Annotated in this window: 55 protein-coding genes (2 of these 55 cut by a window edge); 35 read left to right on the forward strand and 20 right to left on the reverse strand. The window is 61.7% G+C overall.

Annotated features, from left to right (window positions below; all coding sequences use genetic code 11):
* The 5 genes from WDB88_RS13685 to WDB88_RS13705 form a co-directional block, all read right to left on the reverse strand.
* Nucleotides 1-569: the 5' portion of an ABC transporter ATP-binding protein gene (locus WDB88_RS13685; RefSeq protein WP_339109716.1), read on the reverse strand. 1,054 nt of this gene lie to the left of the window's left edge; only the first 569 of its 1,623 coding nucleotides appear in the window; the start codon lies at nt 567-569; its stop codon lies beyond the left edge, outside the window.
* A gap of 213 nt (nt 570-782) precedes the next feature.
* A complete protein-coding gene (locus tag WDB88_RS13690) occupies nt 783-1,508 on the reverse strand; it encodes an SDR family oxidoreductase (RefSeq protein WP_339109717.1) in 726 nt (241 codons plus the stop codon).
* Nucleotides 1,509-1,614: 106 nt separating this feature from the next.
* Entirely contained in the window at nt 1,615-2,034 is a 420-nt protein-coding gene (locus WDB88_RS13695; protein ID WP_330646927.1) for a heme-binding protein, read from the reverse strand.
* A 110-nt stretch (nt 2,035-2,144) separates the two neighbouring features.
* A complete protein-coding gene (locus WDB88_RS13700) occupies nt 2,145-2,654 on the reverse strand; it encodes a MarR family transcriptional regulator (RefSeq protein ID WP_339109718.1) in 510 nt (169 codons plus the stop codon).
* A 178-nt stretch (nt 2,655-2,832) separates the two neighbouring features.
* Nucleotides 2,833-3,477 (reverse strand): TetR/AcrR family transcriptional regulator, encoded by a 645-nt coding sequence (locus WDB88_RS13705; RefSeq protein WP_339109719.1) that lies wholly within the window; start codon nt 3,475-3,477, stop codon nt 2,833-2,835.
* 157 nt (nt 3,478-3,634) lie between these two features.
* On the opposite strand from WDB88_RS13705, the gene WDB88_RS13710 reads away from it, so the two are divergent.
* The 4 genes from WDB88_RS13710 to WDB88_RS13725 all read left to right on the forward strand — a co-directional run bounded on the left by WDB88_RS13710 (nt 3,635) and on the right by WDB88_RS13725 (nt 9,639).
* Nucleotides 3,635-5,167: an efflux transporter outer membrane subunit gene (locus WDB88_RS13710; protein WP_339109720.1), complete on the forward strand. Its 1,533-nt coding sequence runs from the start codon at nt 3,635-3,637 to the stop codon at nt 5,165-5,167.
* The gene (locus WDB88_RS13715; protein WP_330646921.1) at nt 5,164-6,792 is read left to right on the forward strand and encodes an MFS transporter; all 1,629 of its coding nucleotides are present in this window, start codon (nt 5,164-5,166) and stop codon (nt 6,790-6,792) included. The genes WDB88_RS13710 and WDB88_RS13715 overlap by 4 nt, the downstream gene beginning before the upstream one ends.
* 40 nt (nt 6,793-6,832) lie before the next feature.
* Nucleotides 6,833-7,867, forward strand: a complete 1,035-nt coding sequence (locus tag WDB88_RS13720) for an HlyD family secretion protein (RefSeq protein WP_339109721.1) — start codon at nt 6,833-6,835, stop codon at nt 7,865-7,867.
* 242 nt (nt 7,868-8,109) lie between these two features.
* Nucleotides 8,110-9,639, forward strand: coding sequence for an MDR family MFS transporter (locus tag WDB88_RS13725; RefSeq protein WP_339109722.1), 1,530 nt, complete (start codon nt 8,110-8,112; stop codon nt 9,637-9,639).
* Between the two features lie 203 nt (nt 9,640-9,842).
* Here WDB88_RS13725 and WDB88_RS13730 read toward each other — a convergent pair whose 3' ends face one another.
* The 4 genes from WDB88_RS13730 to WDB88_RS13745 all read right to left on the reverse strand — a co-directional run bounded on the left by WDB88_RS13730 (nt 9,843) and on the right by WDB88_RS13745 (nt 14,105).
* Nucleotides 9,843-10,175 (reverse strand): hypothetical protein, encoded by a 333-nt coding sequence (locus WDB88_RS13730; protein ID WP_330646917.1) that lies wholly within the window; start codon nt 10,173-10,175, stop codon nt 9,843-9,845.
* A 13-nt stretch (nt 10,176-10,188) separates the two neighbouring features.
* Nucleotides 10,189-11,031, reverse strand: coding sequence for a dioxygenase (locus WDB88_RS13735; RefSeq protein WP_330646916.1), 843 nt, complete (start codon nt 11,029-11,031; stop codon nt 10,189-10,191).
* Nucleotides 11,032-11,249: 218 nt separating this feature from the next.
* Nucleotides 11,250-12,305, reverse strand: a complete 1,056-nt coding sequence (locus WDB88_RS13740) for a maleylacetate reductase (protein ID WP_330646915.1) — start codon at nt 12,303-12,305, stop codon at nt 11,250-11,252.
* A gap of 153 nt (nt 12,306-12,458) precedes the next feature.
* Nucleotides 12,459-14,105 (reverse strand): bifunctional 3-(3-hydroxy-phenyl)propionate/3-hydroxycinnamic acid hydroxylase, encoded by a 1,647-nt coding sequence (locus WDB88_RS13745; protein WP_330646914.1) that lies wholly within the window; start codon nt 14,103-14,105, stop codon nt 12,459-12,461.
* Between the two features lie 308 nt (nt 14,106-14,413).
* Here WDB88_RS13745 and WDB88_RS13750 point away from each other — a divergent pair, with 308 nt between their 5' ends.
* Nucleotides 14,414-15,067 carry a helix-turn-helix domain-containing protein gene (locus WDB88_RS13750; RefSeq protein ID WP_330646913.1) on the forward strand — a complete coding sequence of 218 codons (654 nt, stop codon included), beginning with the start codon at nt 14,414-14,416 and terminating at the stop codon, nt 15,065-15,067.
* Between the two features lie 15 nt (nt 15,068-15,082).
* Here WDB88_RS13750 and WDB88_RS13755 read toward each other — a convergent pair whose 3' ends face one another.
* From WDB88_RS13755 to WDB88_RS13780, 6 genes are all read right to left on the reverse strand, one after another.
* Complete coding sequence (locus WDB88_RS13755; protein ID WP_330646912.1) at nt 15,083-16,024, reverse strand: LysR family transcriptional regulator; 942 nt, start codon at nt 16,022-16,024, stop codon at nt 15,083-15,085.
* A 146-nt stretch (nt 16,025-16,170) separates the two neighbouring features.
* Nucleotides 16,171-17,181, reverse strand: a complete 1,011-nt coding sequence (locus WDB88_RS13760; RefSeq protein WP_330647275.1) for a branched-chain amino acid ABC transporter permease — start codon at nt 17,179-17,181, stop codon at nt 16,171-16,173.
* A gap of 7 nt (nt 17,182-17,188) precedes the next feature.
* Nucleotides 17,189-18,055 carry a branched-chain amino acid ABC transporter permease gene (locus tag WDB88_RS13765; RefSeq protein ID WP_339109723.1) on the reverse strand — a complete coding sequence of 289 codons (867 nt, stop codon included), beginning with the start codon at nt 18,053-18,055 and terminating at the stop codon, nt 17,189-17,191.
* Nucleotides 18,055-18,765, reverse strand: a complete 711-nt coding sequence (locus tag WDB88_RS13770) for an ABC transporter ATP-binding protein (protein WP_330646909.1) — start codon at nt 18,763-18,765, stop codon at nt 18,055-18,057. The genes WDB88_RS13765 and WDB88_RS13770 overlap by 1 nt, the downstream gene beginning before the upstream one ends.
* Nucleotides 18,749-19,483 (reverse strand): ABC transporter ATP-binding protein, encoded by a 735-nt coding sequence (locus WDB88_RS13775; protein ID WP_330646908.1) that lies wholly within the window; start codon nt 19,481-19,483, stop codon nt 18,749-18,751. Before WDB88_RS13775 ends, WDB88_RS13770 begins: the two co-directional genes overlap by 17 nt.
* Nucleotides 19,484-19,547: 64 nt before the next feature.
* Complete coding sequence (locus WDB88_RS13780) at nt 19,548-20,819, reverse strand: ABC transporter substrate-binding protein (RefSeq protein ID WP_339109724.1); 1,272 nt, start codon at nt 20,817-20,819, stop codon at nt 19,548-19,550.
* Between the two features lie 530 nt (nt 20,820-21,349).
* Between WDB88_RS13780 and WDB88_RS13785 the strand changes: the two genes are divergently transcribed.
* The 3 genes from WDB88_RS13785 (at nt 21,350) to WDB88_RS13795 (ending at nt 23,418) form a co-directional block, all read left to right on the forward strand.
* Nucleotides 21,350-21,796: a hypothetical protein gene (locus WDB88_RS13785; RefSeq protein WP_330646906.1), complete on the forward strand. Its 447-nt coding sequence runs from the start codon at nt 21,350-21,352 to the stop codon at nt 21,794-21,796.
* Between the two features lie 8 nt (nt 21,797-21,804).
* Nucleotides 21,805-22,587, forward strand: coding sequence for a fumarylacetoacetate hydrolase family protein (locus tag WDB88_RS13790; RefSeq protein WP_330646905.1), 783 nt, complete (start codon nt 21,805-21,807; stop codon nt 22,585-22,587).
* Nucleotides 22,588-22,668: 81 nt separating this feature from the next.
* A complete protein-coding gene (locus tag WDB88_RS13795) occupies nt 22,669-23,418 on the forward strand; it encodes an aldolase/citrate lyase family protein (protein ID WP_330646904.1) in 750 nt (249 codons plus the stop codon).
* A 1-nt stretch (nt 23,419) separates the two neighbouring features.
* Here the strand turns inward: WDB88_RS13795 and WDB88_RS13800 are convergent, their stop codons facing one another.
* Complete coding sequence (locus WDB88_RS13800; RefSeq protein ID WP_339109725.1) at nt 23,420-24,730, reverse strand: ABC transporter substrate-binding protein; 1,311 nt, start codon at nt 24,728-24,730, stop codon at nt 23,420-23,422.
* A 170-nt stretch (nt 24,731-24,900) separates the two neighbouring features.
* On the opposite strand from WDB88_RS13800, the gene WDB88_RS13805 reads away from it, so the two are divergent.
* The 17 genes from WDB88_RS13805 to WDB88_RS13885 all read left to right on the forward strand — a co-directional run bounded on the left by WDB88_RS13805 (nt 24,901) and on the right by WDB88_RS13885 (nt 42,861).
* Nucleotides 24,901-26,244, forward strand: coding sequence for an NAD(P)/FAD-dependent oxidoreductase (locus WDB88_RS13805; RefSeq protein WP_339109726.1), 1,344 nt, complete (start codon nt 24,901-24,903; stop codon nt 26,242-26,244).
* Between the two features lie 33 nt (nt 26,245-26,277).
* Complete coding sequence (locus tag WDB88_RS13810; protein ID WP_339109727.1) at nt 26,278-28,647, forward strand: DUF1989 domain-containing protein; 2,370 nt, start codon at nt 26,278-26,280, stop codon at nt 28,645-28,647.
* 91 nt (nt 28,648-28,738) lie between these two features.
* Nucleotides 28,739-29,455 carry an FCD domain-containing protein gene (locus tag WDB88_RS13815; RefSeq protein WP_330646900.1) on the forward strand — a complete coding sequence of 239 codons (717 nt, stop codon included), beginning with the start codon at nt 28,739-28,741 and terminating at the stop codon, nt 29,453-29,455.
* A gap of 323 nt (nt 29,456-29,778) precedes the next feature.
* A complete protein-coding gene (locus WDB88_RS13820) occupies nt 29,779-31,158 on the forward strand; it encodes an ammonium transporter (protein ID WP_339109728.1) in 1,380 nt (459 codons plus the stop codon).
* 24 nt (nt 31,159-31,182) lie between these two features.
* On the forward strand, nt 31,183-31,359 hold the full coding sequence (locus WDB88_RS13825) for a hypothetical protein (protein WP_330646897.1): 177 nt from the start codon (nt 31,183-31,185) through the stop codon (nt 31,357-31,359).
* A 66-nt stretch (nt 31,360-31,425) separates the two neighbouring features.
* Complete coding sequence (locus WDB88_RS13830) at nt 31,426-32,559, forward strand: aminomethyltransferase family protein (RefSeq protein WP_339109729.1); 1,134 nt, start codon at nt 31,426-31,428, stop codon at nt 32,557-32,559.
* Nucleotides 32,560-32,634: 75 nt separating this feature from the next.
* On the forward strand, nt 32,635-33,234 hold the full coding sequence (locus WDB88_RS13835; protein ID WP_339109730.1) for a dimethylamine monooxygenase subunit DmmA family protein: 600 nt from the start codon (nt 32,635-32,637) through the stop codon (nt 33,232-33,234).
* Entirely contained in the window at nt 33,231-34,172 is a 942-nt protein-coding gene (locus tag WDB88_RS13840; RefSeq protein WP_339109731.1) for a PDR/VanB family oxidoreductase, read from the forward strand. Before WDB88_RS13835 ends, WDB88_RS13840 begins: the two co-directional genes overlap by 4 nt.
* A 9-nt stretch (nt 34,173-34,181) precedes the next feature.
* Nucleotides 34,182-35,249, forward strand: a complete 1,068-nt coding sequence (locus WDB88_RS13845) for a DUF3445 domain-containing protein (protein WP_330646891.1) — start codon at nt 34,182-34,184, stop codon at nt 35,247-35,249.
* Between the two features lie 9 nt (nt 35,250-35,258).
* Nucleotides 35,259-35,579 (forward strand): multidrug efflux SMR transporter, encoded by a 321-nt coding sequence (locus WDB88_RS13850; protein ID WP_330646890.1) that lies wholly within the window; start codon nt 35,259-35,261, stop codon nt 35,577-35,579.
* Between the two features lie 136 nt (nt 35,580-35,715).
* Nucleotides 35,716-36,618, forward strand: a complete 903-nt coding sequence (locus WDB88_RS13855) for a LysR family transcriptional regulator (RefSeq protein ID WP_330646889.1) — start codon at nt 35,716-35,718, stop codon at nt 36,616-36,618.
* A 121-nt stretch (nt 36,619-36,739) separates the two neighbouring features.
* Nucleotides 36,740-37,903 (forward strand): ABC transporter substrate-binding protein, encoded by a 1,164-nt coding sequence (locus WDB88_RS13860; protein ID WP_339109807.1) that lies wholly within the window; start codon nt 36,740-36,742, stop codon nt 37,901-37,903.
* Nucleotides 37,904-37,969: 66 nt separating this feature from the next.
* Entirely contained in the window at nt 37,970-38,953 is a 984-nt protein-coding gene (locus WDB88_RS13865; RefSeq protein WP_339109732.1) for an ABC transporter ATP-binding protein, read from the forward strand.
* The gene (locus WDB88_RS13870) at nt 38,950-39,903 is read left to right on the forward strand and encodes an ABC transporter permease (RefSeq protein WP_330646887.1); all 954 of its coding nucleotides are present in this window, start codon (nt 38,950-38,952) and stop codon (nt 39,901-39,903) included. The genes WDB88_RS13865 and WDB88_RS13870 overlap by 4 nt, the downstream gene beginning before the upstream one ends.
* Entirely contained in the window at nt 39,893-40,702 is an 810-nt protein-coding gene (locus WDB88_RS13875; RefSeq protein ID WP_330646886.1) for an ABC transporter permease, read from the forward strand. Before WDB88_RS13870 ends, WDB88_RS13875 begins: the two co-directional genes overlap by 11 nt.
* 13 nt (nt 40,703-40,715) lie before the next feature.
* Nucleotides 40,716-42,140, forward strand: coding sequence for a gamma-aminobutyraldehyde dehydrogenase (locus WDB88_RS13880; protein ID WP_330646885.1), 1,425 nt, complete (start codon nt 40,716-40,718; stop codon nt 42,138-42,140).
* A 214-nt stretch (nt 42,141-42,354) separates the two neighbouring features.
* A complete protein-coding gene (locus WDB88_RS13885) occupies nt 42,355-42,861 on the forward strand; it encodes a PRC-barrel domain-containing protein (RefSeq protein ID WP_330646884.1) in 507 nt (168 codons plus the stop codon).
* Nucleotides 42,862-42,910: 49 nt separating this feature from the next.
* On the opposite strand, the gene WDB88_RS13890 is transcribed toward WDB88_RS13885, so the two are convergent.
* Entirely contained in the window at nt 42,911-43,606 is a 696-nt protein-coding gene (locus WDB88_RS13890; RefSeq protein WP_339109733.1) for a YoaK family protein, read from the reverse strand.
* Between the two features lie 194 nt (nt 43,607-43,800).
* Between WDB88_RS13890 and WDB88_RS13895 the strand changes: the two genes are divergently transcribed.
* The 10 genes from WDB88_RS13895 to WDB88_RS13940 all read left to right on the forward strand — a co-directional run bounded on the left by WDB88_RS13895 (nt 43,801) and on the right by WDB88_RS13940 (nt 53,100).
* Nucleotides 43,801-44,592, forward strand: coding sequence for a sulfotransferase (locus WDB88_RS13895; protein ID WP_339109734.1), 792 nt, complete (start codon nt 43,801-43,803; stop codon nt 44,590-44,592).
* 227 nt (nt 44,593-44,819) lie between these two features.
* Entirely contained in the window at nt 44,820-45,095 is a 276-nt protein-coding gene (locus tag WDB88_RS13900) for a hypothetical protein (protein WP_339109735.1), read from the forward strand.
* 369 nt (nt 45,096-45,464) lie between these two features.
* Entirely contained in the window at nt 45,465-46,958 is a 1,494-nt protein-coding gene (locus WDB88_RS13905; RefSeq protein ID WP_339109736.1) for a sugar ABC transporter ATP-binding protein, read from the forward strand.
* Between the two features lie 29 nt (nt 46,959-46,987).
* Entirely contained in the window at nt 46,988-47,956 is a 969-nt protein-coding gene (locus tag WDB88_RS13910) for an ABC transporter permease (protein ID WP_339109737.1), read from the forward strand.
* 66 nt (nt 47,957-48,022) lie between these two features.
* Nucleotides 48,023-49,033: a substrate-binding domain-containing protein gene (locus WDB88_RS13915; RefSeq protein ID WP_339109738.1), complete on the forward strand. Its 1,011-nt coding sequence runs from the start codon at nt 48,023-48,025 to the stop codon at nt 49,031-49,033.
* 466 nt (nt 49,034-49,499) lie between these two features.
* Complete coding sequence (locus WDB88_RS13920) at nt 49,500-50,201, forward strand: GntR family transcriptional regulator (RefSeq protein WP_330646878.1); 702 nt, start codon at nt 49,500-49,502, stop codon at nt 50,199-50,201.
* A gap of 13 nt (nt 50,202-50,214) precedes the next feature.
* On the forward strand, nt 50,215-51,000 hold the full coding sequence (locus WDB88_RS13925) for a transporter substrate-binding domain-containing protein (RefSeq protein ID WP_330646877.1): 786 nt from the start codon (nt 50,215-50,217) through the stop codon (nt 50,998-51,000).
* A gap of 63 nt (nt 51,001-51,063) precedes the next feature.
* Entirely contained in the window at nt 51,064-51,741 is a 678-nt protein-coding gene (locus WDB88_RS13930; protein ID WP_339109739.1) for an amino acid ABC transporter permease, read from the forward strand.
* Nucleotides 51,738-52,394 carry an amino acid ABC transporter permease gene (locus WDB88_RS13935; RefSeq protein WP_330646875.1) on the forward strand — a complete coding sequence of 219 codons (657 nt, stop codon included), beginning with the start codon at nt 51,738-51,740 and terminating at the stop codon, nt 52,392-52,394. Before WDB88_RS13930 ends, WDB88_RS13935 begins: the two co-directional genes overlap by 4 nt.
* On the forward strand, nt 52,375-53,100 hold the full coding sequence (locus tag WDB88_RS13940) for an amino acid ABC transporter ATP-binding protein (protein ID WP_330646873.1): 726 nt from the start codon (nt 52,375-52,377) through the stop codon (nt 53,098-53,100). The genes WDB88_RS13935 and WDB88_RS13940 overlap by 20 nt, the downstream gene beginning before the upstream one ends.
* A gap of 133 nt (nt 53,101-53,233) precedes the next feature.
* Here WDB88_RS13940 and WDB88_RS13945 read toward each other — a convergent pair whose 3' ends face one another.
* The 3 genes from WDB88_RS13945 to WDB88_RS13955 all read right to left on the reverse strand — a co-directional run.
* Nucleotides 53,234-53,893, reverse strand: a complete 660-nt coding sequence (locus tag WDB88_RS13945; RefSeq protein ID WP_339109740.1) for a response regulator — start codon at nt 53,891-53,893, stop codon at nt 53,234-53,236.
* Nucleotides 53,866-55,683: a PhnD/SsuA/transferrin family substrate-binding protein gene (locus WDB88_RS13950; protein ID WP_339109741.1), complete on the reverse strand. Its 1,818-nt coding sequence runs from the start codon at nt 55,681-55,683 to the stop codon at nt 53,866-53,868. Before WDB88_RS13950 ends, WDB88_RS13945 begins: the two co-directional genes overlap by 28 nt.
* Nucleotides 55,684-55,840: 157 nt before the next feature.
* Nucleotides 55,841-57,413, reverse strand: the 3' portion of a protein-coding gene (locus WDB88_RS13955) for a c-type cytochrome (RefSeq protein ID WP_339109742.1). It continues 515 nt past the right edge of the window; 1,573 of the gene's 2,088 nt are visible here — the last part of the coding sequence; its start codon lies beyond the right edge, outside the window; it ends in the stop codon at nt 55,841-55,843.

Below are 57,413 nucleotides of genomic sequence, written 5' to 3' on the forward strand. Positions count from 1 at the left end.
GTCGTCGGCTCGTCCGCGATCAGGATATCGGGGTCCAGCGCCAAAGCCATCGCGATCATCACCCGCTGACGCTGCCCGCCCGACAGGCGGAACGGGTATTGATGCTGGATCAGCGCAGGGTCGGGCAGGCCCACCTCGGTCAGCATCTCGACCACCTTTTGGGCGCGGCTGGCCTTATCGCCCATCTGATGGGTGTCCAGCACCTCGCGGATCTGGTCGCCGATGGTCATCAATGGGTTCAGCGCCGAGAGCGGGTCCTGAAAGATCATCGACACCGCCCGCCCGCGCATCTTGCGAAACTCGGATTCGGGCTGTTTCAGCAGGTCCTTGCCGCGAAAGGTAATCTCGCCCGCGCTGACCGTCATCACATCGGGCAAAAGCCCCATCACCGTGCTGGCGGTCACCGATTTCCCCGAGCCGGATTCCCCGATGATGCACAGGATCTCGCCCTGCATGAGGTCAAAGCTGATATTTTCCACCGCAAAGCGCCGGTCCAGCGCCTTGGGCAAAGCCACCGAGAGGCCGCGCACCGAAAGCACAGCACCCGTGGGCGTTGTTTGAGCCGTCATAGTTTGTCCAGTCGTTTGTCATTATTATAGAGGCCCAGCTTCGGGCCGGAACGACCGGAGCGGCAAGCCCTATACGGGATCTGCGCCAGAACCGGACCGGAAACGCTAATAATGAAGGCAGATCACAAGGCTCGCGCCCAAAAAACGACCGCCCCAACCGGATCACATCAGGTCGCCGTCGGGCCGGACCAGCGGCCCGACGGCAGGGAGAGTTTAGCCGACCAGATCGACCCCGCCATCGACCGCAAGGGTCTGACCGGTAATGAAACCATTCTGCATCAGGAACAGATAGGCCGAGGACACCTCTGCGATCTCGGCAGTGCGCCCCAACGGGATGAGATCCGAGAAATGTTGCTTGGTCTGCGCCACCTCCGCCTCTGACATACCACGCCACAGCGGCGTGACGGTCCATGTCGGCGACACCGCATTGACACGGGCCTTCGGAGCCAGTTCCACGGCCAGACCACGCACCATCGTCGAAATCGATTCATTGCCGACAATCGCGCCCGACGCCCCTTGCGGACGTCCGCCGGACCCCGCCGTGAACGTCATGCTGCCACCTTGCGCGATTTTTGGGGCTGCCGCACGGGCAATGCGCAGATTGGCAAAGAGCTTCTCTTCAACCGCGCGATGGATCGTTTCATAATCGGCAGAGAGGAACCCGCCGCCCATAAAGCCGCCCGCCATCGAAACCAGATGGTCGAACTGCGCGATCTGGTCAAAGAAGCTGCTGATCGAGGCCGGATCGGCGGCATCCAGCACCGCCCCCGATACCGTATGCCCCGCCGCGCCCATCTCTGCGATGACCGCATCAAGCTTGGCACGATCCCGTCCGGTGATCGTCACCTTTGCCCCAAGCTCTGCCGCCGAAAGGGCGGTGGCTTTCCCAAATCCCGACGTACCGCCGATCACAACGACGGTTTTTTGCGCTAAAGTCACTGGATATTCCTTTTTTCAATGCCTCGTGCAGGTCGCCGTTGCGACCCGGACAAAGGCTGGACACGCCCCGCACGGGCCACTGTGTCCGTGCGGTAAAGAGGCCGGATTACGGCTGGAAGCTTCCGGCAAGGGCGGCAGCCGTGGCCTGATCATCGTCACCGGACGAGCCGCTCACACCAATCGCACCGACAATCTGCCCGTTATAAAGGATGGGCATCCCCCCTTGCAGCGGGAGAACATTCGGCACGGTGGCCATCGACGGGCTGCCGGAATTGATCATATCCTCGAAGCCTTTCGACGGCCCCTTGAGAAACGCCGCCGCATGGGCCTTGCCGATTGCGACATCGACGGTCACCAGCGCCGCCCCATCCATACGTGCGAACGCCACCAGATATCCGGCACGATCGACCACCGCAAAGCTGAGGTTCTTCTGTGCCTTGAGTGCCTGATCCACGCCTTTCTGGACCAGTGCCTGTGCGGCGGATACCGAGATATCCGCGCTTGTTACGATTTGGGTTTGCGTCATGTGGTCACCATTCTGAACAGTCTGGCCTTGCGCGGCAGCATTTGTTGCCGCAGCCAGAGAAAAACACAAGGAAACGGCCCCGAGGGCCGGAGAAATCCGGAAAAGAGAGATCATGTCGTTCCGATATTATCCTTTTTTGCAGATGCGTCCGCACCGGTTTCGGACCGCCCCACTAACGGGTCCGCATTCTCGATGAGACGCCGGAGCATCGCACCGAATTGCTGCACCTCCTCAGAACCGAAGCCCTGCAAATGCTGGTTGATCACATCGATGGCGACCGGCTTGAGCGCAGGATACAGCGCCGCCCCTTTTTCGGTGAGCGACAGGATGATCATCCGCCCGTCTTTCGGATCCGGGGCCTTTTGCACCAGACCGAGCTTGATCAGACGATCAAGCATCCGCGTCATGGCCCCGCTGTCATAATCCAGCCCGCGACACAGTTCGGCGGCGGTGCGATTGGCGCCCCCGCCAATGCGGATCAGGACAACAAGTTGCGGACCGCTGATCCCGAGGCTTCTGGCCCGCTTGTCGACCGCCCGTGACAAAAGCGAGGCCGCATCAATCAGCAAGCGCCCGAAATTATCCAGCGGGTCGTAATCGTGATCGGTCAGATGCGGCACGGTGGCTCCTTTCAAACGGCTGACAGACAGTTTCCCTGCCTAGGCAGTTATTTGGTCGGGAACGGGTGAGTGTCAAGAAACCGCGCCGCCCAGAATATAAGGAAATCTTGCACCGCCTCTGTGCAAATTTGCACCCACCTCCATCAAGGCACCCCGCAGCGTGGGGCGCATCACAGGTCTAGGACACCTGCGGCGCAATTCCACGAAACAGCGTATCAAGAACGAAATCCACCCATGCCACCAGCGCCTCATGGCTGGGCGTTTCGGGGGGAGATTGCGTCAACAGCCGCACCTGCCAATCACCCCGCAACATACCGGCATAAAGCGGCGCCAGACGGGCCACCTTGTCAGCGCTCAGGGCAAGCTCTCCGCGTTCGGTCGCGCGGGTCAGGAGGGCTTCGATCAGGGTCTGGAAGGTCAGCGGGCCAGACTGGAAGAAGATCCGGCTAATCTCTGGAAATCGAACGGTTTCTGCCACTGCTGCACGATGCAGCGCCAAGGAGGACGGCGCAAGGATAAGGTCGAGATAGGCCACCGAGACCCGATGCAGGGACATGCGCAGATCGTCGCGTTCGCTCGGCAGCCCCTCGAGCCGAGACATATGTGCCGAACATTCGGTCTGCAACACCGCCTCGAACAGCGCCTCTTTCCCCGGAAAATAGGAATAGACCGTCGATTTCGAGACCCCTGCCCGTTGCTGGATCATATCGGTCGTCGCCGCCGCGAAACCATGCGTCAGAAAGACCTCGCGCGCGGCGGCCAGAACCACACGGGCCTTTTCCGGCATTTCGGGCTTTTGCTCTGCATGCGTCATTTCTGCCATTTGGCGGACCTCGTCGAAAAAATCCCGAACAAGCATACTCGACAATTTGGGAAACGAAAGATAGTACCGCTCGGTACGGTTCAAAATCGAACCGAGCGGTATGGTCAGGATTCGCCTTGCCATATCGGGATGTCCTTTGCCATTGAGAACGAGCGCCATGCCTGCTGATTTTGCCACTTCCGGGAGACCCTCCCTGTTTGCGGGGTTGAAAACTTACGGCCCCTACCGCCCTTCCTTGCTGCTTGCGCTCAGCCTCGGTCTGGCCGGATGTGCCGCACTGCCCTCGAAGACCGACCCGACACCCGATCTGGCCATCCGTGCCGCCTTTCTAGCCGAAGCGACCACAGGCAGCCCTTGGTGGCAGGGCTTCAAGGACCCGACACTGGACCAGCTTGAACAGCGCGCGCTCCAAAACAACCTGACCCTGCAGCAGGCGGTTGAACGCATCGTGCAGAGCCGCCAGTCGGTCAAGATCGCCAATGCCAGCCTGCTGCCCAGCCTGTCGGCAGAGGGCTCCGTGCAGCGCGGTGCATTCAGTGCCTATGGGGCCGATGTCGCCGCAGGGGCCAGCCCGCAGACAGCCGATGTCTGGGATCTGGGCGTGCAGACCAGTTGGGAGGCGGACCTCTTCGGGCGGGCACGTAACACCAAGCAATCGGCACGGATGCAGGCCCTGTCCGCAGAAGACGAGATGCGTGGCGCGATGCTTGCGCTCACCGCAGAGGTGGCCTCGACCTATATCCAGCTGCGCGCCGCCCAGCAGGATGTCGTGACGATCCGTGAAACGCTGGATGTGGCCAACCACGCCGTCCGCATCGCCCGTGCGCGGGTCGATAACGGGATTTCCAGCGATAAGGATATCGCCTCGTCACGCGCCCAGCTTGCCGATGTGCAGGCCCTGCTTCCACGCGCCGAAGCCAAATCCACCCAGCTTATGAACAGTCTCGCGGCGCTGTTGGGCCAGCCCCCCCACGCGCTGGATACGCTGCTTGGCAAGGGGGGCAGGATCCCGACGCTGACCCACACCCCGCCCAGCGGGCTGCCCTCCGATCTGGCGTTGAAACGCCCCGATGTGCATGCGGCAGACGCCAATCTGCATGCGGCCATCTCGCAACGGCAGGCTGCAAAAGCCGATTTCTATCCGAGCTTCTCGATCAGCGCGCGGGCCGGCAAACAGGCCTTCGACCTGTCCGATTTCGATGCGTGGAACGCGCGCTATTTCGGCATCGGCCCGACCGTCAGCCTGCCGATCTTCTCGGGCGGCAAGATCGTGGCCAATTACGAACTCTCGCGCTCGCGCGAAAGAGCGGCGGCCAGCGCCTATCAGGAAACGCTGATCCGCGCATGGGAAGAAATCGCCAATGCGATGACCAGCGAGCGGAAAGAACGCCAGCGCCTGTCCTATCTGCGCCAGTCCGTCACTTATTATCAGGCCGAATTGCATAGCGCCGAACGCAATTACGAGGAAGGTCTGACCGAATATCTGCCGCAGCTCGTGGCGCAACGCGATGTTCTGACCAGCCGCCGCGCCCTGACCGAAGGACAGGCATCGGCCAGTATCGCCGCCGTCAACCTGTTCCGTGCCATTGGCGGAGATTACCGCCAACACCCGCCGCTTGCCAGCGCGCAGGCCCAGACAAAGGGCCAGCAGCCCGCCCGAAGCGGGGCCAAAACGGGAGCGGATAAATGACCGGCGCACCGGCAATGGCCGGACCGGGGGGGCAGGCACCGGCAGGCGGCCCGCCGAAAGGTCCGGGCGGCCCGCCGCCCTTCACCCGCCGCACCGCCGCGGCGCTGGCGGGGATCTTGCTGGGAGCCCTGATGTCGGGCGTCAATAACCGTGTGGGGGCCTTGGCCCTGACCGATATCTCGGCGCAGGTCGGCGCGGCATCGGATGCGGCCTCATGGATCGAAACCAGCTACACCGCCGGAGAGCTGCTGGTCATGCCCTTTGCCGGATGGTTCGCCATCACATTGGGATTGCGGCGCTTTCACCAGATCGCGCTGGCGATCTGCTGTTTCATCGCCATCCTGCTGCCCTTCACCCTGAACCTGCAACTGTTCATCGGCCTGCGTTTCGTGCAAGGCATGGCCGCGGGCTGTCTGGTGCCGGTGCTGATGATGGCGGCTCTCAAATTCATGCCCGCCAATATCCGGTTACACGGTCTGGCCCTGTATTCGATGACCGCAACCGTCGCCCCCAATATTGCGGTCAGCTTTACCGCCTTCTGGCAGGGCGAGGCGCCGCTCTGGCAATGGCTTTACTGGCAGATCATCCCTGCGGGGATCTGCGCTGCGGCACTGGTTCACTGGGGCCTGCCCAATGACCCGATCATCTGGCCCCGCTTCCGGCAGGGCAACTGGCTGGGCATGAGCCTGGGCATTCCGGGCCTCGGCCTGCTGGTTGTCGCCCTGACCCAAGGCAACCGTCTGGAATGGTTCGAAACCCCCTTCATCACCTGGAGCCTATGCGCCAGCGTGCTGTTGATCCTCGCCTATCTTGTGACCGAGTGGCGCCATAGCGCGCCTTTTATCAAACCGCAGCTTCTGGCGCGGCGAAACCTGTGGCTGGGCTTCTCGCTTCTGCTCTGCGTGCTGGTGCTGATGCTCTCGGCCAGCCTCATTCCGGCAACCGCTCTGGGCGCGCTGCACGGGTTCAAGGCCCTGCAGGTCGCACCGCTCTCGCTGATCGTGGCCGTGCCGCAGGTGCTGGTGGCCCCCGCCGTGGCGCTGCTGCTCTATCGGAAATGGATCGATGCGCGTCTGGTGCTCAGTACGGGGCTGATCTTTATCGGCATCGCCTGCTGGATCAACAGCCGCATCACCGCGACATGGATGGCCGACCAGTTCGTTCTGGCGCAGATCCTGCAATGTCTGGGGCAGCCGATGTTCATCGTCTCGCTGCTGTTTCTGGCAACCTCGGTGGTGCATCCGATGGAGGGGCCCTATATTGCGGGCACCGTGAACACCATCCGGGCTTTCGGCACCACGCTGGGCTCGGCGCTGATCGAGAAATTCCTCGAATATCGCGAGGCCTTCCACGCCGAACACATGCAGGATTCCATCGGTCGTCTGACCTTGCCGATGCAGGAAACGACGCGCGATCTTTTCGCCGTGGTGCCACAACAGGCGCTGATCCTGTCCAGCGCGGATGTGCTGATCGTTTTGGGCAGTTTCGCCTTCCTGCTGGCCCCTGTCGGATTGCTGCTCAAGCATATTCCGGCCCCAGATCTCAGCAAAGGCCCGCCCCCCGCTCCTGTCGCCCCGCGCCGCGATGCGCCCCCTCCGGCGGCCTCCGCCCCCGTCACGTCCTGAACCGGCATAGAAGCCGCCTCTTCCAACTAGGTCCGTTGCAATGTTCCGCTCTAAAAACATCCTGATTGTCGCCTGCATTCTATGCGCTCTCGGCGCAGGCTGGATTATTCTCAACCGTCCCGCCAGCCAGTCGCGTTGGCAGGTCACCGATGATGCCTATATCAATGCCGATATCGTCGCCCTCTCTCCCGAGGTGAGCGGCCGCGTCACCGAAATCGCCGTGCAAGAGCATGAAACCGTGCATAAAGATCAGGTGATCGCAAAGCTTGATGACCGCGATTACAAATTTGCCGTGGCCGCTGCACAGGCCCAGCTTGATACCTCCGATGCGGCTCTGGCCGCATTGACCGCGCAGATCGCCCAGCAAAAAGCCGCCATCGAGGAAGCCAGCGCCCAGACCACCGCCGCGCAGGCCAATCTGGAGCTGGCCCGTTCGGATGCCAACCGCTATGCCAATCTGGCACAGGACGGCTCCGCCAGCCAGCAGGCGCGCGAGACGGCACGCACCCATGTGACGACAGCACAGGCCGAACTGGCACGCTCGCAGGCCGCGTTGACACAGGCGAAGATGCAAAGTCAGGTGCTGCAAGCCAAACAGAACGAGGCCAGCGCCGCGAAAGCCAGCGCGCAGGCCGCGCTTGACAAGGCCAAGCTGGATCTGGACCGCACCGTGATCCGCTCGCCGATCGAGGGGATGATCGGCGTGCAAAGCCTGCGGATGGGCGCGCTTGTGGGGCCACAAACTGTGGCCTGCCTCGTCGTGCCGCCGCCGCAGGATCTGTATATCGACGCCAATTACCGCGAGACCCAGCTTGACCATATGACGCTTGGACAGCCGGTCAATATCGAGATCGACGCCCTGCCCGATACGACCTTCACCGGCCATGTCGCCTCTATCGCCCCCGCCAGCGGCGCAAGCTATGCCAGCCTGCCCGCCCATAATGCCACCGGCAATTTCACCAAAATCGTGCAACGCCTGATCGTTCGGGTCAGCATCGATCCGGACAATAGCGCGATCAACCAGTTGCGCGCGGGGATGTCGGTCGTGACCAGGGTCGATACCGCCAAGCACTGAGACGACAGCAGGCAGGCATCACGGTGCCTGCCTTTTGCATGGGCTGTGCAGGCATGCACCCATCGGGCGAGGAGAAATCCCGCGCATGCACTTTACAGGCTGTTCGAACCGGCGTTAAAAGCCGGAGCCTACCCAGCCCAGCCACCCGACCGTTGCGGCCTCCGGCCCTGTTCCGGACCCCCGCCCTAACGGAATCCGGCCAGCCAGCTTCCTGTCACGCATTACAAGGCCTGCAAGAGTTCATGACGTCCCAAACCTCCAATGATATCTCCACCGGCTGGCTGCCCCCGCATCTGCGCCGCGTTTTCTCGGGGCTGATCGTGGCAATGGCGCTGGCCGCTCTGGACCAGAGCATTGTCAACACCGCCCTGCCGCGCATGGCCAGTGATCTGGGCGGTCTGGCCCATCTCAGCTGGGTCGTCACCGCCTTCATGCTGACCAACACGGTCTCGACGCCGATCTATGGCAAGCTTTCGGACATGTTCGGGCGGCGCGTCTTCCTGCTGGGGGCGGTGATTGTGTTTCTGGTCATGTCGATGCTCTGCGGTGTAGCGCAATCCATGGGCCAGTTGATCGCCTTCCGCTTCCTGCAGGGGATCGGCGCGGGCGGGGTGATGACGCTCAGCCAGACCGTGATCAGCGATCTGGTCAGTCCCCGCGAGCGGGTGCGCTATCAGGGGCTGTTCTCGGGGGCCTTCGCCTTTGCCAGCCTGACGGGACCACTGCTGGGCGGGGTGCTGACCACGCTGCTTTCATGGCGTTGGGTCTTCTATATCAACCTGCCATTGGGCATTCTGGCGCTGGCGCTCCTATGGACGGCCCTGCCGCCCTCGCCGCCGCGCCGTAGCCACAAGATCGACTATCTCGGTGCGGGCCTGCTGATTGTCGGCGCCTCGGCGCTGCTGCTGCTGTTCAGTCTCGGCGGCTCGCTCTTCGCATGGGGATCGATGACAAGCCTGATCCTCGGGGGGATCGCCCTGCTGGCTCTGACGCTGTTCTTCTGGACCGAACTGCGCGCGGCCGAACCCATCATCAACCTGCGCCTGTTCCGTATCAGCGCCTTTGCAACGGGCATTCTCACCATGTCCTGCATGGGGTTTGCGATGATGAGCGCGATGGTCTTCCTGCCGCTCTACTTCCAACTCGTGCTCGGGCTGAACCCCGCACAGGCAGGGGCCATGATGCTGCCGCAGGTGATCGCGATGCTGCTGACCTCGACCTTCGGCGGCAAACTGTCCTCCGATCTCGGACGTCCCAAAATCTTCATGGTTGCAGGCATCGCCTTCGAAGCCGCAGGGCTTGGCATGCTTGCCGTTCTGGCGATGACAGGGGCCGCCTATCCCGCATTCTGGCTGGCTCTGGCGCTTTTGGGAACGGGGATGGGCATCGCCATGCCCAATGCCACGGCCATCGTACAGAACTCGGTTCCGAAAGACAGCATGGGCGTCGCAACATCGACAATGGCCTTCCTGCGCTCGATGGGCGGCACGCTGGGGGTCGCCGTGTCGGGGGGGGTGATGGCAATGGGGCTGTCCTCGAACCTGCGCGCCTTGGGGGGCGATATCGATGTGCAGGCCATCATCAATGGCGGCATGGAGGCGGTCGATACCCTGCCCGCCACATTGCGCCCCGAGATTGACGAGGCTTTCCGGCAGGCAATCACCGCAGCGTTCGAGATGGGCGGCATTGTCATGAGCGTGGCACTGGTCGTGGCCCTGACCCTGCGCGGCACGGCCTTCAAGCCCCGTCCCGCAGAGCCGCCGCGCGACTGACCCGGCACGCCGGGCATCTTCCGACCCAGAGCCCAAGGGGCGGCGCAGACTGTTTTTGCGGCTCCGTCGGGCGGGGCCGCAAGCGGCGCGATATCCCCCCCAACGGATGCAATCCCCGCAGGCCTGCTGGCTCCGCGCACATGGAAACGCCGCGCAACCCGAAGGCTGCGCGGCGCTGTCTTTGTCTTTCGGACAGGTCCGCTTTAGCGCAAAGCGAAATACCGCGCGGGGTCCATCATCGTCACCCGCACGGCTACCCGTACCTGCGCGGCGGCGCTGAGCATATCCTGCAGCTTCAGGGCGGCGGCCCGCACCTGCTCCAGACTGCGCTCGGGCTTTTCCAGCACCCGCAGATCCGCCGAGGCCTGCGCCTGATCGGGCAGCCCATAGACCGGAACAAGGGTCAGATGGCAAAACTCCATCGGCACCGAAAGCTCGCGGCAGAGCATCTGCCGGATTTCGGGCAGCGCCGCTTCGAGGGTCGAACCGCATTCGGTCCAGAGATCATGTGCGATCTGCATCGACATCAGGGGCATCGTTTTTCTCCGCTTACTCGGCCTGCGCGACCATGACAAAGTCGAAGGGGGAACGCCACATCGTCTCGCCATTGATATGTTCAAACGGGGCGACCAGCGTCTGTTTCACACCGAAAACGGCATCATCGCCCAGATAGACGTCATCGCCCACGAATGTATGCGTCACAATGGTCTTATGCCCCGGTGCGGTGACCATGAAATGCATATGCGCCGGACGGTTGGGGTGACGCCCCAGATGCCCGAGCATCTGTCCCACCGGACCATCATCGGGGATCGGATAGCTGACCGGCTTGATCCCGACGAAACGGTATACCCCGTCCGAGCCGGTGATGAACCGCCCGCGATTGTTCCATTTCGGCTGGAGATCGGGCTGCTGCACATCATAGAAGCCTTCGGCATTGTCCGACCACACATCGACACAGGCCCCCTCGATCGGCGTGCCATGCAGGTCGATCACCCGACCTTCGTAAAGGCAGGTATCGCCCTTGCCATCGAGGCTGATACAGGTTCCCATCTCGCGGATCGGCGCATTGGCCACATGGAACGGGCCGAACACGGTGTTCTCCGTCGCCCCTGTGGGCCTGCGGTTATTGATGGCATCCACCAGCATCGACACCCCCAGCACATCCGACAGCAGGATGAATTCCTGACGTTCGCCGCTGCAGATCTGTCCGGTCTTGGTCAGGAAATCGATCCCGATATCCCATTCTTCCTGCGTCAGTTCGACCTCTTTGACGAACTCGTGCATATGCCGGACCAAAGCTTCCATGACCGTCTTCAGACGCGCGGGCACAGTGTCGCCCATCCGTGCATTGACCGTCTGATCGGACGCCTCCTCGGTGAAAAATTTTGTCATAGTCACGTTCCTTATGTCAGAATCCTGCCAAGCCGGAGCCGGTTTCCGCCCCGCGGCAGCGCGGGCACGGGCCGGGCGCGGGCTTGACAAATCCGTATGAAAACAATGCGCCAGCCCCGCCTGTGGACCCTGTCCCTCAGGCCTGTCCCGCCACAGGCGACACGACCCGAAAGGGGCCGGATCGCGCGCGGGCAACTGGCGGGCGCAAGGCGGGCCGCTTAGGGCCTGTGGCCTTCCCATGCGGCTTGCAAAAGCGCACGGATCGCCTGCCGCTCGACGGGGCGCGGGTTCCAATAGGGGTTTTTCACGGCCAGATCCGCCGCACGGTCCAGATCGGCCTCGGCCAGCCCCAGATCACGCAGCGCCATCGGCGCCCCCAACTCTTTGGCAAAATCCCAAAGACCCTTGCCCAGATCACCCCCGAACATATCGGCAAGCGGCTTGAGATCCTCCGCCGCCGCCTGCGCATTATAGGCTGCGGTATGCGGGATCATCACCGAATGCGTCTCGGCATGGGGCAGGCCGAAAGAGCCGCCCAGAGTGTGACAAAGCTTGTGATGCAGCGCCATCCCGACAGATCCCAGCACCGTGCCGCACAGCCACGCGCCATAAAGCGCCTCGCCGCGCGCGGTCGCATCCTCCGGACGACGGACAATGGCGGGCAGAGCCTGTTTGAGCGCCCGCACCCCGTCCACCGCCATCATCGACGCCACGGGGTTCTTGTTTTGCGCATAGAGCCCTTCGATGGCATGGGCCATAGCGTTCAGTCCCGAAGTCACGCTCATCGCGACGGGCAGTCCCAGTGTCAGATTGGGATCATAGATCACCGTCTCGGGCAGGACACGGGCATCGCGCAGGGTGGTTTTGACACCCTCCTCGGTCTGGCCCAGGACGGGGGTCACTTCCGACCCCGCATAGGTCGTCGCGATCACCAGTTGTGGGCAATCATTGCGCCACGCGATGGCCTTGCCCAGACCGATGGTCGACCCGCCCCCGAGCGCGATCACGCAATCCGCGCCGGTTTCGGCATAGACCTGCATGGCCTGATCGGTCACCTCTACGGGCGTATGCATGGCCGCCCCCGCAAAGACACCAACGGCCTGTGCGCCCAGCGATTGCGCCAAGGCCTGTGCATCCTGCTCTTGGAACGGCGTCGAAAGCACCAGCGCCCGCGCACATCCCAAAGCACGCAGCTCCTCGGCCACCCGATCCAGCGCGCCACAGGCAAACACCACCCGCGCGGGATTGAGACTACAGATAAAATTCAGTGACATTTTCCCCCCTGTCCCGATCCGGCGGACCGGGCTTCCCAGAGTAGGAGACTACAAACAGACCAGCCGCGTAGCATCCTAATATTGAATGATTTCATATCTGAAAGATATGACCCCGTGCGATGCCCCCCGATATCGCCATCGGGGGGCGCCGGTTCAGGCCGAAAGCGCGGCTTCGACCGCAGGCACATTGAGCGACTGCATCACCTTGTCGAACCGCTCGCGCAGGGCTTCGGGGCTATTGGCCGTCAGAGCCACATAGAAATCCGGACGGATCAGCACATAGCGCGCATCGATCTCTTCCATCCACGCCTTATAGGTGCCTTCGCGGTCCAGCACATTGGCCTGACCGGCCTGTGCCGACATCTGCACCCCGAAGCCTTCCAGCGAGGCCAGCTGCGCTTTCTGTGCCGCGCTCAGCACCGCCATCGGATCGGTATCATAGCCGATCAGCACCCAGCCTTGCCCCACGGCCTGATCGAACAGATCGACCTTGCCATTGGCCTCGACCACGCCCTGCACCGACAGCTCGCCCGAATGCGCGCTGTCCTGACACCATGCCCCGTGACCCAGATGGCAGATATCGGTGGGCACGGGCGTATGGTTGCGCGCGGCCAGATCCGCGATCATCTCCTTGTCGCGCTTGGCGGCTTCGGCCTCGTCCGCGATACAGATGATCTGCCCCAGTTCCTGACTGAAATTGATGTAATGCTTGGCATGTTCGACGCGCTCGGTGGTATAGCTGTCCAGTGCCTCAAGGCCATATTTGCCTTCAAGGATACCGTTCAGACGCCAAGCCATCGCCAAGGCATCACGGACCCCCGCACACATGCCCTCGCCCGCGAAGGGCGGCATCAGGTGGGCGGCATCGCCCCCGATCAGGCAGCGCCCCTTGTTCCACAGCTTCGCCCACCGCGCCTGAAAACGGTAAACCGCCGCACGCTCAAGCTGGGAATTCTCGGGGGTGATGCCCCACGGCTCCAGCAGCTTCCACGCATTCTCGGGTTTTTGCAGCTCGGTCGCATCCTCGCCCGGCAGGACCATATACTCCCAGCGGCGGCGGTCAGGGCCGCCCGCCACGGGGCCCGGCCCCCCCGGCACGATCGTGGTGGGACGCACCGGATCGCAGAGCTGCCACTGGGCGGGCTCGTGCGGGCGGCTGGCCACGTAATCGAAATCGGGGATCATATCGAGGATCAGCCAGTCGAAGAAATAGCCCCGATCCTCGTTTTCGATCCCCAGCGTCTCGCGGACAAAGCTGTTGGCCCCGTCGGTGCCTGCCACGAATTTCGCGCGCAGCTGGCGGGTCTCGTCGGGACGGCCGCCTTCTTCGGGGTTGCGGCGCAGCGTCAGCGTGACGCTTTCGGCATCTTGCACCATCTCGGCGGCTTCCCAGCCACGAATGATCTCGACCGTTTCGAGCTGGTTGGCGATCTCCATCAGCCGCTCTTCGAGATAGGGCTGGTTGAACCAGTAGCGCACGCGCCAGCCCGACGCCGATTTGCTCTGCCAGTCAACGATCTGCAGATCCTCGCCATCGCGATTGCGCCAGTAATACAGCTCGTCATGGAAATTGATTGCCGGATCGGTTTCGGCATTGATGCCGAGTGTCGCCAGAATGCGGGCGATCTCGTGATCGAAGGTCACCGCCCGCGGCAGCGGGTAATAGGTGGTCCAGCGTTCGATCAGCGTCACGCGCTTGCCGCGCTGACCCAGCAAAATCGCCAGAAGATGGCCGACAGGCCCGCCGCCAACAATGGCCACATCGGTATCAAAGCCCTGAGGCTTGGCTGAGTTGTTCATGATGTCCTCCCTCGGACCTTCCCTGCTCTCCTCGTGCCGGCAAAGTCCGCAATATAACCCTGCGCTTGATTAGGATCGAAAAATGAATGATCGTCAAGTTTGAATTTTCGTCATTTTATCTGGATGAAAAGCCGCCCCTAGCCTGCTGTTCAAAAAGGATATTCTGGGACATAGGTTCGGGCGCACTGTAAGGAGCGCCAAAACCACCTGCCGCAGGCGGGCGTGGCTTGGCGGCAGATTGCTTCCGGTTTCGGAGGCGGGACGCTAAGAAAGCGAATGTGATTCGTAGATGACTGGAATGGTGCCACATGCCCTCGACCCCGACAGAACCGCCCGCCGAAGGACGTGTCGCCCGCCGTCAGCGCCGCACCCGCAAAGCGCTGATTGACGCGGCCTGTCGGGTGATGTCCGAAAAGGGTGTGGACGCCGCCACCATGCTGGAAATCGCCGAGGCCGCCGATATGGGGGCGGGCACTGTCTATAACTATTTCAAATCGAAAGACGATCTGGCCGTCGCGGTGCTGGAATTCCTGATGCAGGATCTTGCGATGCGCATCGAATCCGTCACCAATACCTTCAGCGATTCCGCGCTGGTCTATGCCTGTGGGGTGCGCTCGGTGCTGGAGGTCGCCACACAGGACGCGCGCTGGCATCCCTTGCTCAACCGCTCCGAGGTGATTGCCGATGCGATGTATCGGGCGATGGGGCCCTTTGCGATCCGCGATATGGAACGGGCGACGGAGGCGGGCCGCTTTACGATCAGCGATGCCAGCCTGATCTGGCGGCTGACCAGCCACGCCCTGCTGGGCGCGGCGCTTCTGATCCTGAAGGGCGACCTTCCGGCCACAGCCAAACCGGAAATCGTCATGCGGCTGCTTTGTATGACAGGACTGCCACCGGCAGAGGCGCAAGATCTTGCCCTACGCGACCTGCCCCCCGTCCCCGACAGGCTTCCCGCATAGGCGCGCCGCCGCGCCTCAGAGGGCCTCGATCTCGGCATCCAGCCGCGATTGCAGCGCAGCGCAATGGCTACGGATATGGTCCGACACCACCTGTAACGCCGCAGGGGCCTCGGCATTTTTCAGGCGTAACAGGCCCAGTTGCCGGTCCGGATGGGCGACCTTGACCGGCAGCACGGTGATCCCCAGCATCTCGCGCACCATATGCACCACCGAGGATGGCAGCATCGTCAGACAATCCGTGCGCGCCAGAAAACTGGTGATCGATGCCAAGGTCCCGCCGGAAAAGGTGAATTTGGCATGTTCGGAGGCTCCGGTCGCCTCGATCGCCTGTTTCAGATCCCGAAAGAGCGGGCTGTCCTGCGGCGGGGCCACCCAAGAATAGGTGGCAATATCGCCCAGTTCCACCGAGCGCCGCCGCGTCAGCGGATGACCTGCGCGGCAGGCAATCACATTGCGCCCTGACAGGATCGGGGTGAACACCATGTCAATCGGCACCTGCCCCTGTGGCAGCGGCAGTACCGCCAGATCGATGGTCTTGTTGCGCAGCTTGCTGGCAAGGCTGTCGTAATAGCCATAGACCTGTTCGAATTGCAGCCCGCTGACCTGCTCTTGCAGATCCGCCAGTAGCGGAGTGATCACCCCGTCCATGAACAGCGGTGTGCCCCCCATGCGCAGATATCCCGCGCGGCCGCTTTGCACCCGCTCGACCAGCGCGCTGGCCTCCAGCGACAGGTTGTGGATCCGGCGTCCGATCTTGGCCAGCTCCTGTCCGAAATCGGTCGGACGCAGCGGGCGGCGGCCATGTTCAAACAGGGAAAGCCCCAGCCGTTTTTCCAGAATGGCCATAGACCGCGAGACCGAAGGCTGGGATTTGCCAAGCGCCTCCGCCCCTTCGGTCAAGCCCCCCTGTTCGACGATCATCGCAAGGATTTCCAGATGTTCGCTGTCAATCCGCATGGCCCAACCGATCAGTTATCCGCTCTTTCATCCGAGTTTAGGCGGATAATATACCTTTGTGCAATGCGCCTTCGCTGCAACATGCCCCTGCCGCGCCGTTTGGGACACGCGACAGGGGCATGGGAGGGGCATGGGAGCGGCAGCCCCTAGTCGAGACGGCGGCTGACCGGCAGGATCGTCAGCCCCAGACGGGCCTTGAGCGCCCCATAGATGCCCCGCTTGTCGATCATCATCACCGCAATCGCGATCACGCCCATGACAATCAGATACCATGTGCCCCAGTCCGCCGCGAGGCTGCGCAGCGCGAAGAAGACGATCACCCCAAGGATCGGGCCCTCGATCGTGCCGATCCCGCCGATCACCACGATAAAGATCACGAAAGCCGTCCAGTCATTGACCGAAAAGGCGCTATCGGGGGTAATGCGCAGCTTCTGCAGGAAGATGAAGGCCCCCGTCAGACCGGTGAACCCTGCCGTCAGAAGATAGATCAGGAATTTCACGCGCCGCGTGGCCACACCAACGGTTTCGGCGGCGATCTCGCTATCGCGGATGGCCGTCAGGGCCAGACCCCAGCGCGAACGCAGCAGCATCCAGACCAGCGCCACGGAGGCGATACCGATGGCGAAGGCAAAGTAATACATCACCATCTCGCGCCCGTCGCGGCTGGCAGAAAGCGATTTCACCACCTGTACGGGCAGCGAGATCCCAGACCCGCCGCCAAGCGCCGAGACCTGCGCGGCCCCCAGCCGGAACACCTCGGCAATCACCCAGGTGCCGATGGCGAAATAGGCCCCTTGCAGCCGGAAGGCGATCCAGCCCGTCGGCAGCGCCACCAGCGCCGTCACGCATCCGGCCAGCACCAGCGCCAGAGGCAGCGGCATGCCGGTAAAGATCGCCAGCGCGAAGAACACATAGCCCCCCAACCCGACAAAGGCCTGCTGCCCCACCGACACAAGGCCGGTATACCCTGCCAGCAGGTTCCACATCTGCGCCAGCGCCAGATAGCTCAGCACCTCCATCAGGAACCGAAGATCGGCGCGGCTGGCCCAGAAAGGAGCCGCAGCCAAAGTGCCCAGCACCGCCAGCACAAGGCCTGCCGTGGCCAGCGCGCCCCAGTTCATTCCGCTTTTTTGCGGGCTCATATCCATTTCTTTCATGCTCATCTCAATGCGCCACCTTCGGCGTCAACCCCGTCGGGCGGAAAATCAGGACAAGCAGGAAAACCAGATGCCCTGCCAAAATCTGGAACCCCGCATCGACCTGCGCGCCCAGCGTCTGTGCCACGCCAAGGATGATCCCGCCCAGAAGCGTGCCCCACAGATTGCCCAGCCCGCCAATAATCACCGCCTCGAAGGCGAAAAGAAGCCGCGCCGGTCCGGCGGCAGGATCGAAATTGGTTTTCATCGCCAACCAGATCCCCGCGATGCCCACCACAACGCTGGCCAGCGCGGTCGCCAAAGCGAAAGTATGCCCGCGGTTACCGCCCATCAGCGGCACGATTTCGGCATCATCGGAGGTGGCGCGCAGCATCCGCCCGAGGCTCGTTTTGTAAAACACAAGCTGCAAGGCCCAGATCACCGCGATAGCGGTCACGAACATCAGAAGCGGCAGCACACCCACGGCAATCTGGTCGCTCAGTTGCAGCGAGGCGGTCTCGAACATGCCGGTCGGCAATTTGCGGCTATCGGCGGAATAGAGTTCCAGCAGCCCGTTCTGCAAAATGATCGACATCCCGAAGGTGATCAGGATCGGCGGCAGGATATCCTTGCCCAAGGCGCGGTTCAGCAGGATGCGCTGGTTGATATAGCCCGCAAGCCCCAGAATAAGCACCACCATCGCCACACCCACAACCGGACTGAGCCCCCAGCTGATGACGAAGGTAAAAATCAGATAGGCGCCGACCACGATGAAATCACCATGCGCGATATTGACAAAGCGCATCACCCCGAACATCAGCGACAGCCCCGCCGCGAAAAGGGCATAGAGGCCGCCCAACATCACACCCTGAATAAGTGCGTTGATCCAAACCATCACGCGATCTCCGTTCCAAAATAGGCCTGCGCGATCTGTGCGCGCGTCAACTCGGAGGATTTGCCCGAAAGCGAAACCCGCCCTTCCATGAAGCAATAGATCCGGTCCGCGACCGCCATTGCCTGCCCGACATCCTGCTCGACCACCAGAATGGCCGTGCCGCGCGCGCGGATCAGCGGGACGGCCTGATAGATGTCCTTGATGATCTTGGGTGCAAGCCCGAGGCTGATCTCGTCACATAGCAGCAGCTTGGGGTTGGAAATCAGCGCCCGTCCGATCGCCACCATCTGCTGTTGTCCGCCCGAAAGCGCCGTCCCGGGGTTGTTTTTCTTGGCGACCAGATCGGGGAAAAGCTCATAGACCGCTTTCAGGTCCCAAGGCCCCTTCCGCTTGCCCGCCGCACCGATCAGCAGGTTTTCCTCGACCGAGAGCGAGGGAAACAGCCGCCGCCCCTCGGGCACCATCGCCAGACCCGCCTTATGGATCTTGTCCGGCGCAAGCCCCGCAATCGGCTGCCCGTCCAGCCGGATGGTCTGGCCCTTGGTCGATTGTAACCCCGTCAGACTGCGCAGAAAGGTGGATTTTCCGGCCCCGTTGGCGCCGATAATGGCCACGGTCTCGCCATGCTCGACCGTCATATCCACCCCGAATAGCGCTTGAAAATCGCCGTAATGCGCGGTCAGCCCCTCTGTCTCAAGCAGCTTCGTCATCGACCGAAATCCCCATGTAAATTTCCTGCACCAACGGATCGGCCATCACCGCACGCGGCTCGCCCTCGGCTACGATCTTGCCGAAATCGATCACCACCAGCCGGTCCACCACCGCCAGAAGCGCATGGACGATATGCTCGATCCAGATAATCGAGACACCTCCGGCATGGATCTGCTTGATGGTGGCCACCAGATCGTGGCACTCGCCTTCGGTCAGCCCGCCCGCGATCTCGTCCAAAAGCAGCAGCTTCGGATTGGTCGCCAGCGCCCGCGCCATCTCGAGACGCTTGCGTTCCAGCAGCGTCAGACTGCCTGCGGGTTTGTTGGCGCGATGGATCAACCCCGTTTTCTCAAGGATCTCCTTGCAGGCGCTGCGCGGGTCATCGAAGCCCGCGCCACCGAACTGGCTGGCCACCAGCAGGTTTTCGTAAACGCTCATGCCGACGAAAGGATGCGGGATCTGGAAACTGCGCCCGACCCCGCGACGGCAGCGTTCCGACGCCCGCATGCCGGTCACATCGGCCCCATCAAACCGGATCGTGCCCGCGCTCGGCTTCAGCGCCCCGCCGATCAGATTGAACAATGTCGATTTTCCGGCACCATTGGGGCCGATAATCCCGAGCGCTTCGCCCTGTGCCAGATCGAATGTGATCGCGTCAGCGACCTTCAGAGCGCCGAAACTCTTTTCGACGCCCGACAAGCTGAGAAGTGGTTGCACCGCTTCCTCCTCTTGAAATTTCATGAATAGGTAGGAGGGCGGGTCCGGTGAACCCGCCAGACCATCAGGCCTTGATCGGCAGCATCTGCGCGGTCAGCGGGATCTGCGGTGCATTGGAATTGGTCACGATTTCCAGCTGCGGCGTGCCCGAACCAAGTTTCCATTGCCCGCCAACCAGCGGGGTTTTGGAAATATTGGGCACCGGACCGTCCTGAAAATTGACCCGTCCCAGAACGGTTTCAAGATCGGTGGCGCGGATCGCCTCGACGATGCTATCCGCATCATCGATATCCTGCGTGCGGCTCAGCACATTGGTCGCGACATCGAAAAGCGAATGTTTCGTGCCAAGCGGCATCGTCCACGGGTTGCCGGTTGCGGCCTCATAGGCGGCGGCAAGCGCCTCGCAGCTCTGGCCGCTGAAAGCCGAACGGAAGGGAAAGTTCTTGTGCCATGTGACCTCGACCGAAAGCCCCTCGGCGCGCGGCCCCATCGCCGACATCGCCTGCGGAAACTCGCTGGCCTTCGCCACATCGACCACTTTCGGGGTAAAGCCCTGCTGGGCGGCCTGCGTCCAGAAGGTGTTGAAATCGGGCGGGATCATCACCCCTGTCACCACCTCCACACCAGCCTTCTTGAAGGCCTGGATCTGGGCGCTGAAATCGTCCGAGCCGTTCTGGTAACGTCCGGTATCCACCAGCTTGTAGCCCGCCTTCGACATCTCGGCGGGGAAGCCGTTCTGGCTGTTGGACCAGCTATTGCCATCGGGATCATTGGGCCACATCGCCCCCACGACCTTGTTGCTGTCCCCAGCCGCCCAATGCGACATGAAGACCGCGATAATATCCTCAAGCCCCCAGAAATAGTGGAATGTATAGTCAAACCCCACTTTCGGATCGCCCCCACGCCCGAAGAAATGCGCCTGCCAGGGCGTGTCATTGGTGATGCAGGGAACGCCGTTCAGCTCGGCCTGATCGGCAACGGGGTTTGTGGTATCGGGGGTGGCCGACGCACAGATCAGATCGACCTCGTCTTCGAAGATCAGCTCTTGCGCCACCGAAGAGGCACGGTTCGAACTGGACTGGCTGTCCTTGACGATAAATTCGACCGGATGGCGCGTGCCATTGACCTCCAGCCCGTCTTTGAGCGCGGCGCGATACTGGTCCAGCACGAACTGGTCCGGTTCGGCAAAAATTGCCAGCGGGCCGGTGGTCGGGGTCACAAATCCGATCTTAAGCGTGCGGGTCTTGGCCAATGCAGGCATCGGCAAACCGGTCACCGCCGCACCGGCAAGACCGGTCGCGACAGCAGATTTCAACAGACGACGTCTGGTGAGCATAGAATTCCTCCCTGAACAGATCCGGTTTGCAACGGGAATGCACCTGTTCATCCGGCGACAACCTCCCAGCGCCGAATGCGGATCATTCCTATCGCCTGCACTCCTCATTTGCAGAAGACCGGATCCTGTAATTATGTGTGTATTGCTCTGCGATACACCATACCATGATTAAGATACATTGGATTCGTGTCAATGAATTTTCGCAGCCGACCCGCGCCAAAACCAACAGTTTTCATCATTTTTAGAATTCAAGGCATTGTAATAAATAGATAATAATTATTCATTCCTTCGGATTAAAACGGCACCACCCGCCCCCTTCGACCGCATTGACAGTCTCGGGGCGCAGCCCTTCCGGCCTGCACTACCTCAGCCTGCGCCTCGCCGAGCAGTGATCATTTATCCTGCATCTGGGGCCAATGAATCGCTTGACAGCTCGTTTCAACTGTCTCACTTATTCATACACTGTATCATTTATTGATACACAAGCCGGTAGGAGGAAGACCGGTTTGCGCAGTTTTAGGGAGGACACCATGCTGCTTACGGCAAAGATTCTGCTGACGCTTGCAACGCTCGGCTATTCGGCGATTCCGCTCGCCTTCGATTCCAACAAAACCCATTGGTTCAACGATTCATGGACGCCGCATGGCCGGTTCCACTGCGTCTGGCAGGTGATGAGCTACGTCTATATGGCCCTGATCGCGCTGGGTCTGATCTGGACAGCGTCCAGCGTGAACTGGCAGATCTGGCTCTCCGCGGGCCTGGCCGCCTGCGCCTATGGCGGCTTCTGGACCGCTGTGGCGCTGCGCAAGAAGCTGGGGCTGGCGCTTGTGGATGACGTCAATGGCGTGCCGCCCTTCATGCTGCCCGTTCTGGGCGAATGTGATGCCAATGTGACCCTGTTCACCACCGCGGTGATCTTGCTGGGCACGGGCGCAGGTGCGCTCTCGCTTGCCGCAGCGACCGTCGCCGCCAACTGAGGACTACCATGCTAAATAACGAACAAAGGCAGGCTGCTGCCGACGCCATCCTGAAGGCCGAGCAAACCCGCGAAGTCTGTGTCCAGCCGTCGAAAACATGGCCGGAGATGGAGCTGGAAGACGCCTATGACATCCAGCGCCGCTGGGCCAATGCCCGCATCGCGGCTGGCGCGAAAATCATCGGACGCAAGATCGGCCTTACCAGCCGTGCCATGCAGATGGCCTCGAAAATGACCGAGCCCGATTATGGCGTGATGCTGGATGATGCGGTCTTCAAGGACGGGGCGCGCATTCCGGCAGGCACGTTCATCAAGCCGCGTCTGGAAACCGAACTGGCCTTTGTTATGGGCGAAGACCTGCAAGGCGCGGGGTGCCAGATGCATGACGTGATGCGCGCCACCGAATACGTGACGCCCGCGCTGGAAATCATCGATTACCGCACGCAGGTACCGCGCGCGATTGCCGATACCATCGCCGATAACGCCGCTTTTGGCGCGATCGTGCTTGGCGGGCGCATCTTCCGCCCGTTCGATGTGGATGTGCGCTGGATCGGGGCGACGCTTTCGAAAAACGGCGTGATCGAGGAAAGCGGCGTGTCGGCGGCCATCATGGGCCATCCGGCAGCCGGGATTGCATGGCTGGTCAACAAGCTCGCCCCGCTAGGCGATGGCCTGAAGAAAGGCGATATCGTTCTGGGCGGCTCGTTCACCCGCCCCGTCGATATTGCTTCGGGCGATGTGATCTTTGCCGATTACGGCCCGCTTGGCGCGATCGGCGTCAGCTTCGAATAACACACGCCCCGCCTGCAATCGCAGTCTCTCTGGCCCCGCCCTACCAAGCGGGGCGGGGAAAGCTATCACAGAAAGCCCATCATGACCGATATGCCCAAAAACCACTTCAAAGCCGCGATGCAAGCCTTTGAAGTCCAGCGCGGCTGCTGGTGCAGCCTGCGCGATCCGATCGTGGCCGAAATGCTGGCCGTGCTAGGGTTCGACTGGCTGATGTTCGACACCGAGCACTCGCCCATCGACCCCGCAACCGTGCTGTCGCAGTTGCAGGCCGTCGCGCCGTATAAAGCCAGCTCGATCGTCCGCCCGAGCTGCCTGAACGCCGCCGAAATCAAGAAGTTGCTGGATCTTGGAGCCCAGACGATCCTTGTGCCGATGGTCCAGAGCGCGGCAATGGCGCAAGAAGCGGTGGACGCGGTCGCCTATCCGCCCAGCGGCATTCGCGGCGTGTCGGGCATGACCCGCGCCACCCGATTTGCCACCGTGCCGGGCTACCACAAGAAGGCCCGCGAAGAGATCTGCCTGATCGTACAGGTGGAAAGCAAGGCGGCGCTGGACGAAATCGAGGCAATGGCCGCCGTTGACGGCGTCGATGCGATTTTCGTCGGTCCCGCCGATCTGGCCGCTTCGCTGGGCTATCCGGGCGAGCCGTCGCATCCCGAAGTCACCCGCGTGGTGCTGGAGGCCATCCGCCGCATCCGCGCCGCAGGCAAACCGCCGGGCATCCTGACCAGCGATCCCGCTGTCTATGATCAGGCGCTGGAAGCGGGCGCGGTTTTCGTGGCGAAAGACATCGATCTGGTGGCCATGAAAAAAGGCCTGTCGATCAGCTAACCTATCCGGCGGGAGGGGACGACCCTCCCGCTCGGCCCTCCCGATCCTGCAGTGGGGGCCGCACCGCTATCCTCTGGTGCCAAAGCTGGCCAAAGCGCGACAGCTCGTCCGCCAGAACGGTCTCATGCGCATCCAGCCAGTCGATAACCGACGCGAACGCCACGATCCGTGCATGCCCGTCCTGCAGGCGCACCACCGGCCAGTTGCCGACAAGCGCGTTATCGATCCCGAAGACCGCATCCCCCCACCAGCGCGCCGGACCGAACGCATGCGGCATCTGCCGCCCGCGTTTCATTGCCGCCAGCACCGAGACCGGAGATGTCGTCTCGACCCGCTCGACAGCCTGATGCCACAGATCCAGCACCGAGGCATATTCCCAGCTGACCGCGCTCCAGCTTTCGGGGAAGCGGCTATTGTAATTCTCGAAAAACTGCTGCGGGCGCCGGAAGAAAAAGGCCAGATCCGCCAGTGCCGGATCATCGAAATCGGGAAACTGGAAGGTAAAGCGGGCCATGAAATCCGCCGAAGTTTCCGCAACAAGCTGCCGGTAACCGTCCCCCGTGCAGGACAGGATCTGACCGCCGAACCCCTGTGCAAAAGCCGCAAGCGTCAACGCCCTGACCATCGGGGGGGTCGAGGAGCACCAGCACAGGATATCCGCCTCCGAGGCGACCATCCGCGCCACAATGCCTTCTGCCGCAGCGCCTTCCTCATAAAGCACCTCTTCCACGACCGGTAGTCCCGCCACAGCACAGGCGGCGCGGTAGCAGGCCAGAGACGGCAGTCCCATCAGGTCATTCTGGCTGCATAAGGCAATTTTCGCGCCCGGATATTCGGTTGCCAGATGTGCAACCCCCGTGACATTGAACAGCGGATGCACCTCGGCGGGGGCGATCAGATAGGGACGGTCGGGCGACAGATCGGTCGGCAGCAGGGTCGTGGTCAGGATGCGGCGCGACATGAGATAGTCGATGGCGGGGCCGACCTCGTTGCCACCGAGGGTCAGCACCAGACAGGCCCCATGCGTCTCGACCATCTCTTGCGCGGCGCGCAACGTGGCCTCCGGCCCCGAAGCGGTATCATGCGACAGGATCTCCACCGGATGCCGCCGCCCGCCGATCATCAGCCCGCCGCGCTCGTTGATCCAGTCGCTCCAGAGCGAGGCCCCGTCCAAACCCGGTTGTCCCCAGATCTTTTCCGGCCCGCTTCTGGGCAGCAGGAACCCGATACGGACCGCAGACCCGTTTCTTGACCGCAATCGTGGCAAGGTGCCGGTGACTGTCAGCCTTTGTGCAAATGATGCCCCGCTCATTTATTCAGCCTCTGCATAATTAAATGCCAGTTCATCGCGCGAATGTCTCCGCCCGATATTCCTGTAAAGAAAAAAGGTTGACCAGCAAAATAATTGGATTGCTCATTGGTATTGCAAAATGAACCAAATTTATAATTGGTCCAAACCAGCCAGAGGAGCACAGGAGAGATATGTCAAAGCGCGTTGCTGTCATCGGCGCGGGGCCCTCCGGCCTTGCCCAGCTCAGAGCCTTCCAGTCCGCCGCCGAAAAAGGGGCGCCCATCCCCGAGGTGGTCTGCTTTGAAAAGCAATCCAACTGGGGCGGGCTGTGGAACTATAGCTGGCGCACCGGCGTCGATGAATATGGCGAACCCGTGCATGGCTCGATGTATCGCTATCTCTGGTCCAACGGACCAAAGGAAGGGCTTGAATTCGCGGACTATTCATTCGAAGAACATTTCGGAAAGCAAATTGCCTCCTATCCGCCTCGCGGCGTGCTGTTCGACTATATCGAAGGGCGCGTGCTCAAGGCCGATGTCCGCAAATGGATCCGGTTTTCCTCGGTTATCCGCTGGGTCTCCTTCGACCCCCAGAGCGGCCTTTTCACGCTGACCATTCATGACATGGTCAAGGATCATGTCTATCAGGAGGAATTCGACCATGTGATCGTGGCCTCCGGTCACTTCTGGTCACCGAATGTGCCGGAATATCCGGGGTTCGACAAATTCCACGGGCGCATCCTGCACGCCCATGATTTCCGTGACGCACGTGAATTCGCAGGCCAGAACGTGCTGGTGGTCGGGGCGTCCTATTCTGCCGAGGATATCGGATCGCAATGCTGGAAATATGGGGCCGCCAGCATCACAAGCTGCTATCGCTCGGCCCCGATGGGCTTTGACTGGCCGGAAAACTGGGAAGAGAAACAGGGGCTTGCGCATGTCGAAGGCAAGACCGCCTATTTCAGGGACGGCAGCAGCAAAGACATCGACGCAATCATCCTATGCACCGGATACCGGCATGTCTTCCCCTTCCTGCCCGATGATCTGCGCCTGAAAACCGCCAACCGTCTGGCCACCGCCGACCTGTATAAAGGCGTGGCCTATGTGCATAATCCGAAGCTGTTCTATCTGGGCATGCAGGACCAGTGGTTCACCTTCAACATGTTCGATGCGCAGGCATGGTTTGTGCGTGATGTCATTCTGGGGCGCATCGACCTGCCCGATGACACGCAAAGCATGATGGCCGATGTGGCCGCGCGCGAGGCTGCGGAAGAGGCATCGGATGACGTGAAATACGCCATCACCTATCAGGGCGACTATATCAAGGAACTCATCGCCGAAACCGACTATCCCAGCTTCGATGTGGACGGGGCCTGCGAGGCATTCTTCGAATGGAAGGCGCATAAGAAGAAAGACATCATGGGCTTTCGCGATAACAGCTACCGCTCTGTCATCACCGGCACGATGGCCCCTGTGCATCACACGCCGTGGAAAGACGCGCTGGATGACAGCATGCAGGCCTATCTGCAGAACTGAACCGGCTCCCCCCTTTTTGTCAGGACCTGCGCCATGACCCTGTTTTCCGACCTGCCCCTGTTCCGGCCCGGTGCGCCACTCCCGACACATGCGCGGCGCGTGGCGGCCCTTGGTCGCCCTCGGGGAACCGAGCATTACACGATCCCGGGGCGCGGGGCCTATCTGGTCCGGCTGGCCGAGGGGGACCAGATCACGCTCACCAATCTGGAAGGGGGACAGGCCGCGCTGCTTCTGGTCACCCATCCGGACGGGCGCCCCGATGCAGGGCTGATCGGCGCAAGGGCCGATAGCCCGCTTGCCCCCCTACAGGCGCTTCTGCGCGCCGCAGGGAGCGGCATGGAGCGCCTCAGGCGCGGACTGGAACGGCGGAATATTCCCCTTGAAGGACAGGGGATTGGCCTTTTCGGCCAGAGCAGCCCCGCCGGCGACCAGGCCCGTTTTACCGCCCGTTCTGCGGGATGGCTGCTGCTGGCGGCCCCCGCCCCTGTCATGGATTTCGAGAGCCAGAACACCGCCACACCCATCGGGCTTCTGCTGCACCGCGCGCATCCCGGGGCACAGCTGCGCCATGCCCTGCCCGACCCTCTGGCCGAGCCGCTACAGGATCTGCGCATCGCCTCGGCCACGGCGCGCGCCTACCGGATCGCCAAGGGCGATTACATCCAGATCATTGATGTCGATGGCCGCCAATGCACCGATTTCCAGTGCTTCGACGCGCGCAAGCTTGACCGCGGACAGGCCCTGCCGCTGGATGTCACCACCACCCGCAGCCTGCAAGCTCTCGCCTATCCGATGCCGGGCCTGCATGGGAAATACTTCGATCAGGACATGACCCCGCTGGTGGAGGTCATTCAGGACACCTGTGGCCGTCATGACGCCTTCGCACTGGCCTGCTCGGCGAAATATTATGACGATCTGGGATATCCGGGGCATGTGAACTGCTCCGAGAATTTCAATGCCGCGCTGGCCCCTTACGACATTGCGGGGCGCGCAGGCTGGATGGCGGCCAATTTCTTCTTCAACACCGCCATTGACCAGCATGGTGTTCTGGTGGCGGACGAGCCGTGGTCACGTCCGGGAGATTATGTGCTGCTCCGGGCATTGACCGATCTGGTCTGTGTCTCTTCGGCCTGCCCCGATGACACTTCTGCCGCCAATGGCTGGGATTTGACCGATATCCATATGCGCAGCTATAGCGGAGCGGAGACCTTCTCCCGCGCGGCAGCCTGGCGCCCCACCCCGGAGGATGACCCTATCATGACGCGCGAAAGCGGGTTCCACGCCAGTTTTGCCCCCCTAACCCGCAATTTCACCGATTATCGTGGCTTCTGGCTGCCCGACAGCTTTACCCAGACCGATCCGGTTGAAAGCTATTGGGCCTGCCGCGAGAAAGCCGTGATCATGGACCTTTCCGCCCTGCGCAAATTCGAGGTCACGGGGCCGGATGCCGAGGCCCTGCTGAACTGGGTGCTGACCCGCGATGTGTCGAAACTCGGCAGCGGTCAGGTGGTCTATTCGGCAATGTGCTACCCGCATGGCGGCATGATCGACGATGGCACCCTGTTCCGGCTGGGACCGCAGAATTTCCGCTGGATCGGCGGCAGCGATCTGGGCGGGACATGGATGCGGGAAGAGGCGGCGCGGCTGGGGCTGAACGTGATGATCCGCAGCTCCACCGACCAGCAGCATAACATCGCGGTGCAGGGGCCTGCCGCACGCAAGATCCTGAAAACCGTTCTCTGGACCGCGCCCCATCAGCCGGCCCTCACCGCGCTGGAATGGTTCCGCTTCACGGTGGGCCGCCTTGGCGGTCCGGACGGCGTTCCTCTTGTGGTCTCGCGTACGGGCTATACGGGCGAGCTGGGCTACGAGATCTTCTGCCACCCGCGTGACGCCAAACAGGTCTTCGAGGCGGTATGGGCGGCGGGCCAGCCTTGCGGACTGCGCCCGATGGGGCTGGCCGGGCTGGATCTGGTGCGCATCGAGGCGGGGCTGATCTTTGCAGGTTATGATTTCGACGACCAGACCGACCCGTTCGAGGCAGGGATCGGCTTCACCGTCCCGCTGAAGTCGAAAACCGCCGATTTTGTCGGGCGCGAGGCGCTGATCCGGCGCAAGCAGCATCCCGCCCGTGTCTTTGTCGGGCTGGAGATCGAGGGCGAGGAAGCGGTCTCGCATGGCGATTGCCTGCGTCTGGGACGGGCGCAGATTGGCGTTGTGTGCTCGGCCATGCGCTCCCCGCGCAGCCATATGTCGATTGCGCTGGCACGGGTCGATGTGGCCCATTCAGCCAGCGGAACGCTCTTGGAGGTGGGCCAGCTTGACGGGCATCTGCGGCGCAGGCAGGCCAGAATAAGCCCCGTGGCGCATTATGACCCGAAGAAGGAGCGCCCGCGCAGCTAGGCTGCCGCGCATCCGCTTAATGCTGGACCTTGAGGCGCCCGCCGCCTATGAAAAAGGCAGGACGTCCCTTCGGGCCTCAAGGAACCAATTCGTGCCAGCCTCTGCACCACCTCCATCCGCTTTGCATCCGCTTCCGGGATCGACCGTGCAATATGTGATCGATACCCTGAGCAGCCGCATCGTCTCCGGTGAATATGCCAAGGACGAACGGCTGCCATCGGAACGGCAGATGGCGCAGGATCTGGGCGTTGCGCGCAATACCGTGCGCGAGGCGCTGGATTATCTGGAGACCCGCCTGATGATCCGGCGCAGGCAGGGATCGGGGTCCTTTGTGATCTATGATCCGGCTGGCACGCTACAGGCCCATTCGCCGGTTGCCGAGGAAACCGGCCCGCTCCATCTGCTGACCGTGCGGGGCGTGCTGGAGCCGGAAATCGTGCGTCTTGCGATTTTGTCCATGTCCCCCAAACAGATAACGGCGCTTTCAGAGATCGTCTCGCAGATGGAAGCCATGAGCACCGATGCCACCGCCTTCATCCGGCTGGAAGAAGAGTTCCACCGGCAACTGGCTTTGGGCACGGGAAACCCGCTGCTGGTCGCCTGTTTCAATCTGGTGCTGGATGCGCGGCGTCAATCCTTCCGCGCGGCGATGTATAAACGCCATCTCACCCCCGCAAAGCTGGCCAGCTACCAGCGCGCCTATAACGGGCTTTTCAACGCGATCGCCGCCCGCGATATCGAAGAGGCAACCGAGTTCATGAAGCTTTCACTGGTCGAGGACCAGAAACTCCTGCTTCAGGAAAGCTGAACTGGTCCCTTCGTTAGAGCACCAATTTTACGCCTTTTCTCCCCGTCAGCGCCGCTGAACGGGGATTTTCTTTGCAATCCCCCTGCGACCGGCCCGACCCGTCCTTCTGGCGCTAAGGCACAAACCGCCAAGAAACTAGGCAGGAGGCAGGGGGCGAGCGATTAGATATGTGCCAAATACCGGATCTCTTTATTCCTGATGGGAATTAATGTTGCAATAAGGGCAATTTCTCACCGAGGCTAGACGAACAAAAAGAACCAATAAAGTCAGTTGGTCTGAACCACAAGAATCGCGCCTTCAGGACATCCAACAAGGAGACTCACTTGGAACAAGAGCTCGCTTCCCTGTCTGAACAGCTTGCCCAGCTCAAGGAAAGTGTCGCCGCCACCAATGGCACCTTCTCTGAGACCTTCTACTTTCTGACCATCCCGCTCATGGTGCTGATCCATGCCGGTTTTCTTGCCTATGAAATGGGGGCCTCGCGGTCCAAAAACGCGCTTTCTGCGGGGATCAAGAACATTCTCGCCTTCGCGATGATCGTCCCGTTCTTCTACTTTGTCGGCTGGTGGATCTATTGGGCCTTCCCCACCGGTCTGAGCGGATCGGAAGGGCCGATGGGCACTTCGGGCTTTGCCTATGCCAATGGCATCGCGCTGCCGTGGAGCGAATATATGGGCCCCAATCTCAGCGACCGGTCCTCGGGCGTGTTCTGGGGCGCCTTTGTGCTGTTTGCCGCCACCACCGCCTCGATCCTGTCGGGCGGCGTGATCGAGCGGATCAAACTGACGGGGTTCATCATCCTGTCGATCGTTCTGGGCGCCTTTGTCTGGATCTTGGCCGCCGCATGGGGCTGGCATGCCGATGGCTGGCTGGTGACCAAGTTCGGTTATCATGATTTCGGAGCCTCGGGCGTCGTCCATGCCATTGCCGGCTTCTTCACGCTGGGCGTGCTGATCAATCTCGGGCCGCGGATCGGCAAGTTCAATGCCGATGGCAGTGCCAACCATATCGCGGGGCATTCCATGCCGATGACGCTGGTCGGGCTAATGCTGATCATTGCAGGTTTCTGGGGCTTCCTGATGGGCTGCGTCATCGTTCCGGGCGAAAGCTGGAGCTGGTCGGGCACGATCGAGGCCAGCATCTACGGCACGCCGATGACGCTTTCGGGCATGACGTTCAACGTCCTTATGGGCTTTGCGGGCGGTATTATCGGGGCATGGATGATTACCCGTGATCCGTTCTGGATGATGTCGGGGGCGCTTGGCGGGATCATCTCCTGCGCGGCAGGGATCGACCTGTGGTATCCGCCTATGGCCTTTGCAATCGGCTTCATCGGCGCCTGCGCCATGCCCTTTGTGGCCTCGTTCATCGAACGGCGCGGCATTGACGATGCGGTGGGCGCGGTTGCAGTGCACGGCTTCCTCGGGCTTTGGGGCGTGATTGTCGTCGGCATCGCGGCCTCGGGCTATCCGGCCCTTTTCGGCGAGGATGTCATCCATATCTCCTTCACCGGACAGTTGATCGGGGCAGCCGTCATGGCGGTGATGGGCTTCGTGCCGGGCTATGTCGTCTCGCTGGTCCTGAAACTGATGGGCGAGCTGCGTGTGCCGCGCGAGGCCGAGGAGCTTGGGCTCGATTTGGTCAAAGTGCCAGCCTCCGCCTATCCCGAAGCCATCCATCCCTCTGTCAGCCCCGCAGAATGATCTGCCCACTCAGGAGTTACATCTATGGAAGCACCTTTCAACGCCACCAGCTGGGACGGAGTGACCGGCGCGATCTATGCCGGATATGGCAGTGTCGAGGGCCTGTGGCTGATCGTCTGCCTGATCCTTGTGGTCATCGCGGTCATCGGCGGCTGGCGACATGAGGGCCATGCCTACAGGGCCGTGACCCACAAAAAATGATGATGGTGTCCGGACTACGGGTCCGGACCCTTTCCCTCACATCTTCCCTAACATCAGGACGAACACATGACCGCATCGTGGAGATTTTCCGCGCTGGCCGACCGTCATCGCGCGCTTGGCTCTCAGCTAGAAGACTGGAGCGGGATGGGCACCGCCTGGACCTATGACAAGGACCAGACCGAGGAGTACATGGCCATCCGCACCAAAGCCGGTGTGATGGATGTTTCGGGGCTCAAGAAGGTCCATGTCATCGGGCCGCATGCCTCCCATATCATCAACCGTGCCGTCACCCGCGAGATCGAGGCGCTCAAACCCGGACGGTCCACCTATGCGACCATGCTCAACGAGCAGGGCAAGTTCATTGATGACTGCGTGGTCTATCGCACCGGCCCGCATGCGTTCATGGTGGTGCATGGCTCGGGCCTCGGCTTCGAGGCGCTCACGATGGCGGCCTATGGGCGCAATGCCGCCGTGCTGTTTGACGATGATCTGCACGACATCTCGCTGCAGGGGCCCTTGGCGGTGGACTATCTGGAGGCACATGTGCCGGGCCTTCGCGATGTGGCCTATTTCAGCCATATCCAGACCACACTGTTCGGCAAACCGGTCATGCTGTCACGCACCGGCTATACCGGCGAACGCGGCTACGAGATTTTCTGTCGCAGGCAGGATGCCTGTCTGATCTGGGACACCATCGTGGCCGAAGGGGCCGCAATAGGGATCATCCCGACGCGTTTTACCACACTCGATCTGCTGCGCGCCGAAAGCCAGCTGCTGTTCTTTCCCTATGACAATTCGGAAATGTATCCGTTTGAAGACGAACCCTGCGGTGACACGCTATGGGAGCTGGGGCTGGACTTCACCGTCTCCAAGGGCAAGACCGGCTTTCGCGGTGCCGAAGAGCATTACCGCCTGAAGGGCAAGGAACGGTTCAAGATCTATGGCGTGAAGCTCGAAGGCACGCAGCCCGCGGTCGAAGGGGCCCCCTTGCTGAAAGACGGCAAGAAGGTGGGGGTTGTGACCATTTCGATGCATTCGCCGCTGAACAACCATACGGTGGGCATGGCGCGGATGCCGGTGGACTGCGCCGTGCCGGGCACGCCGCTCGTCGTGCAGAACCCGACCGGCGAGATCCGCGCGGTGGCCGCCAAGATGCCTTTCCACGATCCGCAGAAACTGCGCCGCACAGCCAAAGGCTAGGGCCCGCCCCACTGCGACCCGCCCCGCGCGCGTGATCGCCGCATGACGTGACATGCTTCCAGAAGAAGGTCTTTCATGGCAACCGCATTCACCCCCTCCATCGCCACCCGCCCGACCTACGGGACATTGCAGCCGCCCTGCGGTGCTCCGCTTCTTTGTGTGGCGGATGGCGCGGGTGGGGCTGCCCTTCTGGCCCTGTCCGAGCATATCCCCGGCTGTCTCGAACAGGCGCATATCCTCTTCATACCGCAAGACAGCCCCGATGGCCCGAAACTTGCCGCCCTGCCCTGCCGCAGCTATGGCGAGGCACCCGATCTGGCCGCCGCCCTGCCACGGCTGGACCGGCTTCTGGCACAGGCAAGCGTCGCCACCCGCCTGTGCCTTGCGGGCAGCGAAGGGCTGATCGGCAGGGTCAGCGCCCGCGCGCTTGGCGCGGGCATCGCCGCCGAGATGATCCAGACCGAGCATCGCGGCCATATCGCACGGGCGGTGCAATGCGTGCATTGCAAAGGGGTTACCGAAGATGTGCTGACCGATCCGTTCATATGCGCCCATTGCGGTCTGGCGCTGTTCGTACGCGACCATTTCTCGCGCCGACTGGGCGTGTTTCAGGGCGTCTGTGTCGATGCCGAAACCCCCGGCCAGAGGCCGGACCCGCAGGAGATCCGTCCATGACCGCCCTATCGCTGACCGTCACACGGGTGCAGGCCCTGACGCCGCAGGTCAAACTCTTCCGTTTCGAGGCCGCAACCCCGCTGCCGCTTTTCTCGGGCGGCGCCCATATCGTGGTCGAGATGCCCGATGGCGACGTGCTGCGGCGCAACTCCTATTCGCTGATTTCCGACCCGCATGACCCTTCGGGCTACGAGATCGCGGTCCGGCTGGACCCGCAAGGGCGGGGCGGCTCGCGGTTCCTGCACGAGAAAGTGCGCGAGGGAGATCGCCTTCGGGTGTCGATGCCCGCAAACCTTTTTGCCATCGATCCGCGCGCCAAACGCCATCTGCTGATCGCGGGAGGCATCGGCATCACGCCGTTTCTGGCGCAGATCCGGCAGCTTGACCGGCTCAATCTGGATTGGGCGCTGCATTATGCCGCCCCCTCGCGCAAGGAGGCCGCAGCACTGGGCCTGCTGCCCCGATCCTCCCGCATCTCGTTGCATTTCTCGGACGAGGGCAACCGCATGGATCTGGCCACGTTACTGGACGGGCAACCCGCCGGAACCCATGTGTTCTGCTGTGGGCCGGAGGGGTTGATCACGGCAGTGGAAGCCACGGCGGCACGTCTGGGATGGCCGCAGTCGCATCTGCATTCCGAAGCCTTTGCTGCCCCGCCACCGGGGGCTGCTTTCTCGGTCACGCTAGGGCGTTCGGGCAGGACATTGACCGTCGGGCCGCATCAGAGCCTGCTTGAGGCGATCGAGGCGGCGGATGTGCCCATTGACTGGTCCTGCCGTGGCGGGGCCTGCGGTCGCTGCGAAACGGCGGTGCGCGCGTGCCACGGGCGCATCCTGCACCATGATCACTGGCTCAGCGAAGACGAACGCGCCGCACAGACCAAGATCATGCCCTGCATGTCGCGCTTTCTCGGCGAAGACCTCACCCTCGATCTGTAAGGACATCCCATGACTTTGCGCTTCAATGACGAGACCTTCCGTGGCGATTACACCTTCTACAACTCGCCACAGGCCATCCGCCGTTTTCCCTTCCCCTTCGACCAAGACAGCTACATGTATTCGGTCAATATCGAACAGCATCCGGGCGGCCCGACCGGCACGCCCTTCGAGTTTGCCTTCGATGTCGATGAACATTACGTCTCCGAGATGCGGGACCGCGAGATCACTCTGGCGCAGGACCCGCTGCGCTGCCAGTCGCTGCCACATATGGAGCTGGCCGGTTGGGATCTGCTGGAATGCATCATGCAGGCCAAGGCGCGCGACTATCCCGAGCTGTTCACGCTCAATCGTGACGGAGACCGCTGGCACTGGATCAACCGCCCTCTCGGCATCGAGCAGCGCTTTACCTTTCTGGAGGCCGCGACCCTGCCCTATGGCCCGATGGAATATATTACCCGTCAGGCCCAAGGCGATTTCGCGCTGCTGCATGAACGCGAGGGCAATCTGTGGATGGATGCCGGTATGATCACCAGTCAGGCCGATTGGTCGCTGGATTTCGATATCGGCATGAACTTCTTCGAATGGCACGCCCCCGTACCGAAAGCCGGAGAGATGGGGGTGTTTACCAAGGCGCTGAAATTCCTGCTGGCGGTGCAGCAGGGCCAGAGCTATCGCCGCCTCAACTGGACCATGACGGTCAATCCACGCCTTGACACCAGCCCCGAAAACTATCCGCATTGGGGACCGGAGAAACGCACACTCACCGCCGAGAATGTCGGGCGCAAACAGTTCCTGCGGGTCGAATTGCAATCCTTCCTCCGCCTGCCGCGCTCGAATGCGCTGGTATTCCCGATCCGTTGCTATCTGCTGAGCCTCGAAGATATCTGCACCCAGCCCAAATGGGCCCGCCGCCTGCACCGCGTGCTGCGCGATCTCGATCCGGCGCTGGCCGAGTATAAAGGCTTTGCCGTGAATCGCGATCTGATCGTAGACTATCTGGCGCGCTTCGATGACGGGGCCGAGACCTCGGCGGGGATCTTCCCCGACACGCTCCCTGTCCCTCCAACCCCTTCGTAAAGGAGCCCAATGGCCTGGTTCATTCTGTTTTGCGCAGGCATCCTTGAAACCGTCTGGGCGTTCTATATGAAAAAATCCGACGGTTTCACCCTGCTTGTTCCCAGCATCATCACCGTCCTCACCATGATCGCAAGTTTCGCCTTGCTGGCGGTGGCGATGAAATCCCTGCCTCTGGGCACGGCCTATGCCGTCTGGACGGGTATCGGCACCGCAGGGGCCGTGGTGGCGGGGATAGCGTTTCTGGGCGAACAGGCCACAGCCGCACGGCTGATCGCCGTGGCCAGCATCCTCTTTGGCATCGTGCTGCTGAAGCTTTGCGACGGAAAATAGGCGCCGGGTGTCCGGTCCTTGCCCTTGGTCCCTCCCTTAGGCCCCGAAGCGCCGACCGGCAGACAGGCCCTTGCGCGGGCGCGTCAAATCGGGACAGATAGCGCAGCGCAGAGGCGTTGCGCGCAGGCGGCAGGCGATGGCATTCACACTCAAACAACTGCGGTATTTTATTGCTGTGGCCGAAACCGGCACCGTATCGGGGGCGGCGCAGGCGCTGGCGATCTCGCAATCGGCGGTGACCGAAGCCATCCGCGAACTGGAAACCGATCTGGGCGTGGCGCTGTTCACCCGCCATCCGCGCGGGCTGGACATCACCCATAAAGGGCACCAGTTCCTGCGCCATGCCACCGGCATCCTGGCCGGTGTCTCCGATGCCCGTCACGCCCTGACACAGGAAAGCGAGGCCCTGACCGGCACGTTGCATATCGGTGTGACCTCGCTGGTGGCAGGCTATGTGCTGTCGGATATTCTGGCCCGCTTCCGCCGCGCCAATCCGCAGGTCGAGGTGACCGCCCTTGAAGATAGCGGCGACTATCTCGAACATCTTCTGGTCGGCGGCGAGCTGGATGTGGCGGTGATGGTGGCTTCCAATATGCGCGACCGGATGGCGCTGCATACCGAAATCATCGACACATCTCCCTATCAGCTATGGCTGCCCAACGGCCACGAGCTGACCACGCGCCCCTCGGTCTCTATCGAGGATCTCACCGATGCCCCGATGATCATGCTGAAAATCGACGAGATCGAAGAGGCCACGCGCAAGCTGCTTTCGGCCTTCGGGGCCCGCCCGCGGGTTGCCTTCCGCACCCGCTCGGTCGAGGCGGTCCGCTCGCTTGTGGCCACGGGGGCGGGAATCGCGCTGCTGCCCGAAATGGTCTACCGGCGCTGGTCGCTTGAGGGGGACCGCATCGTGTCGCGCGATGTGTCCGGAAGCCTACCAGTTGTGCAGGTTGGAACTGTCTGGCGCAAAGGTGCCCCGCTGAGCCGCGTCACAAGAGAATTTATTCTGACGGCACAAGCCCATAAAAACATGAAGTAATTCTTCGGTATCGGCATTTCCGATACCTGAAACCTGATAATTGAATTTGTGAAAGCAAAAGGAGTTTCACAGGGTTGTGTGCAAGGGAGCCGTGACTCCCGCTGCAACAGGGAAAGCCATGATGAAACCGATTTTAAGCGCCTGTGTCTCGGGCCTTGCATTGCTTGCCGCAAGCTCCGTTCCGCTACAGGCGGCGGATATGCTGACCACGCTCGGACCGGGCGAAGGGACCGTCTCGATTGTCGCATGGCCGGGCTATATCGAGCGCGGCGAGACCGATCCGGACTATGACTGGGTGACCAAATTCGAACAGAGCACGAATTGCAAGGTCGAGATCAAGACGGCCAATACCTCGGACGAGATGGTGGCCCTGATGAACGAGGGCGGCTTCGATCTGGTGACCGCGTCGGGCGATGCCTCGCTGCGGCTGATTGCGGGCGGACGTGTGCAGCCGATCAACACCGACCTCATTCCCAGCTGGTCGCGCGTGGATGACCGCCTGAAAGACGCGCCGTGGCATACGGTCAAGGGCGTACATTACGGCACCCCCTTCATGTGGGGGCCGAATGTCCTGATGTATAATACCGAGACCTTCCCCGACGCGCCCAAAAGCTGGGAGGTGGTCTTCAAGGCCATGACCTTGCCCGATGGCAAGGCCAATACAGGGCGGGTGCAGGCCTATGACGGGCCGATCTATATTGCCGATGCCGCGCTATATCTGATGGCCCACCAGCCCGAACTGGGCATCACCAGCCCCTACGAGCTGAACGAGGACCAATATGCCGCAGCCCTTGATCTGCTGCGTGGCCAGCGCAAACTCGTGTCGCGCTACTGGCATGATGCCTTCATCCAGATCGACGATTTCAAGAACGAGGGGGTCGTCGCATCATCGTCCTGGCCGTTCATGGTCAACCTGCTGAAAGCCGACGGGGTGCCGGTCGCGTCGGTGATCCCCGAGGAAGGGGCGACCGGCTGGGCCGATACGCTGATGCTGCATTCCGAGGCCAAGCATCCAAATTGCGCCTATGCCTTCATGGAGCATTCGCTCAATTCCAACCTCCAGTCCGATCTGTCGGTATGGTTCGGGGCCGTCCCTTCGGTGCCCTCGGCCTGCACCGACGGCTCCGGTAAACAGACCGCAGAGGGCTGCTCGGCCAATGGTCTGGACGATTTCGACCGGATCCGGTTCTGGCAAACGCCGGTATCCAGCTGTGAAAGTCAGGGCAATTGCGTGCCCTATTACCGCTGGGTCTCTGACTATATCGGTGTGATCGGCGGCCGCTGATCACATCAGATTTGCCCGAACCCCTTTCCCCTGTGGGTTCGGGCATCCCTGCCTGAAAGACCAAACATGACAGATGCTGTAACCTTCCGGGGCGTGTCACGCCATTTCGGACCCGTCAAGGCCGTGGACGAGGTCGACCTGTCGATCCGCGACGAAGAATTTTTCGCCATGCTGGGGCCGTCCGGCTCTGGCAAGACCACCTGCCTGCGGCTGATTGCCGGTTTCGAGCAACCCACCGCAGGCCATATCGCAATTTTCGGCGAACGCGCCGAGGGCGTGCCGCCCTATCTGCGCAACGTCAATACCGTTTTCCAGAATTACGCGCTCTTCCCGCATATGAATGTGCGCGACAATGTGGCCTTCGGGCTGCGCGTCAAAGGGATCGGCAAGGCCGAGCGTCACCGTGCCGCCGAAGAGGCGCTGGAGCTGGTCGAGCTGGGCGGCTATGGCCAGCGCCGCGCGGGCGCGCTGTCTGGTGGACAGCGCCAGCGCGTGGCATTGGCCCGTGCCTTGGTCAACAAACCCCGTGTGGTCCTGCTGGACGAACCGCTGGGCGCGCTGGACCTGAAGCTGCGCGAGCAGATGCAGGAAGAGCTTCGCAAATTGCAACGCGCGCTCGGACTGACCTTCGTATTCGTCACCCATGATCAGGACGAGGCGCTCTCGATGGCGGATCGGGTGGCGGTGTTTGCTCATGGCAAAATCCAGCAGGTCGGCAGCGCGGAAGAGATCTACCGCCGCCCCAATACCCGTTTCGTGGCGGATTTCGTCGGCTCTTCCAACGTGCTTCCGGCCGATCTGGCAGGAGGCGGACCGGCGGGACAATGGGCGTCGTTGCGGCCCGAGGATATCGTGCTTGATCCGGCAGGGCGTGCGGCCACGGTGCGCGGGCGGTTCTTCCACGGGCGCGTCACCAAACTGGTGCTGGATCTGAACGGCCAGAGCCTGACCGCGCTGGTTCCCGCCCGCGAGGATGCGCCGCAGATCGGCGAAACCACCGCGATCTCGTGGGACCCTGCGCGGGTGCATATCATGGAGCGCGACGGATGAGCGCGCCCCTGTCGCAAGCCGCGATCTTCCGCCCGCGCTCCGGCCTTCTGGCACGGCTGATCGACTGGATCATCCGCCATCCGAGAATGTTCGTCTTTCTGATGGTGCTGCCCATCACGCTCTGGCTGGGCATCGTCTATATCGGCGCGCTTCTTGCCTTACTGCTGCAGAGCTTTTTCGCGATCGACGAGTTTTCCGGCGTCATCGTGCATGAGTTCACTCTGAAGACCTATGGCGAGCTTCTGCGCCCCTATAATCTTGACATCATCCTGCGCACGGTCTGCATGGCCGGCGCCGTCACGCTGGCGGCAGCCGTTCTGGCCTTTCCCATCGCCTATTTTGCCGCCCGCTACGCCAAGGGCAAATGGAAGGCACTGTTTTACATCGGGGTCATGCTACCGCTCTGGTCCAGCTATCTGGTCAAAGTCTATGCGTGGAAACTGGTGCTGGCCAAGGAAGGCATCCTGAACTGGGTCTTTGCCAAACTGCATCTGACATGGCTTCTCGAGGCTGTGCTGGCGATCCCCGTCATCGGGGGCAACTCGCTCTCGGTCAGCTATCTGGGCACCTTCCTTGTCTTTCTCTATATCTGGCTACCCTATATGATCATTCCGGTACAGGCCGCCTTGGAACGTGTCTCGCAAGACCTGACCGAAGCGGCAGCAGATCTGGGGGCCACCCCAAGACAGAGCTTCCGGCTGGTCCTGTTTCCGCTGGCTTTGCCGGGGGTGGTCGCAGGATCCATCTTCACCTTTTCGCTGACACTCGGCGATTACATCGTTCCGCAGATCGTCGGTAACTCGCGCCTGTTCATCGGTCAGGCGGTCTATACCCAGCAGGGCACCGCCGGAAATATCCCGCTCGCGGCGGCGTTCACTGTGGTGCCGATCGTGATCATGGGAATCTACCTGTGGGGCGCGCGCAAAATGGGAGCTTTCGATGCACTCTGAGATCCGTTCGCCAACCAGCCTGAAACTGGCCGCATTCGGGGGCCTCTTCTTCCTGCTGGCCCCGATTGCCCTGATCTTCCTCTACGCCTTCTCGACGGAGGAAAAGAGCTTCCAGTGGCCCCCGCCCGGCTTTACCACCAAATGGATCGGCGTGACCTTGGGACGTGCGGATGTGTGGGAGGCAATGGGGCTTTCGGTCAAGGTGGCCGCAATCTCGACGGTTCTGGCACTGATCCTTGGCACATTGACCGCCGCAGCCGTTGCCAGATCGCGGTTCTTCGGGCGCGAGACGATCTCGCTTCTGGTCATCCTGCCCATCGCCCTGCCGGGGATCATCACGGGGATCTCGCTGCGTTCGGCCTTCTCGTTGCTGGATATCCCGTTCAGCACATGGACCATCGTGCTGGGGCATGCGACCTTCTGTATCGTGATCGTCTATAACAATGCCGTCGCCCGTTTCCGGCGGCTGTCGGGATCGCTGATCGATGCGGCGATGGATCTGGGCGCAGACGGGGCGCAAACCTTCCGGTTGGTGATCCTGCCCAATATCGCAACCGCCCTTCTGGCGGGCGGCATGCTGGCCTTCGCGCTGAGTTTCGACGAGGTCATCGTGACCACCTTCACCGCGGGCAACCAGACAACCTTGCCGATCTGGATGCTGGAAGAGCTTGTAAGACCGCGTCAGCGCCCCGTGACCAATGTGGTGGCGATGGTGGTGGTGCTGGTCACCGTGCTTCCCATCCTTGCCGCCTACTACCTGACAAAAGACGGCGAACATACCGCCGGTTCCGAGAAATAACTGGGAGATTTTCATGGATAAGCAGATGCTGATCGGCGCCCGCCTTGTGGCTGGCACCGAAACCGAAGAGCAGATCCTCAATCCGCGCACGGGCGAGGTGATCACCACCCTGCCGGAAGCCTCGCTGCAACAGGTCGAAGAGGCCGTCAGCGCCGCCGAAACCGCCTTTGCGGGCTGGTCGCGCACCACACCGGCAGAACGTTCGGGCTACCTGCTGAAAATTGCCGAACGCATCGAGGCCGAGGCCGAAACGCTGGCCGGTCTGGAGGCCCTGAATTGCGGCAAGCCCGGCCCGCTGGCACTGAATGACGAGCTGCCCGCCATCATCGACTGTTTCCGCTTTTTTGCAGGGGCGGTGCGCTGCATGACGGGGCCTGTGGCGGGCGAGTATCTTGCAGGGCACACCTCCATGATCCGCCGCGATCCCATCGGCATCGTGGCCTCGATCGCGCCGTGGAACTATCCGCTGATGATGATGGCGTGGAAAATCGCCCCTGCGATCGGCGCGGGCAATACGGTGGTGTTCAAACCCTCGGAACAAACGCCGCTGACGGCTTTGGCGATGGCCAGGATCTTCGCCGACATCCTGCCCGAAGGGGTGGTGAATATCATTCTCGGGCGTGGCGAAACGGTTGGCTCGGCGCTGATCAACCATCCGAAAGTGGCGATGATCTCGATTACAGGCGATATCGCCACAGGCCGCAAAATTCTGGAAGCCGCCAACAAGACCATCAAACGCACCCATCTGGAGCTGGGCGGCAAGGCTCCGGTGATTGTCTTCGACGACGCCGATATCGAGGCGACGGTCGCGGGGCTGCGGGCGTTCAGCTTCTATAATGCCGGTCAGGATTGCACCGCCGCCTGCCGCATCTATGTCCAGCGCGGGATCTATGACCGTTTCGTGGCCGACCTGACCCAGACCGTCGCGGAGATCCCCTTCGGCCATGAAGATGACAGCCGCAACGAGATCGGCCCGCTGATTTCCCTGCGCCAGCGCGACCGTGTCGCCAGCTTCGTGGCCCGCGCCCGCGAGGCCAACCATATCGAGATCACCGCTGGCGGCGACATTCCCGAGGGTCCGGGGTTTTACTACAAACCCACCGTCGTCGCAGGTGCCTTGCAGACCGACGAGATCGTGCGCCGCGAGGTGTTCGGCCCTGTCGTGTCGGTCACGCCCTTCGATGCGCCCGAAGAGGCGGTCGGCTGGGCCAATGACAGCGATTACGGGCTGGCCTCTTCCGTCTGGACGAAAGATATCTCCAAGGGCATGCAGGTGGCCTCCCGCCTGCAATATGGCTGCACGTGGGTGAACACCCATTTCATGCTGACCAACGAGATGCCGCATGGCGGGATGAAACAGTCGGGCTATGGCAAGGATATGTCATCCTATGCTCTGGAAGACTATTCCACCGTGCGCCATGTGATGATCGCCCATTAAACCCGTTTCGTCGGCGATCCGGCCCAGCCCCCCGCCCGTCGCAAGACAGGCGGGGGGCTTCTGCTTTCCTCCACCCCGCGGCGCCGCGCTTGCTCTCGCAAAGTCCGCCCCGATGATCGCCTTTTCGAAAATTCATAAGATTTTTTACAAAAACCATGGAACAGATTTATTGCTTAACCGTTGGGCATGCAGTGAACAAACGGAGGAAAACATTATGAAATTTCTGACCACCACCGCCGTCGCACTGGCTCTGGCTACTGGCGCAGCTTATGCAGAAGACACCAATGCGAATGCCACCGCAGACACCGCGGCACCCGCCAAAATGGCCACCCAAGCCACGGCGAATGGTCTCGATATGTCGGATTCGACCAATCTGATCCGTGCGCGCGACATCACCGGTGGCGACATCTACACCATCGCGAAAGACAGTGGCAAAACCTGGGACACGATGGACTGGAACGCCGTGTCTTCGGATTGGAATGGCGACGGTTTTGACGATATCGGCGAGATCGAGGACATCGTCCTGTCGCCCGAGGGCAAGATGGTCGGTGTGGTGGCAGAAGTCGGTGGCTTCCTCGATATCGGTGACAAACATGTGGTCATTCCGGTTGATGCAACCCATCTGGTCCCGATCGATGACGGTAAATATGTGGTTGTGACCTCGCAGACCGAGGATCAGCTGAAAGACGCGAAAGATGTTGACGAAGGCTTCTGGAACTAATCAGAGCCGCGATCAAACTCTGAAGGGGCCGGTCTTCCGGCCCCTTTGTCTATGGCACATATTTCCGTGCCCAGCAGATCTCGGCCAACGAGATCCCCACCAGGGACACCCCCGCCAGCACAAAGAGCCACGCCCCGCAAAGATCGAACAGCAGCGCCCCGAGAATACCGCCCGACGCGAAGGCCGCAAGCGTCACACTATGCAGGCGCAGCTTGGGCAGGGCATCGCCGCGTAACGGCTTTGGCCCGATCAGCGCGGCCAATTCGATGCCGATATCGGTTGCCATGCCCGAAACATGGGTGGTGCGCACTTTCGAACGCGAGATCATCGTGGTGACCGCGTTCTGCCCCCCCATGACGACGCTTAAACCGACAAGCGCGGCCCCCGACCCCGCGCCACCACACAGCAGGCCCGCCCCCAATACCAGCACCACAAGCCCTTCCACACCGATGGCCAGCGCATAGACCATGCGCATCCGGCGGCGCTCGCCCAGATTGACCATCACCGCCGCCGCGAAGGCACCCGCGATAAAGGCGATCACAAGCCCCGCAAGTGAAAGCCCGACCCCCACTCGTCCATCGGCCAGATCATCCGCCATCATCGAGACATTGCCCGTCATATTCGCGGTGAAGGTGCCCAAAATCAGGAAACCCACGGCGTTCAATCCGCCCGCGATCGAGGACAGGAACCCGGCCAGTACAATATTGAGAGTATCGGTCCTCTCGTCACCCACACGAATGAGCATAGCGCCCCCGTTCAAAACATGGACCATCCGCAAAGCCTTGGGGCGGCTCCTATGGCGCAGGCTGCCCCCCTGCCCGAGACTTTCCGCCACGGTTTGCAACTTTATACGACGGATCGACCGGATACGACTTGTTATATATCGCAGGCTGCGAATATTCAGATTCCGCGCCTGATGACACCGACAAGAGCCGAGCGATGCCAGACAGACAAGTGGATTTTTTCATAGCCGGCACCCAGAAGGGCGGCACGACAGCATTGCGGGCGAAGCTGCTCAAGCACCCCGATCTGGCCTTTTCCAAACAGAAAGAGATCCATTTTTTCGACCGTGAGGATATCGACTGGCAGGCCCCGCCCTATGACGATCTGCATGCCCATTTCGATCTCCGCCAGCCCAAACTGTTCGGGGAAGCCACGCCGATCTATCTCTACTGGCCCGAGGCGATGAAGCGCATCCATCGCTATAATCCCGAGGCCCGTCTCATTTTCATTTTGCGCCATCCTACCTATCGCGCGCTCTCGGCATGGAAAATGGAGCGCGCCCGCGCTCAGGAAACCTATTCCTTCAGCCGCGCCGTATCGCTGATCGGACGATGCCGCGTCAGGTTCGCCAAAGGCGGTGTGCATCGCGTTTTCTCTTATGTGGAGCGGTCCTGTTATGCCCCGCAGATCCGGCGGCTGCTGACGGTTTTTCCGCGCGAGCAACTGCTGTTTCTGACCACCGACCAACTCTGGACAGATGAGCAAGACACGCTGCGGCGCGTCTGTGCTTTCCTCGGGATCGACACCTCTTACGGTGATACCCTGCCCGCGCAAAAGAAATACATCGTGCCGGTGGATGCGCGTCATGTGCCCATGCAGGATGCCGCGACAATCACCAAGCTCAACAAACGGTTCCGGCGCGACATCATCCGCACGGCGGACCTCACCGGGCTGGACCTCTCGGGATGGCTGGAAAGCGGTTACACCGATCCGATGCATGACCGCTAAGGCCTCATAGAACGCCTTCGCCCGTTCAGTGAGGTCGCGCCCCAAGGGACTGACCGTCAGAGCATCCCCCCCAAAGCATGCCCAACACTGTCACCAAAGCTGACAGCACCGCCTTGGCGGCAGGTGCAGAATATCGGCCGGCCAATCGCAAACCGCTTGCCAACCTCATATTTGTTTCCTAAAAATACAAATATGAGGTTGGAATCGCTATTAGGGAGAGAGCGATTATGCGACGTCTTGAAGATCACGAAACGCCCCGGACCAGCAGTCATATGCCGGCGCCGCGCATCGTGGCAGCCGACAAGGCCATGACGGACCGCAGGCATGCGGGCCGGTTGACAGAGGATCTGCCGCCAGAAAATCGCAGCCTCGGCAGGCAACCGGCGGGGCCGGTATATTTCAAGCGAAAACGCTTGATTTATAGGCCCGCAGGCGCGCACTACACCACGGCACAGCAAACCGGAAACGTCACGCAGGCCTTGTGCGCTGGCATCCGACCATAACCCTGTGACAGCCAGCCGCTCACACAACAAGCCTTTCGCATGACCGGACAGACTGCGGGAAACCAAGCCGGAGATATGCGGATGTCTCAACGGGCAATCACCCCCGACGCATCCAGCAGGCAGTGGCCCGAAAACCGCTTCTCGACACGCGATCCTGCAATAAAACCGAATATTAGCATCTAAATGCAACAAATATACAGATGGAGGAGCACGCACAAGCTCCTGATCCCGCATCAAGGCCCGTCACGCCTCTCGATGCGCGTCTGTATCGGACACGGAGATCGACCAGACCTGTCACGCCTTGGAGGAGGCGACCTGTCGGAGGAGAGCGCCGCATAGCAGATGGCGCAAATGGAGGAGGAGATTGCAATGGTGGGTTCACAAGCCGCCCTACTTTCGGCGCAAGACGTCGCGAAGAGTTTTGGTCATGTCACCGCGCTGCGCAACGGGGCGATCCAGCTTCGCGCGGGCACGGTAAACGCGCTATGCGGCGGCAATGGCGCGGGGAAATCAACCTTTCTCAACATCCTGACGGGGCAGTTGCGCCGCGACACGGGACAGATCCATGTGGACGGGAAACCGGTGGATTTCCATGCGCCCTCCGAGGCGCTGGAGGCCGGAATTGCCATCATCACACAGGAACTCAGCCCCTTTCAGGACATGACCGTCGCCGAGAACCTCTATCTTGGTCGCGAGCCGCGCCGCGCGGGTCTCTTGGTAGATGATCGGCGCATGATCGAGGATGCAGAGGCGCTGATGACACGTCTCCGGTTCGACATTCCGCCAACCGCCCGACTGCGTGATCTGTCGGTCGCACAGGCCCAACTTGTCGAAATCGCCAAAGCGATCAGCCGCCGCAGCAAGATCCTGATCATGGACGAGCCGACCTCGGCCATTGGCGAGCGCGAAACCCAGATGCTGTTCGACGCGATCAGAGGGCTGACGACAGATGGCGTCGGTATTATCTACGTATCCCACAGGCTGACAGAAATCTTCGAGATTTCCGATGATTACACCGTCTTCCGTGATGGGGCTTTTGTCGAAAGCGGTGCCATAGCCGATATCGACCGGCAGGCGCTGATACGCCATATCGTCGGGCGCGACCTGCTGGAGCATCGTCGTAGCCCGCGCGATTTCTACACTTCTCCCGCTCTGCTGGATGCCAAAAACATGAGTTCTGCGGGAAAATTCGAAGACATCAGCCTTCAGGTCCATCCGGGCGAGATCGTGGGCATCTATGGCCTGCTTGGCTCGGGACGGTCGGAATTTGTCAATGCGCTTTATGGGACCGAACCGCGTGACACGGGCGAGGTCTGTGTCGGTGGCATACCCATTGCCGCAAACGCGCCCGCGCGGTCTATCGCGGCAGGGATCTCGCTTGTCACCGAAGACCGCAAACAGACAGGTCTTTCCCTGACAGCGTCGGTTGCCCATAACATCACCGTCGCCAACCTTGACGCATATGCGAAAGCCGGGGTCATGGATGAGGCGCGCGAGACGCAGAGCGTCAAGGCGCATATGGCGCGTTTTTCCATCAAAGCCGCCTCGCCTGAAATCCCCGTACAGTTCCTGAGCGGCGGCAACCAGCAAAAGGTGGTTCTTGCGCGCTGTCTTGAAACAGACCCGCGTATCCTGATCTGCGACGAACCCACCCGAGGCGTGGATGAAGGGGCCAAGCGCGAGATCTATGCGTTTCTCGACGCGTTCGTGAAGGCGGGAAAATGCGTCCTGATGATCTCGTCCGAAATTCCCGAGATTCTGGCCAATGCCGACCGGATCGTTGTTTTTCGCAAGGGCCGGATCGCCGGAGAGGTGCGGGCACAGGACGCCACGCAGGAAACCCTCGTCCATCTGGCCTCGTGAGCTGACCTAATCTCTAGGAGGAGAAGATCATGAGGATGTCACAAAGTCCAACGCAGACCGTCAGTCTGGGCAGCATTCTGACCCGTTACGGGATCGTACTCTCGTTCATCATACTGCTCGTCACCTTGGCGATCATTTCGCCAAACTTCCTTTCACCGAACAATCTTTTCAATGTCTTGCGTCAGGTCTCGATCAACGGGGTGCTCGCGGTCGGTATGACATTCGTCATCCTGACCGCGGGGATCGACCTCTCGATCGGGGCGATCTTGGCTCTCAGCGGCGCGGTGGCCGCCAGCCTGGTGACAGGAAGCGCCCCCATGAACCCCGTCCTCGCAGTTCTTGCGGGCACCGCGACCGGCATGGCCTGCGGTGCACTCAATGGCGTGCTCATCGCCCGTTTCGCGGTTCCGGCTTTTGTGGTGACACTCGGGATGCTGAGCGTCGCGCGTGGTGCGACACTGCTTTATAGTGGCGGACGCCCCGTCGCCAATCTCAGCGGAGAGTTCCGCTGGCTGGGGCAAGGCGTGGTTGCCGGCATTCCGGTGCCGGTCGTCCTTTTCGCGATCGTCTTTGCCATCGCGGCTTTCGTACTGCGATATACGGTCTACGGACGCCGGATCTATGCGGTCGGGGGCAACCCCAAAAGCGCGCGAACCAGCGGCATCAATCCGGCGCGTATCGTATTTTCCGTCTATGTGATCATGGGCGCGCTTGCCGGTCTTGCGGGGGTCATGCTGACCGCGCGCACGACGGCGGCCCTGCCCCAAGCCGGTCTGGGATACGAGCTGGATGCCATCGCAGCCGTCGTCATCGGCGGCACCAGCCTGACCGGAGGGGTTGGCCGGATTGGCTATACATTGATCGGTGTCCTGATGATCGGGGTGATCAGCAACGGCCTCGATCTGCTGGGGGTGTCGTCCTACTACCAGCAAATCATCAAGGGCTCGATCATTGTTCTCTCCGTCATGATCGACCGGTCACGGTCCCGCCATAGCTGAGCGCGGCCCCGATCTTGCATCTTACCAAGGAGCGCGGCCACGGCCGCAAGGGAGGAGGAAAATCCCATGAAAATGAACAAACGCCAGCTTCTGGCATCAGGCGTCGGGCTACTGGCGATGGGCGCGATGGGGGGGCGGGTCATGGCCCAGACCAAACCGCTGCGGATTGCCGCCATCGTCCAGAGCCTGAACACGGAATATAACGTGCTCTGGGCGGATGCGGCCAAGGCGCATCCCGCCCTCAAGGCAGGTCAGGCCGAACTGACGATCCTCGACGGGCGGCAGGACATGCTGACACAATCGAACCTCTTCGATACCGTGATCACCGAAAAATACGATGCCATCATCTTCATTCCGGTGGATATCGATGCGGGCAATGATCCGATCGAGCGCGCCAAGGCGGCAGGTATTCCTGTTTTCGGCTCGAACACCGTCGTGTCGAATACGTCCCTTTATGATGCCTACATCAATTCGAACGATGTCGAGGCGGGAGAGCTGCTCGCGAAGGCGATCATCGCGCGGGCAGGCCCCGAGGCGAAAGTGGTCATACTGGAAGGCATGATCGGACAATCGGCACAGGTCCAGCGCCTTCAGGGGATCCAGAATGTTCTGGCCGCAAACCCCGGTGTGACGGTCATCGGGCAGAATTCCGCGAATTGGTCGCGCGCCGAGGCGATCACCCTTATGGAAAACCTGCTGACATCGCATGGCAGTGATATCCAAGGGGTGCTGGCCGAAAATGACGAGATGGCGGTCGGGGCGATCGAAGCCATCCGCAGCTATGGCCTTGATCCCCAAAGCCTGCCGGTCGCCGGGGTCGACGGGATTCATGATGCGCTTCAGGCGGTGAAGAACGGCGATCAGGCAATGTCGATCCTGCAAGACGCGCATGGTCAGGCGCAGGGCGCGGTGGATCTTGCGCTGCGCAAGCTGTCGGGCGCCTCCTACACCCCCGCAGCGAAGGTATGGGATGTCAATGGCGGCAGCCTTGCATGGGAAGACGGCACCAGCCAGCATTACTATGTCCCCTGGCTGCCCGTCACCCGCGAGAATGTCGACACAGTGCTGGCAGAGTAACCCCCTTCGTACCTCAAGGATGCACAGGCCCCTACGGGCGGAGCATCTTCGCATTCCTCAAGATGCGGCGCTCCTGTGCGCCGCATCTCGCCCCCTTCCCGCGACGGGGCGCCTTCTGTCGTTTTTTAATGCCCCAGAATGCGCGGCCAAGACTGCCTCTGGCATGGCCGCATAAGGCCGGATTCTTCGCGCTTCCCGCCCATCCCTGTTTCGGAACGAAGAACGCCCCATCGCATTCGCCCTCCGCACCTGCCGCTTTTCCAATCAGCCCGGCGGCCCTCCCCCGCGTCTCAGCGCCTTTCCTTTTCGCTCCTAGGGGCGGCAGATGGGGCGCAATAATGATGATAATTTAGGCGTCTCCCGCCCCGCCTTGCAAAACCACAGGCTACGGGCCTCTTTCGGTTGCCTCCCGGTTCCGGTCGTCCTCTGTGGTATACAAGATTGGACAACAAGGTGATCGACCAGCGTGCCGACGGGAATAGAAACCACAATCCTGACCGCTATCATCGAGGGGCGCCTGCCCCCCGGAAGCCGCCTCTCCGAAAACGAGCTGGCCGAAGCTTTTGCCGTTTCGCGCACCAAAATCCGTGAAGCTCTGCAACGTCTGGAAGCGCGCCACATCATCGCCTCCCGCCCGCGCAAGGGGTGGTTTGTCAATATTCCCGACGCGGAGGAGGCCGCGCAGGTCTTTGCGGCGCGGCGCTGTCTGGAATATGGCTATCTCGACACGGCCCCCAGCTTCACCCCCGAACAACTGGCTCCCATCCGCGCCCATATCGCAGAGGAACGCCAAGCCATCGCCGCAGGCGACAAGGCACAACTGACCTATCTGATGGGCGATTTCCATGTCCGCATCATCGCGCAATCCGGCAACGAGGCGCTGACCGAAATCATGCGTGACCTGACGGCCCGTACCATCCTGATCTCGCTGCGTTACCAGTCCTCGCAAAATGCACTGGCCAGCCATGATGACCATGTCGCCATCCATGACGCCCTTTGTGCGGGCCGGATGAAAGACGCCGCCCGTCTGTCCTTCGAGCATCTCGAAGATGTCGAGAAGGGGCTGGCCATCGACATCGCGCCCACGCCGCTGGCGGCGCTCCGCTCTACCCTACGTCTCGATGCCGGAGACGATGGGAACAATCAACCAATCGGCATCCTCCAATAGGGAACCCAAAGTTATGATTACTAGACGCCTCCTACTGGCCGTTACCGCCTGCCTGACACTGGCCACCGCCCCGCAACTTGCCAGCGCCGACGGGCTTGCCGATATTGAAAAAGCCGGAACGCTGCGCGTGGCCGTGCCGCAGGATTTCCCGCCCTTCGGGTCGGTCGGGCTGGATATGAAACCGGCGGGCTATGATATCGATATGGCCGCGCTGATCGCCCAGAAGCTGGGCGTCAAACTGGAGTTGGTGCCGGTCACCTCGGCCAACCGTATCCCCTATCTCCAGACCGGCAAGGTCGATCTGGTGATCTCCTCCATGGGCAAAAACGCCGAGCGCGAGGCCGTGATCGATTTCTCGACCGCCTATGCCCCGTTCTATAACGGTGTCTTTGCCCCTGCCGATCTGGCGATTGCCTCTGCCGATGATCTTTCGGGCAAGGTCGTCGGCGTCACCCGTGGTGCCATCGAGGATCTCGAGCTGTCGAAGATCGCGCCCCCGGAGGCCACGATCAAGCGCTACGAGGACAATAACGGCACAATCTCGGCCTTCCTGTCGGGACAGGTCGACGCGATTGCCACCGGCAATGTCGTGGCTGCCGCTATTCTGGAGCGCAATCCACCGAAAAAGCCCGAGATGAAATTCCTCATCAAGAATTCGCCCTGCTATATCGGTCTGAACAAGAACGAGCCTGCGCTTCTGGCCAAGGTCGATGATATCATCGCCGCCGCCAAGACCGACGGCTCGCTGAACGCGATCAGCGAGAAATGGCTGGGCATGGATCTGCCTGCCGATCTGTAACGCACAGACCGCCCCTCCGCGCGCCTCTTGCGCGGAGGCCCCCTTCCGCTGACGGACCTCCTCATGACCTATCACTTCAACTTCGACTGGCTGGCCACCTATTGGCCGGTCTTCGTGTCGGGCGTCTGGATGACCGTCCAGCTGATTGCCGTGGGCGGCACGGTCGGCATCGCGCTCGGCATCTTTTGCGCATGGGCCCGCAGCTCGGGGCCGCGCGGCCTTGGGGCCTGTGTTGCCATCTATGTCGAACTGATCCGCAACACACCCTTCCTGATCCAGCTGTTTTTCATCTTCTTCGGCCTGCCTGCGATCGGCATACAGATGAACGAGGTTGTGGCCGCAATGCTGGCGATGGTGATCAATCTGGGTGCCTATAGCGCCGAAATCATCCGTGCCGGGATCAAGGGCGTGGCCAAGGGGCAGTTCGAGGCAGGGGCCTCGCTGGCCATGAGCCCTGTCCAGACCTTCCGCCATATCGTTCTGGTGCCCGCATTGCAGAAGATCTGGCCCGCACTGGCAAGTCAGGTGGTGATCGTGATGCTGGGCTCTTCCGTGGTCAGCCAGATTGCTGTCGAAGACCTGACCTATGCCGCGAATTTCGCCCAATCACGCAGCTTCCGTGCCTTCGAGGCCTATTTCGTGTCCACCGCCATCTATCTGGCGCTGGCCATAACCTTACGCCTGATCCTAATGCAGATCGGCCATCGCATCTTCGCCACCCGCCGGAGGGCCGCCCGATGATCCAGTTCACCCTCACGGATATTTTCTGGCAGCTTCTTCTTGCCACCCGCTGGACGATCCTGCTGTCGCTTGTCTCCTTTATCGGTGGCGGCCTGTTGGGGGTTATCCTGCTGTTCGGCCGCATCGGCAAATTCGCCATGCTGCGCCGGATGATCCACCTGTATACGGAACTGTTTCAGGGCACACCGCTGCTGATGCAGCTCTTTCTGGCCTTTTTCGGTCTGGGTCTCGTCGGCATCGAGGTCTCGCCCTGGGTTGCGGCGGCCACAGCCCTGATCTTATGGACCGCCGCCTTTCTGGTGGAAATCTGGCGCGGTTGCGTCGAGGCCATCCCGAAAGGACAGTGGGAAGCCTCCGCGTCTCTGGGCATGACCTATGTCGAACAGATGCGCCATATCATCCTGCCGCAGGCATTGCGCATCTCCATCCCGCCGACCGTCGGCTTTTCGGTACAGGTGATCAAGGGCACGGCGCTGACCTCGATCATCGGCTTTGTCGAGGTCACCAAGGCCGGCACCGTACTGACCAATGCAACCTATATGCCCTTTACCGTCTATGGTCTGGTGGCGCTGATCTACTTCGCGCTGTGTTTCCCGCTCTCGTTCAGCGCCCGCATCCTTGAAAGGAAGATGAATGTCTCTCATCGACATTGACGCCCTGCGCAAAAGCTACGGCACCAACGAAGTGCTCAAGGGGATCGACCTGCATATCGAGAAAGGCGAGGTCATTGCCCTGATCGGCAAATCGGGGTCGGGGAAATCCACGCTCTTGCGCTGCATCAACGGGCTTGAAACCATCAATGAGGGCGCGATTTCCGTCGCAGGCGAGCAGCTTCTGCAGGACGACCTGCACCTGAGAGCGCTACGCCAGAAGGTTGGCATGATCTTCCAGCAGTTCAACCTCTTTCCCCACAAGACCGCAGGCGAAAACGTGATGCTGGCCCAGCAGGTCGTGAAAAAACGGTCCCGCAGCGAGGCCGAGGCTATGGCCCGCAGGATGCTGGAGCGCGTCGGGCTCGGGGCGAAATTCGACGCCTATCCCGACCAGCTTTCCGGCGGACAGCAACAGCGTGTGGCGATTGCACGGGCGCTGGCAATGGAGCCGATGGCCCTGCTATGTGACGAGGTCACCTCGGCGCTGGATCCCGAACTGGTGGCCGAGGTGCTACAGGTGGTGCGCGATCTGGCCGCCGAAGGGATGACCCTTGTCATGGTCACCCACGAGATGGCCTTCGCCCGTGATGTCTGTTCGCGGCTCGTCTTCATGCATGAGGGCCGCATCCACGAGATCGGTGCCCCCGAGGAGGTGTTCGCAAACCCCAAGACACCGGAATTGCGTAGCTTTATCGGGATGCATTAAAGCCTCTCCGGCCAGACAAAACCGTGCATTGCAGGCACGCGCCCCTGATTGCGACCGATGGCCTCCATCGTGCCGCGCGGTGCCGGATGGGCATCATGACCCGCGCAAGATGCCGGATCCCGCCGGAAGGGGGCTACTCTGCGGCGGAGAAACATCCGTAGGGATGCGGGCGGTGGCGGCTTGCCATTGCATGGGCCAGCCCCGCCACAGAACTTGCGGCCATCTTGCTCATGACGGCCGCGCGATGAACCTCTATCGTCTTGATCGACAGGTCCATGTCGCTGGCCATGACCTTGTTGGGCTTGCCCTCCAATATGCCCTCCAGCACCTCGCGTTCCCGCCCGCTCAGGCGGGCCAGCCGCGCCTCCAGCCGCTGTTGTCCGGCCAGAACATCCAGTCGCGCGGGTGCCAGCCGTAACGCGCGCTCGGTCACATCCAGCAGATGCTGTTCCTTGAAAGGCTTTTCGATAAAGTCATCCGCGCCCGCCTTCAACGCCTCGACCGCCATCTGCACATCGCCATGCCCCGTCACGATCAGGATCGGCAGCACGAAGGATCTGGCGCGGAGATGACGCAGCAGTTCCAGCCCGCTCATTCCCGGCATGCGTATATCCATCACCAGCACCGCAGGCGGCAGCGGTAACAGGTCCGGCAGCGCCTCCAGAAAGGCCTGCCCACTGTCCCAAAGCCGCACCTCATGGCCCACCGACGCAAAGAGAAAGCGCAGCGATTGCCGGAACCCCTCGTCATCATCGATACTCCAGATCAGCGGCTCCCTGTCGCACTGGCACATGGCCGACCCTCCTGTGATGCCAGACTGGCGGGCAGGACAAAGCACATCCTCACGCCCCCTCCCGCTGCGGTCTCGGCCCAAAGCCGCCCGCCATGACTTTCGATAATCGTGCGACAGATCGGCAAACCAAGCCCGAGCCCTGTCGCCTTGGTGGTGAAAAACGGGTCGAAAAGCTGTGCGGCGGCGGCCTCTGTCAGCCCCGTGCCGTGATCGCGGAGCGTGACCACGACCTTGCCTCCCCTGACACTGGTGGCCAGAACAATATCGCGCGGCCCCGTCGCCTGCGGCGCGGCCTCTGTGGCCTCCAGCGCGTTCTGTAACAGGTTGAGCAGCACCTGTTCGACCTCGACCCGATCCGCCAGAACGGCAGGCAGATCCGCGGCCAGTTCCAGACGGAGCGGAATATCGTGTCGTGCCGTGGCTGCGGTGAAAAACTCGACCACCTCACGCAGGACCACATTCAGGTCGAGCGGGCCGCGTTGCGCATCACGACGATGCAGGAAGCCACGGACCCGTCGCAGAATGGCCCCCGCGCGTTCGGCCTGACCGGCAATCCCGCGCGTGCCGTGGCGCAAGAAGGCCGGATCGGGCTGACCACGGTCGAGGACGCGGGTCAGCCCTTCGGCATAATTGGCAATCGCGGCCAGAGGCTGGTTCAACTCATGCGCGATAGACGAGGCCATTTCGCCCACGATCCCCAGCCGCGCATACTGGTTGCGTTCCTCAAGGTGCTTTTGCGCGCTCCGCTCGGCCTTCTCCCGCTCGGCGCTTTCACGCCGGAGTTCCGCCGTGCGGCGACGCACCAGAATCTCGACCCGTGCCCCGTGTATCGCCCACAGCGCCAGCGCCAGACTTGCCGCAAGCACCCATTGCCAATGGGCCAGAAGATACTGCCGCACCCCCGGCGGATCGAGCGAGGCATAGGGGCCGATATGCAGCGCCCGCAACAGGGTATGGACAGGCGTATAATCCTCCGGTGCCGTCCATGCCTGCCCGGCGGTTTCGGGCATGGCCAGCAAGGCGGTGGCCACGGTCTTGGCAAGACGTTCATCGCTGCCCGCCAGCCGTGCAAAGGGCCAGTCGGGATAAAGGCGCGAGGAAAGCTGACAGGGAAAACCGGCACTCTGGCGCGCGCCCACAACCGCAAACTCCGCCCGACCGATATGCCCCCGCGCGATTTCATCCTCGAGCATACAGGCCCGCAGCACCGCAGCATCTGCGCGCCCCTCGCGCAGGGCCGTGATCACATGGTCCATCGGAAAGCCTGTCTCGACCAATGCGGCAAGACGGTCAGAGGGGACGCCTGCGCGGCGCAGTTCCTGCGCGGCAACCTGCCAGCCGCCAAACGCCTCCGTACTGACCACGGCAAGCCGCGCCGAGGCAAGATCGGACAGACGGGTGGCATGTCCGGGACGGTTTCGCACAATCACCGCAGACCCGACCGTATCGGTAGGATAAGCGCGGTCGAAGCTTTGCAAGGTCGCGATACGGGTGACCCCGAACCGCGCTTCCAGCGTGAGATAATGGCCGGGATTGGTGATGACGAAATCAAGCTGGCCCGCTGCAACCGCCTTGGTCAGCCCCCCCAGATCAAGCGGCACAAGCACGACATCCGCCTGCGGCAGAGCCTTTGCCAGTCTCGCCACGGTCGGCGCGAAATCCTGCCGCGCCCGCGCAGCCCCCTGAAAGGCCAGCACCCCCACACGAATATCCTGCGCCGCCGCAGGCAAAGCCACGACAAGAAAAAGCGCCGCCAGAAGGCCGCGCAGGGCGGAATGCACAGTAAGCATGCCCACAGAATGCCGCAATCGGGCAGATCGCACTTTGCTCTGTGTCAATATCCGGTCGGCAAACCTCTTGCCGTAACGGGGGTGTTACAGCGGTCGTGACCGGAGGCCTGCCGCTCCAAAGCCGCCCTAGCGGACGGCTTTGGACCCGGACATAGCGTCAGTACCGCGCATCGAAGGGCTTGGGATCTTTGAGCCAGTCATTGACCTTACCGGCAAAATCGGGCCGCGGCATGTGGGTGAAATACTCCGCCACATCGACCGCGTCCTGATCGCTCAGCCCCCCTTGCCCCAGCGGGAAACCGTCATGCATCGCAATCGGCATATTATGTTTGACGAAAGCTGCCGCTTTGAAGGTCCGTGCCATGCCCGCCCCGATATTGAAGGATTCCGCCCCCCAGAGCGGCGGATAGACCACCCGCCCCTCGGCATCCTTCACGCCCTCGCCCTGCGCGCCGTGGCAGGCGGCACATTGCGCGGTATAGATCTGCGCGCCGCGTTCGGGATCAGGGGTCAGCGAGGTGTCGATCTTGCCGATCCCGCGCCCCTCGACCTTGTCCTCAGGGCGGGTTTTGCCGCGCATCCAGTCGTAATAGGCAAGGAAGGCCGCCATTTCGGCACTGTCTCTGGCCAGAGGCTTGCCATTCATCGACCGCTGGAAACAGCCATTGATACGCTCCTGCATATCGATCACCTTGCCGGGCCGCGTCATATAGGTGGGAAAGAAGGCGGTGACACCGACATAGGGCGAGCCATCGGCCACGGTCCCCGCATTGAGGTGGCACGATGTGCAGTTCAGCTTGTCACCCACATGGTCGGGAAGCAGATCGCGGGTTTCGGCATTGAGCCGCATCCCATAGACCAGTTCTTCGGCATTGGGCGCATCCAGCAGCCCCCGCAGGCGCGGCGTGACAAAGCTTGACGCATCCACCGACGGGTCCAGCGCCTTGCGGGCTTGCGCCACCTGCGCCGTTGTGACCGGCGGAGCGCCCGCCCCCCAGTTCTCGCGCAGGAAGCTGAGGATCTCGGCAATCTCGTCATCCCCCAGCCGTGCGAAGGACGGCATATGGAAGGCGCGCGGATGGGTCTGGGTCTGTGCGCTGGCCCCGCCGGTCAGGGTGATGTGCAAAAGCGTGGCAGGATCGCGCGCGGCAATGGTGTGATTGCCGGCGAAGGGCGGGAACACGCCGGGCACGCCGGCCCCGTTCGGTCTGTGGCAATCCGAGCAGAACTGCATATAGCCCACCCCCCCCGCCGTGGTATAGGTCGTCAGCGGCACGGGCGCGCCAGTGGGCACCTCATCGGCCTGCCGCACAGCAGCGCCAGAGGGAAGGCTGTCCATATAGACGGCCATCGCTGTCAGATCGGCGTCGCTGATATGCTGGGTCGAATGCGAGATCACATCGACCATGCTGCCCGACACCGTGCCGAAACGGTTCTGCCCCGTTTTCAGTAGCTCGACCATATCGGGCACGCTCCACAGGTTGCGCAGCGAGACCGCGTTCCAGTGTTCCACCTCGGCACCGGCCAGAAACCTGTCCCCCTTGGGCCCCGTGCCATCCATAGTGACTTCCTGAAAACCTATGCCACGCGGCGTGTGGCAGGCTCCGCAATGCCCCAGCCCCTGCACGAGATAGGCCCCGCGGTTCCATTGTGCACTCTGCGCCGGATCAGCGGCAAAGGGGGTCTTTTGCAGGAAAGCCGTATTCCATAACCCCAAGCCCCAGCGCTGG

It is taken from the genome of Thioclava sp. GXIMD4216, from assembly GCF_037949285.1.
Taxonomy (GTDB): Bacteria; Pseudomonadota; Alphaproteobacteria; order Rhodobacterales; family Rhodobacteraceae; genus Thioclava; species Thioclava litoralis.

Coding starts and splice junctions, on each gene's coding strand:
- WDB88_RS13695 (WP_330646927.1), bottom strand. CDS start 2,034: ATGACGCAAACCCAAATCGTAACAAGCGCGGATATCTCGGTATCCGCC.
- WDB88_RS13705 (WP_339109719.1), bottom strand. CDS start 3,477: ATGGCAGAAATGACGCATGCAGAGCAAAAGCCCGAAATGCCGGAAAAG.
- WDB88_RS13710 (WP_339109720.1), top strand. CDS start 3,635: ATGCCTGCTGATTTTGCCACTTCCGGGAGACCCTCCCTGTTTGCGGGG.
- WDB88_RS13715 (WP_330646921.1), top strand. CDS start 5,164: ATGACCGGCGCACCGGCAATGGCCGGACCGGGGGGGCAGGCACCGGCA.
- WDB88_RS13720 (WP_339109721.1), top strand. CDS start 6,833: ATGTTCCGCTCTAAAAACATCCTGATTGTCGCCTGCATTCTATGCGCT.
- WDB88_RS13725 (WP_339109722.1), top strand. CDS start 8,110: ATGACGTCCCAAACCTCCAATGATATCTCCACCGGCTGGCTGCCCCCG.
- WDB88_RS13730 (WP_330646917.1), bottom strand. CDS start 10,175: ATGCCCCTGATGTCGATGCAGATCGCACATGATCTCTGGACCGAATGC.
- WDB88_RS13735 (WP_330646916.1), bottom strand. CDS start 11,031: ATGACAAAATTTTTCACCGAGGAGGCGTCCGATCAGACGGTCAATGCA.
- WDB88_RS13740 (WP_330646915.1), bottom strand. CDS start 12,305: ATGTCACTGAATTTTATCTGTAGTCTCAATCCCGCGCGGGTGGTGTTT.
- WDB88_RS13745 (WP_330646914.1), bottom strand. CDS start 14,105: ATGAACAACTCAGCCAAGCCTCAGGGCTTTGATACCGATGTGGCCATT.
- WDB88_RS13750 (WP_330646913.1), top strand. CDS start 14,414: ATGCCCTCGACCCCGACAGAACCGCCCGCCGAAGGACGTGTCGCCCGC.
- WDB88_RS13755 (WP_330646912.1), bottom strand. CDS start 16,024: ATGCGGATTGACAGCGAACATCTGGAAATCCTTGCGATGATCGTCGAA.
- WDB88_RS13760 (WP_330647275.1), bottom strand. CDS start 17,181: ATGAAAGAAATGGATATGAGCCCGCAAAAAAGCGGAATGAACTGGGGC.
- WDB88_RS13765 (WP_339109723.1), bottom strand. CDS start 18,055: ATGGTTTGGATCAACGCACTTATTCAGGGTGTGATGTTGGGCGGCCTC.
- WDB88_RS13770 (WP_330646909.1), bottom strand. CDS start 18,765: ATGACGAAGCTGCTTGAGACAGAGGGGCTGACCGCGCATTACGGCGAT.
- WDB88_RS13780 (WP_339109724.1), bottom strand. CDS start 20,819: ATGCTCACCAGACGTCGTCTGTTGAAATCTGCTGTCGCGACCGGTCTT.
- WDB88_RS13785 (WP_330646906.1), top strand. CDS start 21,350: ATGCTGCTTACGGCAAAGATTCTGCTGACGCTTGCAACGCTCGGCTAT.
- WDB88_RS13790 (WP_330646905.1), top strand. CDS start 21,805: ATGCTAAATAACGAACAAAGGCAGGCTGCTGCCGACGCCATCCTGAAG.
- WDB88_RS13795 (WP_330646904.1), top strand. CDS start 22,669: ATGACCGATATGCCCAAAAACCACTTCAAAGCCGCGATGCAAGCCTTT.
- WDB88_RS13800 (WP_339109725.1), bottom strand. CDS start 24,730: ATGAGCGGGGCATCATTTGCACAAAGGCTGACAGTCACCGGCACCTTG.
- WDB88_RS13805 (WP_339109726.1), top strand. CDS start 24,901: ATGTCAAAGCGCGTTGCTGTCATCGGCGCGGGGCCCTCCGGCCTTGCC.
- WDB88_RS13810 (WP_339109727.1), top strand. CDS start 26,278: ATGACCCTGTTTTCCGACCTGCCCCTGTTCCGGCCCGGTGCGCCACTC.
- WDB88_RS13825 (WP_330646897.1), top strand. CDS start 31,183: ATGGAAGCACCTTTCAACGCCACCAGCTGGGACGGAGTGACCGGCGCG.
- WDB88_RS13830 (WP_339109729.1), top strand. CDS start 31,426: ATGACCGCATCGTGGAGATTTTCCGCGCTGGCCGACCGTCATCGCGCG.
- WDB88_RS13835 (WP_339109730.1), top strand. CDS start 32,635: ATGGCAACCGCATTCACCCCCTCCATCGCCACCCGCCCGACCTACGGG.
- WDB88_RS13840 (WP_339109731.1), top strand. CDS start 33,231: ATGACCGCCCTATCGCTGACCGTCACACGGGTGCAGGCCCTGACGCCG.
- WDB88_RS13845 (WP_330646891.1), top strand. CDS start 34,182: ATGACTTTGCGCTTCAATGACGAGACCTTCCGTGGCGATTACACCTTC.
- WDB88_RS13850 (WP_330646890.1), top strand. CDS start 35,259: ATGGCCTGGTTCATTCTGTTTTGCGCAGGCATCCTTGAAACCGTCTGG.
- WDB88_RS13855 (WP_330646889.1), top strand. CDS start 35,716: ATGGCATTCACACTCAAACAACTGCGGTATTTTATTGCTGTGGCCGAA.
- WDB88_RS13860 (WP_339109807.1), top strand. CDS start 36,740: ATGAAACCGATTTTAAGCGCCTGTGTCTCGGGCCTTGCATTGCTTGCC.
- WDB88_RS13865 (WP_339109732.1), top strand. CDS start 37,970: ATGACAGATGCTGTAACCTTCCGGGGCGTGTCACGCCATTTCGGACCC.
- WDB88_RS13870 (WP_330646887.1), top strand. CDS start 38,950: ATGAGCGCGCCCCTGTCGCAAGCCGCGATCTTCCGCCCGCGCTCCGGC.
- WDB88_RS13875 (WP_330646886.1), top strand. CDS start 39,893: ATGCACTCTGAGATCCGTTCGCCAACCAGCCTGAAACTGGCCGCATTC.
- WDB88_RS13880 (WP_330646885.1), top strand. CDS start 40,716: ATGGATAAGCAGATGCTGATCGGCGCCCGCCTTGTGGCTGGCACCGAA.
- WDB88_RS13885 (WP_330646884.1), top strand. CDS start 42,355: ATGAAATTTCTGACCACCACCGCCGTCGCACTGGCTCTGGCTACTGGC.
- WDB88_RS13890 (WP_339109733.1), bottom strand. CDS start 43,606: ATGCTCATTCGTGTGGGTGACGAGAGGACCGATACTCTCAATATTGTA.
- WDB88_RS13895 (WP_339109734.1), top strand. CDS start 43,801: ATGCCAGACAGACAAGTGGATTTTTTCATAGCCGGCACCCAGAAGGGC.
- WDB88_RS13900 (WP_339109735.1), top strand. CDS start 44,820: ATGCGACGTCTTGAAGATCACGAAACGCCCCGGACCAGCAGTCATATG.
- WDB88_RS13905 (WP_339109736.1), top strand. CDS start 45,465: ATGGTGGGTTCACAAGCCGCCCTACTTTCGGCGCAAGACGTCGCGAAG.
- WDB88_RS13910 (WP_339109737.1), top strand. CDS start 46,988: ATGAGGATGTCACAAAGTCCAACGCAGACCGTCAGTCTGGGCAGCATT.
- WDB88_RS13915 (WP_339109738.1), top strand. CDS start 48,023: ATGAAAATGAACAAACGCCAGCTTCTGGCATCAGGCGTCGGGCTACTG.
- WDB88_RS13925 (WP_330646877.1), top strand. CDS start 50,215: ATGATTACTAGACGCCTCCTACTGGCCGTTACCGCCTGCCTGACACTG.
- WDB88_RS13930 (WP_339109739.1), top strand. CDS start 51,064: ATGACCTATCACTTCAACTTCGACTGGCTGGCCACCTATTGGCCGGTC.
- WDB88_RS13935 (WP_330646875.1), top strand. CDS start 51,738: ATGATCCAGTTCACCCTCACGGATATTTTCTGGCAGCTTCTTCTTGCC.
- WDB88_RS13940 (WP_330646873.1), top strand. CDS start 52,375: ATGTCTCTCATCGACATTGACGCCCTGCGCAAAAGCTACGGCACCAAC.
- WDB88_RS13945 (WP_339109740.1), bottom strand. CDS start 53,893: ATGTGCCAGTGCGACAGGGAGCCGCTGATCTGGAGTATCGATGATGAC.
- WDB88_RS13950 (WP_339109741.1), bottom strand. CDS start 55,683: ATGCTTACTGTGCATTCCGCCCTGCGCGGCCTTCTGGCGGCGCTTTTT.